Source organism: Halomonas stenophila, from assembly GCF_014192275.1.
Lineage (GTDB): Bacteria > Pseudomonadota > Gammaproteobacteria > Pseudomonadales > Halomonadaceae > Halomonas > Halomonas stenophila.
Genome location: NZ_JACHXR010000003.1, coordinates 310,000 through 364,439 on the forward strand (window position 1 = coordinate 310,000; position 54,440 = coordinate 364,439).

At 68.9% G+C, this 54,440-nt stretch carries 54 protein-coding genes, 1 pseudogene and 1 CRISPR repeat array (2 of these 56 only partly in view); of the genes and pseudogenes, 25 read left to right on the forward strand and 30 right to left on the reverse strand.

What is annotated here, in order from left to right; all coding sequences use genetic code 11:
- Together FHR97_RS07965 and FHR97_RS07970 are read right to left on the reverse strand one after the other, a co-directional pair.
- A protein-coding gene (locus FHR97_RS07965; RefSeq protein ID WP_183383251.1) for a C40 family peptidase crosses the window boundary here: on the reverse strand, positions 1–146 show its beginning. It extends 340 nt beyond the left edge of the window; only the first 146 of its 486 coding nucleotides appear in the window; it begins with the start codon at positions 144–146; the stop codon falls past the left edge of the window.
- Between the two features lie 8 nt (positions 147–154).
- Complete coding sequence (locus FHR97_RS07970; RefSeq protein WP_183383252.1) at positions 155–499, reverse strand: DUF6482 family protein; 345 nt, start codon at positions 497–499, stop codon at positions 155–157.
- Positions 500–751: 252 nt separating this feature from the next.
- On the opposite strand from FHR97_RS07970, the gene gloA reads away from it, so the two are divergent.
- Positions 752–1,285, forward strand: a complete 534-nt coding sequence (gene gloA, locus FHR97_RS07975; protein WP_183383253.1) for a lactoylglutathione lyase — start codon at positions 752–754, stop codon at positions 1,283–1,285.
- 108 nt (positions 1,286–1,393) lie between these two features.
- Here gloA and FHR97_RS07980 read toward each other — a convergent pair whose 3' ends face one another.
- The 11 genes from FHR97_RS07980 to FHR97_RS08030 form a co-directional block, all read right to left on the reverse strand.
- A complete protein-coding gene (locus FHR97_RS07980) occupies positions 1,394–2,131 on the reverse strand; it encodes a DODA-type extradiol aromatic ring-opening family dioxygenase (protein ID WP_183383254.1) in 738 nt (245 codons plus the stop codon).
- A gap of 68 nt (positions 2,132–2,199) precedes the next feature.
- Positions 2,200–2,622 carry a DoxX family protein gene (locus FHR97_RS07985; RefSeq protein WP_183383255.1) on the reverse strand — a complete coding sequence of 141 codons (423 nt, stop codon included), beginning with the start codon at positions 2,620–2,622 and terminating at the stop codon, positions 2,200–2,202.
- A 140-nt stretch (positions 2,623–2,762) separates the two neighbouring features.
- Positions 2,763–3,665: a LysR family transcriptional regulator gene (locus FHR97_RS07990; RefSeq protein WP_183383256.1), complete on the reverse strand. Its 903-nt coding sequence runs from the start codon at positions 3,663–3,665 to the stop codon at positions 2,763–2,765.
- A gap of 17 nt (positions 3,666–3,682) precedes the next feature.
- Complete coding sequence (locus FHR97_RS07995; protein WP_183383257.1) at positions 3,683–4,843, reverse strand: lipocalin-like domain-containing protein; 1,161 nt, start codon at positions 4,841–4,843, stop codon at positions 3,683–3,685.
- A complete protein-coding gene (locus tag FHR97_RS08000; protein WP_183383258.1) occupies positions 4,840–7,338 on the reverse strand; it encodes an FtsX-like permease family protein in 2,499 nt (832 codons plus the stop codon). Before FHR97_RS08000 ends, FHR97_RS07995 begins: the two co-directional genes overlap by 4 nt.
- On the reverse strand, positions 7,335–8,000 hold the full coding sequence (locus FHR97_RS08005; protein ID WP_183383259.1) for an ABC transporter ATP-binding protein: 666 nt from the start codon (positions 7,998–8,000) through the stop codon (positions 7,335–7,337). Before FHR97_RS08005 ends, FHR97_RS08000 begins: the two co-directional genes overlap by 4 nt.
- An 89-nt stretch (positions 8,001–8,089) precedes the next feature.
- Entirely contained in the window at positions 8,090–9,214 is a 1,125-nt protein-coding gene (locus FHR97_RS08010; protein WP_183383260.1) for a metal ABC transporter solute-binding protein, Zn/Mn family, read from the reverse strand.
- A 17-nt stretch (positions 9,215–9,231) separates the two neighbouring features.
- On the reverse strand, positions 9,232–10,122 hold the full coding sequence (locus FHR97_RS08015) for a metal ABC transporter permease (protein ID WP_183383261.1): 891 nt from the start codon (positions 10,120–10,122) through the stop codon (positions 9,232–9,234).
- On the reverse strand, positions 10,106–10,840 hold the full coding sequence (locus FHR97_RS08020) for a metal ABC transporter ATP-binding protein (protein ID WP_183383262.1): 735 nt from the start codon (positions 10,838–10,840) through the stop codon (positions 10,106–10,108). The genes FHR97_RS08015 and FHR97_RS08020 overlap by 17 nt, the downstream gene beginning before the upstream one ends.
- The gene (locus FHR97_RS08025; RefSeq protein ID WP_183383263.1) at positions 10,840–10,989 is read right to left on the reverse strand and encodes a hypothetical protein; all 150 of its coding nucleotides are present in this window, start codon (positions 10,987–10,989) and stop codon (positions 10,840–10,842) included. The genes FHR97_RS08020 and FHR97_RS08025 overlap by 1 nt, the downstream gene beginning before the upstream one ends.
- Positions 10,990–11,071: 82 nt before the next feature.
- Positions 11,072–11,731, reverse strand: coding sequence for a hypothetical protein (locus tag FHR97_RS08030; RefSeq protein WP_183383264.1), 660 nt, complete (start codon positions 11,729–11,731; stop codon positions 11,072–11,074).
- 185 nt (positions 11,732–11,916) lie between these two features.
- On the opposite strand from FHR97_RS08030, the gene FHR97_RS08035 reads away from it, so the two are divergent.
- The 3 genes from FHR97_RS08035 to FHR97_RS08045 all read left to right on the forward strand — a co-directional run bounded on the left by FHR97_RS08035 (position 11,917) and on the right by FHR97_RS08045 (position 13,835).
- Positions 11,917–12,453: an outer membrane beta-barrel protein gene (locus FHR97_RS08035; protein ID WP_246403848.1), complete on the forward strand. Its 537-nt coding sequence runs from the start codon at positions 11,917–11,919 to the stop codon at positions 12,451–12,453.
- Between the two features lie 303 nt (positions 12,454–12,756).
- Positions 12,757–13,494, forward strand: a complete 738-nt coding sequence (locus FHR97_RS08040) for a DUF4349 domain-containing protein (RefSeq protein WP_221187737.1) — start codon at positions 12,757–12,759, stop codon at positions 13,492–13,494.
- Between the two features lie 116 nt (positions 13,495–13,610).
- Positions 13,611–13,835: a type II toxin-antitoxin system Phd/YefM family antitoxin gene (locus tag FHR97_RS08045; protein WP_183383267.1), complete on the forward strand. Its 225-nt coding sequence runs from the start codon at positions 13,611–13,613 to the stop codon at positions 13,833–13,835.
- 39 nt (positions 13,836–13,874) lie between these two features.
- On the opposite strand, the gene FHR97_RS08050 is transcribed toward FHR97_RS08045, so the two are convergent.
- Positions 13,875–14,879 (reverse strand): aldo/keto reductase, encoded by a 1,005-nt coding sequence (locus FHR97_RS08050; protein ID WP_183383268.1) that lies wholly within the window; start codon positions 14,877–14,879, stop codon positions 13,875–13,877.
- A 262-nt stretch (positions 14,880–15,141) separates the two neighbouring features.
- On the opposite strand from FHR97_RS08050, the gene FHR97_RS08055 reads away from it, so the two are divergent.
- A complete protein-coding gene (locus FHR97_RS08055) occupies positions 15,142–16,134 on the forward strand; it encodes a HipA domain-containing protein (protein WP_183383269.1) in 993 nt (330 codons plus the stop codon).
- 1 nt (position 16,135) lies between these two features.
- Positions 16,136–16,882 (forward strand): HIRAN domain-containing protein, encoded by a 747-nt coding sequence (locus FHR97_RS08060; RefSeq protein ID WP_183383270.1) that lies wholly within the window; start codon positions 16,136–16,138, stop codon positions 16,880–16,882.
- Positions 16,883–17,010: 128 nt separating this feature from the next.
- Here the strand turns inward: FHR97_RS08060 and FHR97_RS08065 are convergent, their stop codons facing one another.
- Positions 17,011–17,880: a WYL domain-containing protein gene (locus FHR97_RS08065; protein WP_183383271.1), complete on the reverse strand. Its 870-nt coding sequence runs from the start codon at positions 17,878–17,880 to the stop codon at positions 17,011–17,013.
- 150 nt (positions 17,881–18,030) lie between these two features.
- Between FHR97_RS08065 and cas3 the strand changes: the two genes are divergently transcribed.
- The 8 genes from cas3 to cas2e are packed head-to-tail and all read left to right on the forward strand — an operon-like array spanning position 18,031 to position 26,862.
- Entirely contained in the window at positions 18,031–20,736 is a 2,706-nt protein-coding gene (gene cas3 / locus FHR97_RS08070; protein WP_183383272.1) for a CRISPR-associated helicase Cas3', read from the forward strand.
- On the forward strand, positions 20,723–22,405 hold the full coding sequence (gene casA / locus FHR97_RS08075) for a type I-E CRISPR-associated protein Cse1/CasA (protein WP_183383273.1): 1,683 nt from the start codon (positions 20,723–20,725) through the stop codon (positions 22,403–22,405). Before cas3 ends, casA begins: the two co-directional genes overlap by 14 nt.
- Positions 22,402–23,058, forward strand: coding sequence for a type I-E CRISPR-associated protein Cse2/CasB (gene casB, locus FHR97_RS08080; protein ID WP_183383274.1), 657 nt, complete (start codon positions 22,402–22,404; stop codon positions 23,056–23,058). The genes casA and casB overlap by 4 nt, the downstream gene beginning before the upstream one ends.
- Before the next feature lie 29 nt (positions 23,059–23,087).
- The gene (gene cas7e / locus FHR97_RS08085) at positions 23,088–24,161 is read left to right on the forward strand and encodes a type I-E CRISPR-associated protein Cas7/Cse4/CasC (RefSeq protein ID WP_183383275.1); all 1,074 of its coding nucleotides are present in this window, start codon (positions 23,088–23,090) and stop codon (positions 24,159–24,161) included.
- 9 nt (positions 24,162–24,170) lie between these two features.
- Positions 24,171–24,926: a type I-E CRISPR-associated protein Cas5/CasD gene (gene cas5e / locus FHR97_RS08090; protein WP_183383276.1), complete on the forward strand. Its 756-nt coding sequence runs from the start codon at positions 24,171–24,173 to the stop codon at positions 24,924–24,926.
- The gene (gene cas6e / locus FHR97_RS08095) at positions 24,926–25,618 is read left to right on the forward strand and encodes a type I-E CRISPR-associated protein Cas6/Cse3/CasE (RefSeq protein WP_183383277.1); all 693 of its coding nucleotides are present in this window, start codon (positions 24,926–24,928) and stop codon (positions 25,616–25,618) included. The genes cas5e and cas6e overlap by 1 nt, the downstream gene beginning before the upstream one ends.
- Before the next feature lie 24 nt (positions 25,619–25,642).
- Positions 25,643–26,563: a type I-E CRISPR-associated endonuclease Cas1e gene (cas1e, locus tag FHR97_RS08100; RefSeq protein WP_183383278.1), complete on the forward strand. Its 921-nt coding sequence runs from the start codon at positions 25,643–25,645 to the stop codon at positions 26,561–26,563.
- A gap of 2 nt (positions 26,564–26,565) precedes the next feature.
- Entirely contained in the window at positions 26,566–26,862 is a 297-nt protein-coding gene (gene cas2e, locus FHR97_RS08105) for a type I-E CRISPR-associated endoribonuclease Cas2e (protein ID WP_183383279.1), read from the forward strand.
- 106 nt (positions 26,863–26,968) lie between these two features.
- Positions 26,969–28,034: direct repeats of the CRISPR family, unit length 29 nt; unit sequence CCGATCCCCGCAGGCGCGGGGATATCCCG.
- 130 nt (positions 28,035–28,164) lie between these two features.
- Here cas2e and FHR97_RS08110 read toward each other — a convergent pair.
- A complete protein-coding gene (locus FHR97_RS08110; RefSeq protein WP_183383280.1) occupies positions 28,165–29,088 on the reverse strand; it encodes a glycerophosphodiester phosphodiesterase in 924 nt (307 codons plus the stop codon).
- Positions 29,089–29,233: 145 nt separating this feature from the next.
- On the opposite strand from FHR97_RS08110, the gene FHR97_RS08115 reads away from it, so the two are divergent.
- Together FHR97_RS08115 and FHR97_RS08120 are read left to right on the forward strand one after the other, a co-directional pair.
- A complete protein-coding gene (locus FHR97_RS08115; protein ID WP_183383281.1) occupies positions 29,234–29,824 on the forward strand; it encodes a DUF4202 domain-containing protein in 591 nt (196 codons plus the stop codon).
- 100 nt (positions 29,825–29,924) lie between these two features.
- Positions 29,925–30,209 carry a hypothetical protein gene (locus FHR97_RS08120; RefSeq protein WP_183383282.1) on the forward strand — a complete coding sequence of 95 codons (285 nt, stop codon included), beginning with the start codon at positions 29,925–29,927 and terminating at the stop codon, positions 30,207–30,209.
- Here the strand turns inward: FHR97_RS08120 and FHR97_RS08125 are convergent.
- From FHR97_RS08125 to FHR97_RS08135, 3 genes are all read right to left on the reverse strand, one after another.
- A complete protein-coding gene (locus FHR97_RS08125; RefSeq protein ID WP_183383283.1) occupies positions 30,180–31,235 on the reverse strand; it encodes a C45 family autoproteolytic acyltransferase/hydrolase in 1,056 nt (351 codons plus the stop codon). The two genes, FHR97_RS08120 and FHR97_RS08125, sit on opposite strands and share 30 nt — an antisense overlap.
- An 84-nt stretch (positions 31,236–31,319) precedes the next feature.
- Positions 31,320–32,576, reverse strand: coding sequence for a dicarboxylate/amino acid:cation symporter (locus tag FHR97_RS08130; RefSeq protein WP_183383284.1), 1,257 nt, complete (start codon positions 32,574–32,576; stop codon positions 31,320–31,322).
- A gap of 117 nt (positions 32,577–32,693) precedes the next feature.
- The gene (locus FHR97_RS08135) at positions 32,694–33,434 is read right to left on the reverse strand and encodes a dienelactone hydrolase family protein (protein ID WP_183383285.1); all 741 of its coding nucleotides are present in this window, start codon (positions 33,432–33,434) and stop codon (positions 32,694–32,696) included.
- 227 nt (positions 33,435–33,661) lie between these two features.
- On the opposite strand from FHR97_RS08135, the gene FHR97_RS08140 reads away from it, so the two are divergent.
- Positions 33,662–34,873 carry an ABC transporter substrate-binding protein gene (locus FHR97_RS08140; protein WP_221187719.1) on the forward strand — a complete coding sequence of 404 codons (1,212 nt, stop codon included), beginning with the start codon at positions 33,662–33,664 and terminating at the stop codon, positions 34,871–34,873.
- 79 nt (positions 34,874–34,952) lie between these two features.
- On the opposite strand, the gene FHR97_RS08145 is transcribed toward FHR97_RS08140, so the two are convergent.
- The 7 genes from FHR97_RS08145 to typA form a co-directional block, all read right to left on the reverse strand.
- Complete coding sequence (locus tag FHR97_RS08145; RefSeq protein ID WP_183383286.1) at positions 34,953–36,254, reverse strand: branched-chain amino acid ABC transporter permease; 1,302 nt, start codon at positions 36,252–36,254, stop codon at positions 34,953–34,955.
- Positions 36,254–37,258, reverse strand: a complete 1,005-nt coding sequence (locus tag FHR97_RS08150; protein ID WP_183383287.1) for an ABC transporter permease subunit — start codon at positions 37,256–37,258, stop codon at positions 36,254–36,256. Before FHR97_RS08150 ends, FHR97_RS08145 begins: the two co-directional genes overlap by 1 nt.
- Before the next feature lie 31 nt (positions 37,259–37,289).
- Positions 37,290–37,994, reverse strand: a complete 705-nt coding sequence (locus FHR97_RS08155; protein WP_183383288.1) for an ABC transporter ATP-binding protein — start codon at positions 37,992–37,994, stop codon at positions 37,290–37,292.
- 83 nt (positions 37,995–38,077) lie between these two features.
- Positions 38,078–38,848, reverse strand: coding sequence for an ABC transporter ATP-binding protein (locus FHR97_RS08160; RefSeq protein ID WP_183383289.1), 771 nt, complete (start codon positions 38,846–38,848; stop codon positions 38,078–38,080).
- Between the two features lie 48 nt (positions 38,849–38,896).
- On the reverse strand, positions 38,897–40,339 hold the full coding sequence (locus FHR97_RS08165) for a sodium-dependent transporter (RefSeq protein WP_183383290.1): 1,443 nt from the start codon (positions 40,337–40,339) through the stop codon (positions 38,897–38,899).
- A 131-nt stretch (positions 40,340–40,470) separates the two neighbouring features.
- Positions 40,471–40,794 carry a hypothetical protein gene (locus FHR97_RS08170; RefSeq protein ID WP_183383291.1) on the reverse strand — a complete coding sequence of 108 codons (324 nt, stop codon included), beginning with the start codon at positions 40,792–40,794 and terminating at the stop codon, positions 40,471–40,473.
- Positions 40,795–40,909: 115 nt separating this feature from the next.
- Positions 40,910–42,736, reverse strand: a complete 1,827-nt coding sequence (gene typA, locus FHR97_RS08175) for a translational GTPase TypA (RefSeq protein ID WP_183383292.1) — start codon at positions 42,734–42,736, stop codon at positions 40,910–40,912.
- Between the two features lie 531 nt (positions 42,737–43,267).
- Between typA and glnA the strand changes: the two genes are divergently transcribed.
- The 6 genes and pseudogenes from glnA to FHR97_RS08205 form a co-directional block, all read left to right on the forward strand.
- Positions 43,268–44,674, forward strand: coding sequence for a glutamate--ammonia ligase (gene glnA, locus FHR97_RS08180; RefSeq protein ID WP_183383293.1), 1,407 nt, complete (start codon positions 43,268–43,270; stop codon positions 44,672–44,674).
- A 244-nt stretch (positions 44,675–44,918) separates the two neighbouring features.
- Positions 44,919–45,503, forward strand: coding sequence for a DUF4124 domain-containing protein (locus FHR97_RS08185; RefSeq protein WP_183383294.1), 585 nt, complete (start codon positions 44,919–44,921; stop codon positions 45,501–45,503).
- 69 nt (positions 45,504–45,572) lie between these two features.
- Positions 45,573–45,758, forward strand: a complete 186-nt coding sequence (locus FHR97_RS08190; RefSeq protein ID WP_183383295.1) for a hypothetical protein — start codon at positions 45,573–45,575, stop codon at positions 45,756–45,758.
- 162 nt (positions 45,759–45,920) lie between these two features.
- Positions 45,921–46,967 carry a nitrogen regulation protein NR(II) gene (gene glnL, locus FHR97_RS08195; RefSeq protein WP_183383296.1) on the forward strand — a complete coding sequence of 349 codons (1,047 nt, stop codon included), beginning with the start codon at positions 45,921–45,923 and terminating at the stop codon, positions 46,965–46,967.
- A complete protein-coding gene (glnG, locus tag FHR97_RS08200) occupies positions 46,960–48,366 on the forward strand; it encodes a nitrogen regulation protein NR(I) (RefSeq protein ID WP_183383297.1) in 1,407 nt (468 codons plus the stop codon). Before glnL ends, glnG begins: the two co-directional genes overlap by 8 nt.
- A gap of 6 nt (positions 48,367–48,372) precedes the next feature.
- Positions 48,373–48,537: pseudogene (locus tag FHR97_RS08205) on the forward strand (helix-turn-helix domain-containing protein); the annotation flags it as partial.
- 150 nt (positions 48,538–48,687) lie between these two features.
- Here the strand turns inward: FHR97_RS08205 and FHR97_RS08210 are convergent.
- The 3 genes from FHR97_RS08210 to FHR97_RS08220 form a co-directional block, all read right to left on the reverse strand.
- Positions 48,688–48,999, reverse strand: coding sequence for a type II toxin-antitoxin system RelE/ParE family toxin (locus tag FHR97_RS08210; RefSeq protein WP_221187720.1), 312 nt, complete (start codon positions 48,997–48,999; stop codon positions 48,688–48,690).
- Between the two features lie 8 nt (positions 49,000–49,007).
- Entirely contained in the window at positions 49,008–49,283 is a 276-nt protein-coding gene (locus FHR97_RS08215; protein WP_183383299.1) for a type II toxin-antitoxin system Phd/YefM family antitoxin, read from the reverse strand.
- Between the two features lie 294 nt (positions 49,284–49,577).
- On the reverse strand, positions 49,578–51,419 hold the full coding sequence (locus tag FHR97_RS08220) for an aminopeptidase P family protein (RefSeq protein ID WP_183383300.1): 1,842 nt from the start codon (positions 51,417–51,419) through the stop codon (positions 49,578–49,580).
- Between the two features lie 165 nt (positions 51,420–51,584).
- Between FHR97_RS08220 and FHR97_RS08225 the strand changes: the two genes are divergently transcribed.
- Entirely contained in the window at positions 51,585–52,922 is a 1,338-nt protein-coding gene (locus FHR97_RS08225) for a deoxyguanosinetriphosphate triphosphohydrolase (RefSeq protein ID WP_183383301.1), read from the forward strand.
- Positions 52,923–52,928: 6 nt separating this feature from the next.
- Here the strand turns inward: FHR97_RS08225 and FHR97_RS08230 are convergent, their stop codons facing one another.
- Positions 52,929–53,738, reverse strand: coding sequence for an ATP-grasp domain-containing protein (locus FHR97_RS08230; protein ID WP_183383302.1), 810 nt, complete (start codon positions 53,736–53,738; stop codon positions 52,929–52,931).
- A 100-nt stretch (positions 53,739–53,838) separates the two neighbouring features.
- Here FHR97_RS08230 and FHR97_RS08235 point away from each other — a divergent pair, with 100 nt between their 5' ends.
- On the forward strand, positions 53,839–54,440 hold the 5' portion of the coding sequence (locus tag FHR97_RS08235) for a T2 family ribonuclease (protein WP_343065571.1). It continues 148 nt past the right edge of the window; only the first 602 of its 750 coding nucleotides appear in the window; it begins with the start codon at positions 53,839–53,841; its stop codon lies beyond the right edge, outside the window.

The window sequence follows — 54,440 nt, forward strand, 5'->3', positions numbered from 1 at the left end:
GCCTCGGCCAGGATCAGGGCGCGGTCCACGCTCAGTTGTGCCGCGTCGCGGGTCGCCAGGTCGCGGCCCGCGCAGCCGACCAGGGCCAGCAGCATCAGCAACCATCCGGCATGGCAGCCGAGGCGGGGCAAGGTGTTGATCGGCATGCGCTATCTCACCGAAAGGAGATGCGGGTCCCGTGGGCCAGCATCTCGTCCGGGGTCATGGCATGGCCCGGCACGCCGATCATCTCGTCCCCGCACTGATCGGCACAGGTGAGCACGCCGTGGGTCAGGCCCAGGTCGCCGAGCAGGTCGCGGATCTCGCCGGTGCCGAGGAAGGTGCAGGTGCGACCCTCCTTGTCGGACAGCGCGGAGATGCCATTGGCATGGTGGAAACGCACGGTATAGATGCCATCCATGGACTCCACTTCGACGATCGGCGACAGGCCATGGGACAGGGCATGGGACAGCTGCTTGAGGGTGATGTGATCGCCCAGGGACATGTCGATGGCGGTCATGGAGAGCTCCTGGAAACGCGTGACGTGTATAGCCAATGTAGAATCCTCCGCGGTGCCCCGCCAATCCTTCGCGAGCTCGAGGCGGGCACGTGAGGCGGCGAGCGCGGCAGGGTCGCGACCGCTTGCGGGGCCCTCCACTATTGTATAAGTATTGTATATGTTTGAGCGGCGTCATGGCCGACCGGGGTGGAAAAGTCCTGCGGTTGCCACCATACCTGTAGAATGCCTCACGACCCCCGACAAGGAGATCCCATGAGTTTCAAGGGCGAGCAGCATCCCGGCGTGAAGACGCCGACCGGTGATACCGACGGCTTCCGCCTCAATCACACCATGCTGCGGGTGAAGGACCCCCAGGCGGCACTGGCCTTCTACTCGCGGGTCTTCGGCATGCGCGTGCTGCGCCGTCTCGACTTCGCGGAGATGCAGTTCTCGCTGTACTTCCTGGCCCGGCTCGACGACGAGGAGCAGGTGCCGGAGGATACCGACGAGCGCACCGTCTGGACCTTCAGCCAGCGGGGCCTGCTGGAGCTGACTCACAACTGGGGCACCGAGGACCAGGCCGACTTCGCCTATCATGACGGCAACGCCGAGCCCCAGGGCTTCGGCCATATCTGCTTCTCGGTGCCGAACCTGGAGGCCGCCGTGGCCTGGTTCGATGCCAACGGGGTCGAGTTCATCAAGCGTCCCGACCAGGGCAAGATGAAGGACGTGGTCTTCGTCAAGGACGTCGACGGCTACTGGATCGAGGTGATCGAGGCCGCCCGAATGGCGGGCAAGGGGGACTGAGGTCCCCGGCCGTGGAGATTCCCGACGCCTGAGACTGCCCGGCTCGACCGATGCGTGATGCGACGAGGCCGCCCTTCGGGGCGGCCTCGTCGCGTTGGCGCAGCGGGGTCAACGGAAGGCATAGGTGTCCATGGCCAGCACGCCGTGCTCCACGCTGCGATGCAGCCGCTCGGCCCGCCCGCCGGCGCCCATGGCCACCAGCAGGGGCTGGAAGTGCTCGGGGGTGGGATGGTTGGCGAGGGCCTGGGGGGCGTGCTGCCAGTCGAGCAGGGCGTCGCGGTCGCCTTCGGTCAGCCGCGCGTGGACCCAGTCGGCGAACTCGCGGACCCAGTCGGGCACCGGCGCCTCGAGGGCGTTCAGCGAGCGCAGGTCGTGGGTCAGGCTGCCGGAGCCGATCACCAGCACGCCCTCCTCGCGCAGCGCGGCGAGCCGTTCGCCGAGCGCGGCCAGCTCGGCATTGGACCAGCCCGTGGGCATCGAGAGCGACACCACCGGCACCTCGGCCTGCGGGTACATCAGCGACAGCGGTACCCAGGCGCCATGGTCCAGGCCGCGCGCCACCGGCACGGCGTTGAGCTCGCGGGCCAGGCGCCTGGCCAGCTCGGGCTCGCCCGGCGCCGGGTACTGGCAGGCGAAGAGCGCCTGGGGGAAGCCGCCGAAGTCGTGGAGGGTCTCCGGTTGCTCGCTGGTGCTGACCATCAGGCGCCGGCTGGCCCAGTGAGCCGAGACGACCAGGATCGCGCGTGGGCGCAGGGTCTCGCCCAGCTCGCGCAGGAAGGCGTGGGCCGGGGTGCGGGTCAGCGCCAGCATCGGCGAGCCGTGTGAGATGAACAGGCTGGGTAACATGGTCGGGGTCTCCGGGGCAGAGGCGACGCCGCCCGGGAGGGCGGCGTGTAGACGCGGTCAACCGGGGCTCAGGCGAGGCGGGGATGCAGGATCAGCCGTCCGCCGCCCAGGCCGGCCTGCACCAGCAGGGCGATGGCCCAGAACACCGGGTACTCCCAGCCGCCGCCCTCGTTGGAGAACACCCAGCCGTTGCCGGCATGCACCCAGGCGGCGCCGAGCAGCGTGGGGATCAGGGCCAGGCTGATCCAGCGGGTGTAGACGCCGAGCAGCAGGGCCAGGCCGCCGCCCACTTCGGCGAGGATGGTCAGGTAGGCGAAGACGCCCGGCAGGCCCAGGGACTCGAAGTAGCCGACGGTGCCGGGCACGGTGAAGACGAACAGCTTGAGCAGGCCATGGGCCAGGGTCATGGCGCCCAGCGAGAGGCGCAGCAGGGTGATGGCCTGGGGCTGGAGGCGGTCGAGCGAGGACGGCTGGATGGCTTGGGTGGTCATGGTCGTGATCTCCGTCGGGGATGTCTTGCGTTGTGATGGGGTCACTCTAGGCGAGACAAGGCCGGAGATAATCGGCGGTATTCGCAAATGACTGTTGCGCTTTTCGCTACAAATGTGAGTGACGACACAGGCGCTTTGCTTCACAGCCCCATCTCCCGCTCCCAGCAGGGCGGGTCGCCCCAGGCCTCCGCCAGTCGCGCCAGGAAGCGCTCGACCTTGGCCGGCAGGTGGCGGCGCGCGGGGTAGAGGCCGTGGATGTCCAGGGTGACCGGGGCCTGCTCGGTGAGGACGGGCACCAGGCGACCGCTGGCGATGCTCTCGGTGACCAGGAAGCTGGGCTGCTGGGCGATGCCGAGCCCGGCCTCGGCAGCGTGGGTCAGCACGTCGCCGTTGTTGCTCTCCAGGGGACCGCGCACGGCGTGGCTGCGCCCGCCGAACTGCCAGTCCCCGCCGCTGCCGCCGGTGCGGTAGCGCAGGCATTGGTGGCGCTCCAGGTCCGCCAGGCGATGCGGCGTGCCGTGCTCGGCCAGGTACCCGGGGGAGGCGCACAGCAGCAGCCGGCAGCGGGTCAGGCGGCGGGCCACCAGGCTGGAGTCGGGCAGGCTGCCGATGCGGATCGCCAGGTCGTAGCCCTCCTCCAGCAGGTCCACCCGGCGATCGTTGAGGTCGAGGCGCACCTCCAGGGCGGGGTGTTCGACCATGAAGCGGGCCACCAGCGGGGCGAGGAAGCGGGTGCCGAAGCTCATCGGGCCGTTGAGGCGCAGCCGGCCGCGCATCTCGGTGGTGCCGCTGCCGACCTCCGCCTCGGCCTCCTCCAGGCTCTGCAGGATGCCCTGGGCACGAGCCAGGTAGCCTTCCCCGGCCTCGGTGAGGTGGAGCCGGCGGGTGGTGCGCTGCAGCAGGCGCACCCCCAGGTGCTCCTCGAGCTCCATCACTTGTCGCGAGATCCGCGTCCGCGACAGGTCCAGCGCCTCGGCGGCCCGGGTATAGCTGCCGAGCTCGGCGACCCGCACGAAGGCGGTTATGGCGTCCAGCAAGTTCATGGTGGCGCTCCTCGTATTCAGTAGCCGGTCATCTCCAGATAGCCCTCGCCCCGCGCCGCCCCGTCGTCGCGGTCGCGCACCGTCACCGCGCCCTCCCAGTAGGGCACCGAGGTGCTCATCCAGCGGTTGGGGTGCCGCGCGCTGACCTCCAGGTCGAGTCCCTGCTCCGGCAGGGTCAGCCGCCAGCGGAGGGGCAGCTCGCGGCCGGCGACGCTCCGGGTGGCCAGCGGCGTCAGCGACAGGGCCTCGCCGTCCAGTGCCCGGGTCTCGCCGTCCGCGGCGATCCAGCTGCCGAAGAGGGTCGTGTCCGTGGCCGCCTCGCCGCGCAGCCGGTAGACCATCAGCTTGCGGCCGCCCGCCAGGTGCAGCGAGAACCAGTCCCAGCCATGGTGCCAGGGGGCCATCAGCTGGTTGCCCCACTCCCGGTCGAGCCAGGCGCGGCCGCTGACCGAAAGCCGCTCGCCTCCCAGGGTGACCGTGCCCGTCACCCGGTAGAAGGGCTGGCTCAGGTAGATCGGCCCCCCGGCCCCGGCGGCCGCCTCGCCGAACGCCGGCTTGCCATGGAGCACCAGGGGGCCCTGGGCGTCGAGGGTCAGCCGGTAGCCGAAGGCGGCTTCCCCTCGGCCGGCCTCGGCGCTCACCTCGAGGCGGTCCAGGGCATCGCCGGTTCCCGCCTCGACCCGGCTCTCCAGGCGCCAGTCGTCGAGCCAGGCGCGGAAGGGATCGGCGATGACCCCGGCCTGGCGGGCCTCGTCGGCGCCGCCCTGGCCGGCGCCCCGGGCGAAGCGCTCGGCGACCCGGTGGTCGGCGCCGCGGGAGACCGCCACATGGGCCATCCACAGCTGGTCGGCGGCCCAGGCCCCGGCGGCGGGCGCGGTCGGCGGGCGCAGGGCGCGGCGGAACAGGGTCCACTGGATGCCCAGGGGCGCCCCCTCGGCATCCCGCAGGTTGGCGGTGAGGTACCACCACTCGAGGCGAGTGCCGGGGTGGGGGCCGTGATCCTCGGGGAAACGCAGCGCCGCCTCGGGCGCGACCGGCGTGAAGCCGCCGGCGTCGGTGCCCAGCCCGGCGAAGCCGGCGCGGGGCTCCCCGGCGGGGTCCCGCTCGCAGCCGACCAGCAGCCCGGTCACCAGCCACCCTGCCACCAGCCATGTCACCGCCAGCGCCCGCCCCCTCATGGCGCCTCCTCGGCGAGCAGCGCCCGGGGCGGCGTGCGCCACAGCGTCAGCGACGGCAGGGCCGCCGCCAGCAGGGCGGCCCCCAGGGCGGTCGCCAGGGTCAGCAGCATCTCGCCGGGGAAGACGTGCAGCGGCAGTCGCCAGCCGAAGGCGGCCACGTTGATGGTGTCGACCAGGCAGGCGCTGACGGCCAGGCCCAGCGGCAGGGCGAGCAGCCCCGTGGCCAGGGCCGCCGCCCCCAGCTGGGCGAGCTGCACCCGCACCAGCCGGCCGCGGGGCACGCCCAGCGCCCACAGCGGGGCCAGCCGCCGGCGCCGCTCCCGGGCCTGGGCCAGCAGGGTCGCCAGCAGCGCCAGGGCCGCCACGGCCAGGGTCAGGGCGTTCAGGGCCCGGGTGATGGCGAAGGTGCGCTCGAAGATGCCGGTGGCGAGCCGCTTGACCTGGCGCTGGTCGCGCAGTGCCGTCGCGTCGAGAGCGAAGCGGCTGCGCAGGGCGGCGGCCAGGGGCTTGGCCGCCGCACCGTCGGCGAGCACGATGCCCAGGGAGCCAGGAGGGGCCTGGAAGCGGCGCCGCAGCTGGGGCGTGGCGAGCAGCACCTCGCCCCGGGGATTGCCGTAGTCCGGATAGACGGCGACCACGAGGAGCCGTTCGTCCCCGCCCGGCGCGGCCAGGGTGAGGCGATCCCCGGGGGCGATGCCCCGGGCGATGGCCAGCTGCTCGTTGACGAAAGCCGCGCCCCCGGCCAGTTCTCGCCAGGCCGCCTCGCGCCCGGCCAGGGTGGCCTTGAGGGGCCAGCCGGGCCGCACCGCGTCGCCGGGGGTGATGCCGAACAGCGCGACCGACTGACGGGGCGTCTCGGCGTCGCCGATCGCCAGCAGGGTCGTCTCGCCGCCGGCGGTGGCCAGGCGCTCGGCCACCTCGGGGCGCTCGGCCAGCCAGGCATCGATCTCGTCGAGGCGCGCCGGCGGGGGGCGCAGGTAGAGGTCGGCGACCAGGCGCTGGTCGAGCCAGTCGAGGAAGGTCAGGCGAAAGCCGCCGACCATGCTGCCGACCCCCAGGTTGGCGGACAGCGCGATCAGCAGGGCCATCATGGCCAGGGCCAGGCGCGGCAGCTGCAGCTGCAGGTCGGCCAGCGCCCACTGGAGCAGCGGCCGGCGATGCATCCGCCGGCCCAGCCCGTCGAGAGCAGCGGCCAGCAGCGGCGGCAGCCAGAGAGCGCCGGCCAGCAGCAGCGCCGCCACCAGGCCGAAGGCGGCCAGCAGGCCCTCGCCGGGCGGTCGTACGGCCAGCCAGGCCCACAGACCCAGGGCGGCCAGGGCGCTGGCGGCGCCGCCCAGCGCCTGCCGACGCAGCTGGCGCTGGAAGCCCGCCCGCCAGGCCTGGGCCTGGCCGAGCCCCAGCACCGGCAGGCGGGCGGCGCGCCACAGCACACCGCTGCCGGCGAGCAGCAGCCCGCCCAGGACGACGCCGAGACCCCCCAGCCAGTAGTGCCAGGGCAGGCGCAGGGTGCGGCCGACCTCGGCGCCATACAGGCTCGACAGGGTGGCGGCCACGTCGGGCAGCAGGGCACTGGCCAGGCCGACCCCGCTGGCGATGCCGGCCAGCGCCCCGGCGAGGCCCAGCAGCACGAGTTCCCCGGCCAGCAGGCCGACCAGGGTGCGGCCCGGCACGCCCAGCGCTCGCAGGGTGCGCAGCAGGCCCAGGCGCTGTTCGAGGGCCAGGCCCAGGGCGGCCTGGACGATGAACAGCCCGACGATCAGCGCCAGCAGGGCCATGGCGGTGAGGCTGAGGTGGAAGCTCGCCGTCAGCTCGCCCGGGGCCAGCCGCTGCTCGGCCCGAACCAGGCGATACCCCGGCGGGGCCGTGGCCAGGGTGTCGGCGGGCACCACCAGCCGCGACAGGCCATCGCCGCGCTCCAGCAGGCGGGCCGCGGCGGCGATGTCCATCACCAGGGTATTCGGCGGCAGCGCCGGGGTCGGCGCCAGCGGCGGCAGGCGTTGCCCCCCGGCCAGGGCGGGCGTGGCCCCGGGGGCCGCCCGGCGGGCCTGGCCCAGGGCGGCCAGAGTCTCCGGGGCCAGGCGCGTCCGCCAGGGCGGGGCGAGGAAGGCCTCGAGCCCGCCGTCGGCACCCGGCGAGGCGAAGGCGCTGTCGCCGGGCAGGGTGAGCGGGTCGATGCCGATCAGCGTCAGGCGTTCCCCGCTCGCCGTCGTCACCTCGCCCTCCAGGATCGGCGAGACGGGCAGGCCGGCGCGGCGCAGGGTCACGAAGTCCCGCCGGTCGAGCGGCCGGCCGTCACCAGGGGTGAGACGGTCGAGGTCGGCGTCGAACAGCGCCTCGGCGCGAGCATAGCTGTCCCGGGCCGAGGCGTTGATGGCCTGCACGCCGCTCCACAGGGCGCCGGCCACCCACAGGCCGAGCAGCAGCATGGCCAGCTGGCCGGGGTGGCGCCGGTAGTGGGAGAGCAGGGTCGCCAGGGCCACGCCGAGCGGGCTCATGGCGGCGCTTCCCCGAGACGACCGTGGGAGAGCCGCAGGCGACGATCCAGGGGGGCGGCGACCCTGGGGCTGTGGGTCACCACCAGCAGGGCGCTGCCGGCCTCGCGCACCAGATCCAGCAGCAGCGCCAGCACCTCGCCGGCGGTGGTCTCGTCCAGGTTGCCGGTGGGCTCGTCGGCGAGCAGCAGGGCGGGGCGCGGTGCCAGGGCGCGGCCGATGGCCAGGCGCTGCTGCTGGCCGCCGGAGAGCTGCTCGGGGTAGTGGCGCTCGCGGCCGGCGAGGCCCAGCCGGGCGACCAGCCGCGCGGTCCAGTCGGGCGACTCCCGGCCGGCCAGGCGCGCCTGCAGACGCAGGTTGTCGAGCACGTCGAGGCTCGGCACCAGGTGGAACTGCTGGAACACCAGGCCCAGGCGCTCCCGGCGCAGTCGCGCCCGCTGCGGCTCGGCCAGCGACGAGATCGCCCGGTCGTCGAGGCGCACCTCGCCGCGATCGGGCAGGTCGAGGCCCGCGGCCAGATGCAGCAGGGTCGACTTGCCGCTGCCCGACTCGCCCATCAGCGCCAGGCTCTCGCCCGCCGCCAGGCGCAGGTCGACGCCCGCCAGCACCCGCAGCGGGCCCTGGGGCGTGGCATAGGCCTTGTGCACCTGGCGGATGTCGAGCATGACGAACCTTCCCGGAGCGGTGGCCTTGATCCTCCCACAAAAACGGCGCCACCCGAAGGTGACGCCGCCGTCATGCGCTCACGCGACCGTCAGTGGTCGTGGCCATGCGCCTCGTCATGGGAGGCCTCCTCATGGGCGGCCTCTTCTTGATGGCCGTGCTCGTCCGGGCCGTCGTCCGCATCGGCCAGGGCGTCGTGGAGCAGCCGGGCGTTGTGACGCATCATGCCCAGCCAGGTGCTGGCCTCGCCCTCGGCGGCCAGGGCGTCGGCATAGAGGGTGCCGGCGACCGGCAGGCCGGTCTCCTCGGCGAGCTGGTCGATCATCGCCGGGCTGGTCATATTCTCGTGGAACAGCGCCTCGACGTTGCGCTCGCGGATCACGTCGATCAGCCGCGCCATGTTGGCGGCACTGGGCTCGGCCTCGCTGGACAGGCCCACCGGCGACAGGAAGCTCACCCCGTAGGCTCGGGCGAAGTGGCCGAAGGAGTCGTGCCCGGTGATCACGCTGGTGTCCTCGGGCAGCGCGTCGACCAGCGCCTGGATCTCGGCGTCCATGGCGGCGATCTCCTCCAGGTAGCGCGCGGCGCGCTCCCGGTAGACGTCCGCATGATCCGGGTCGGCACTGATCAGGCCGTCGCGGATGTTGATGACGTAGAGCGAGCCGAGGCCCAGGTCCTGCCAGGCATGGGGGTCCCGGCCGCCGTGGTCATGGTCGTGGTGCTCGTCCCGGTGGGCGTCATGCTCATCGTGGCCGTGTTCATCTTCATGGGCCTCGTCGCCATGGGCGCCGTGATTCTGGTCATGGCTCGCAGCGTCGTGAGCCCCGTCGTCATGGCCGTGAGCGTCGTCGTCGGCCGCCAGGGCGGCCTCGATGCCGTCGGTGGCCACCACCGTCGGCCCCGCGTAGTCGCTGGCGCCGGTCAGCCGCGCCATCCAGCCCTCGAACTGCAGCCCGTTGAACACCACCAGGTCAGCCTCGGCCAGGGCTCGGGCATCGGTGGGGCGCGGCGTGAAGACGTGGGCGTCGCTGTCGGGGCCCACCAGGGCGGTGACCTCGACATGCTCGCCGCCTACCCGCTCGATCATGTCGGCGAGGATGCTGAAGCTGGCGAGCACCTGGACCCGCTCCGCGGCGGGGGCGTTGGCGGACAGGGCGAGCAGCGCCGAGGCGGCGAACAGGGCGGCTGCCCTGGGCAGGGGCCGGGTCGATGACATCGGGGATCTCCGTGGCGTCAGGGGGAAGAGGCGGCGTCCAGGGGCCGGGCGGTGCGTCGCCAGCGGGCGGTGAGGCTGTGCTGGCGGCCGAACAGCGCGGAGAGCACATAAGCCACGCCGGCCAGCAGGATGATGGCCGGCCCCGAGGGCAGGCTGAGGTGATACGACAGCAGCAGGCCGCCGGTGCTGGCCACCAGGGCGATGCCGATGGCGATGGCGATCAGGCCCTCGAGGCGCTGGCTCCAGAAGCGCGCGGTGGTGGCCGGCAGCATCATCAGGCCCACCGCCATCAGGGTGCCGAGCGTCTGGAAGCCGGCGGTGAGGTTGAGCACCACCAGGCCGAGGAAGACGCCGTGCACCACCCCGCCGCGCACCCCCTGGCCGCGTAGGAACAGCGGGTCCAGGCACTCCACCACCAGGGCGCGGAAGATCCCCGCCAGGGCGATGACGATCAGGCTGGCGATGCCGGCGATCAGCACCAGGGCGGTGGTGTCGACGGCGAGGATCGAGCCGAACAGCACATGGGTGAGGTCGACGCTGCTGCCGCCCAGCGACACCAGCATCACCCCGGCGGCCAGCGAGATCAGAAAGAAGCTGGCCATGGCCGAGTCCTCCCGATGGCCGGTCATCTGCGAGACGCTGCCGGCCAGCACCGCCACCATCAGCCCCGAGAGGATGCCGCCCAGGCTCATGATCGGCAGCGAGAAGCCGGCGAACAGGAAGCCCAGGGCCACCCCGGGGAGGATGGCGTGGGCCATGGCGTCGCCGATCAGGCTCATGCCGCGCAGCATCAGGAACACGCCCAGCGGCGGGGCGGCCAGCGACAAGGCTAGGCCGGCGACCACGGCGCGACGCATGAAGCCGTACTCGAAGGGGGCGAACAGCCAGGCGTCAAGCAGTGCCAGCATGGGAGGCCTCGGAAAAGTCGAAGGGCAGGCGCGGGGCACGGGGCAGCTGGCCGGCGTGGTGGTCGAGCAGCGTCTCGGGGCTGACCCAGCGGCCGTGGCCGCCGGCCAACAACAGGACGTCGTCGGCCAGGCGCGCCAGCTGCTCCATGTCGTGGAGCACCACCAGGATGGTGGCGCCGGCGCGGGCCATGTCGCGCAGCACGTCCATCAACACCTCGACGGTCTCGCCGTCGACGTTGGCGAAGGGCTCGTCGAGCAGCAGCAGCTCGGCCTCCTGCATCAGGGTGCGGCCGAGCAGGGCGCGCTGGCGCTGGCCGCCGGAGAGTTCGCCGAGCTGGCGGTGGGCCAGGTGCGAGATGCCGAGCCGCGCCATGATGTCCCGCCCCTTGCGATAGTGGGGGCCGCAGTAGCCCTTGAGGGCACCATGGCTCGGCCAGGTGCCGGTCATGATCAGCTCCTCCACGCTCATCGGGAAGGTCAGGTCGAGGGCCAGCTGCTGGGGCAGCCAGGCGCAGCGCTCGCGGGGCACGCGGCATTCGACGCGGCCGGCCACCGGGGCCAGCATGCCCATGATCGCCGCGATCAGGGTGCTCTTGCCGGCGCCGTTGGCGCCGATCAGGGCGGTGACCGCGCCGTCCTGGAAGCGGCCGTCGAGGTGCTCGAGGACCGTCTGGCCGCCCCGGGCCAGTTGCAGGTCGTGGAGCTGCAGCCGTGCCATCAGCCCGCCCATCCCGCGGCCCATGTGACCGCCAGCCAGAGGACGACCAGCGGGGCCAGCGCGAGCAGCAGCCGGCGGGTCGCCGACAGCGACATCAACGAGAAGTGGCAGGGCCCCTCGGGGCGGTGCCGGTGAGTGCGGTGCGCCATGGTGAAAGGTCTCCAGAATGCGGAGGAGGTTATAACATAACAATATCGGCGCTGACCACTGTTCCGAGCCGTTCGGCGCGGGTCAGTAGCGCAGCACGACGCCCAGGCGCTGGGGAGCGACCAGCCAGGCATATTCGCCCTCCAGCCGGAGTTCCCCGAACGTCAGCCGCGTGGGCTGGAAGCGGTTCACCGCCGCCATGGCCTGGCCCGGCTGGGTGCGCAGCTGCAGCTCGCTGACCAGCATGCCGGTGGCGAAGTTGATGGCGCCATCCTCGGGGCGGTCGTCGCCGACGCCGATCGCCAGCCCGGCGACGCCGTTCACCGCCAGCGAGGACAGCCGTGCCTGCCAGCTGCGCCGCCGGCGCTCCTCCTCGGCCACCTCCCGCAGCAGGCGGCGGGCGCCCTCGAGGTCGCCGTCGCCCTGCTGCAGACGCCGATGGGCCGCGGGGTGCGGCTGGGGGTCGAGGAACAGGCCGCCCAGGGCGAGCGTCGACTTGACCACCCCCACCCGGGCATCGAAGCGGTCCGCATCGTCGCTCGCCTCGCTGGCCTGCCAGGCGTTCCACGCCAGGCTGCCGGCATAGATGCCGCTCCACCCGAGCTGCCACAGTTCGGCCTGGCGGGCCCCGCGGGACAGGGCATCCTCGTAGGCCTGCCATTCGGTCGACGGCGACTGGGCGAGCGCCAGGGTGGGCAGGCAGAGCAGCAACAGGGCGAAATGGCGCAGGGCGGGCAGGGGCATGACGGCGTCTCCAGGGCAAGCGGCGCCCTGCATCCTAGCATGCCGGTGGCGGGGTGGCGCCCCGCTGGCCGGAGGGGCCAGACAAGTGGCCTTAGGCATGCGGCAGCGGGGCTGTAGGGCCGGCTGGAGGCACGCTACACTGAGCGCCCAATTTTCTCGCAGAGAGGAACGCCAGGATGTTTCGCATGATTCCCCTCAAGGTCCTGATCGCCGCCGGGCTGGCCGGCGGCCTGGCCGTGGCCGCCGGCACCACCCAGGCGGGCGGCGACACCGGCCTCTATCTCGGCGGCGGCGTCGGGCAGATGCACGGCGATGGTAACTTCGACGACCAGGCCGGCCACGGGAAGCTGATGGGCGGCTACAACTTCGGCTGGCTGCCCTTCCTCGACCTGGGCGTGGAGCTGGCCTACGTGAGCGGCGGCGAGCTGGACGGCGAGGTCGACGGCCGCTCGGCGACCCGTGAGGTGGACAGCCTCCAGGCCCAGGGCGTGGCCGGGATGAGTTTCGGCCCCATGGGCGTCTACGCCAAGGCCGGCATGGCCGACTGGGACGCCGAGCAGCGCGGCCCCGGCGCCGACCGCTCCGGCACCGACCCCGTCTATGGCGTGGGGGCCAGCTTCGGGCTATTCGGGCTGACCGGTCGGCTGGAGTACGAGCGCCTCGACACCGACGAGATCGGCAACCTCGACATGGTCACCGCCGGGGCGGTCTACACCTTCTGAGGCGAGGCCCGGCGGGCGGGGTGCTACGCTTGGAGCGTTCCCCGCGTCATGGATGACCACGCCGATGCCCGCCCTGCCTCTCCGCCCCCGCCTTCGGCCCCTCGCCCTGACCGCCTGCCTGCTCCCGGGGCTGGCGGGCTGCGAGGATGAGGGCCCCGCGCCGCGCTCACCGACGGGGCCCACCCCGTCCCGGGAAGCGAGTGACGTCCCGAGCGGGGCCCTGGTCGGCCGGGCGCCTCAAATGGAGGCGGGCGCCCGGCGGAGAACGCGGAGGCGCGGGTCGAAGAGCGACGCGCCTACACCCTGCAGTTCGAGGACGCCGAGCGCCTGGTCGCCACCTATCGGGAGACCCAGGCGGCCTGTGTCGCCGTCGACTCCTGCTGGGTGACGCATGGCCGGCTCGACACGCCGCGCCACGGCCTGGCGGGCGGGGAGCTCGGTATGCGCATCGACCGCGCCCGCCTGGAGGACGCCGAGCCGCTGCGGCTGATCAATGAGTCGCCGGCGCTCAGCGGCGTGGAGATCACCCGCCAGGACCGCACCCAGCAGATCATCGATCTCGAGGCCCGACTCGCCCAGCAGGTCGTGCTGCGTGAGCGGCTCACCGAGCTGGCCGAGGAGGGGCGCGGCTTCAGCGAGCGGCGCATCCAGGACCTGCTGCAGGTGGAGCGGGAACTGGCCCGGGTGCAGGGCGAGATCGAGTCCATGCAGGGCCGGCAGCGCCATCTCGCCCGGGTGACCGACAGCGTGGCCATCACCGCCCGCTTCCAGGAGCAGCGCTGGGTCGAGCCCCACCAGCACGGCGTGCTGGCGCCGCTGTGGCGAGCGCTGGATCGCAGCGTCTCGCTGTTCTTCGAATCGCTGGGCCAGGTCATCCTGGTGGTGGTCTTCCTCACCCCCTGGCTGGTGATCGGCCTGCCCGTGCTGTGGCTGCTCAGCCGGCTATGGCGCCCGCTGCGGCGGGGCCTGGGGCGGATGAGAGCGCGGCGGCGGGCGCGGCGTGAACCGGCGGAAGAAGACGAGATGTCGGATCCCGGATGATGGCCGGGTGGCCGGCGATTCCCATCGCGGCGCCGGAGGCCCGGTGCGCTGGCCCCGGGCGAGTGGGGTGGCGGAGTCGGCTAGACTGAACCCCAACAGCCACGGGGAGAGACGTCATGGACCTCGAGGTCACCACCCTCGCCAAGGCACGCGACAAGCTCAAGCGCCTTTGCGATGCGGTCTGCGAGCGGCATCGGCCGATCGTCATCACGCGCAAGAATGGACGCCACGCGGTGTTGATGTCGCTGGAGGATTACCACCGGCTGACGGGCGAGACGACGCCCAGCGCCGATCACCTGGACAACCTCTATATCGACCTGGAGCGCGAGCAGGATGCCTGAGCCCGGAGAGACCGGTGGCATCGACTGTGCGAGGCGGGGTCAGCCGGGGAATTCCTCGGTGTCGACCTCCGCCTGCTGGGCCGCGCCGTAGCGGCTGCCGACCACCTGGTCGGGTGTCAGCATGGTGTCCAGCCGGGCGACGGTCGCGGCATCCAGGCGCAGCCCTTCCGCCGCCAGGTTCTCGCGCATATGCTCGACGGAACGCGACCCGGGGATGGGGAGGATGTCGTCGCCCTTGGCCAGCAGCCAGGCCAGGGCCAGCTGGCCGGGCGTCACTTCCAGCTCCCGCGCCACGGCCTTGACGTCGTCCAGCAGACGCAGGTTGCGGGGATAATGCTCGGCGCTGAAGCGCGGCATGCTGCGGCGCATGTCGCTCTCCTCGAGGCGGGCGGGATCCTCCACCGCCCCCGCCAGGAAGCCCCGGCCCAGCGGGCTGAACGCCACCAGCGCCGTGTCCGACTCGCGGCAAGCCGCGATCAGCCCGATCTCCGGGTTGCGCGTCCACAGCGAGTACTCCGACTGCACCGCGGCGATGGGATGCTCGGCTCGGGCACGGCGCAGGGTCGCGGCTGACACCTCGGACAGGCCCACGGCGCCGATCTTGCCTTCCTCCACCAGGCGCCCCAGCTCGCCCACGCTTTCCTCGATGGGCACCGTCTTGTCCCAGCGATGTAGGTAGTAGAGGTCCAGATGATCGGTGCGCAGCCGCGCCAGGCTCGCCTCGCACTGCCGGCGCAGCGTCGCGGGGCGTCCGTCGATCACCCGCTTGCCCTGCTCGGGGTCGATGGCCAGGCCACACTTGCTGGCCAGCAGGATCTCGTCGCGCCGGCTCGCCAGCGCCTTGCCCACCAATGACTCGTTGGCCGTGGCCCCATAGAGGGTCGCGGTATCGACGTGGCGATAGCCCATGTCGAACGCCGCCTGCAGGGCGCGCAGCGCCTCGGGCTCCGGCACCGGGCTGCCGTAACCGTGAGAGAGGTTCATGGCGCCCAGGCCGATGCGGGGCGAAGCGACTGCCTTGAGGCGAGTGAAGAACGGCGACATGGAGACTCCTCGTCAGGGGCAGTAAATGACGCCACCAGCGTGCCCGGTGACGGGAGGCTTCATCATGCCGAGGCGGATCAAGATGCTGCAAGAGTCGAGCGAAAACGAACGCCGGATCCTCGTATGCTGCTCCGTTATCGTCCTTTGCCAGGATCTGCCGCAGTCCTTATAGTTGATGGCAACATGGCCCCGATCGGTGGAACCGCTCCGCGGTGAAGCTGCTGAGGGGTTTTTTTGATTCCATGCCGGCAGGGACGTAGCCATGATCGATCGTGAGGGCGTCGAACAAGGGCCGGATCAGGTCATCGATATCGCGAGTTGGGATATCCATCAGGAATACGAGGTCTTCCCGGTGGGAGCCCGGGACAAGTCGTTGCTTGTCTGTCCGGCACCCGCTCCCTTCGACTTCTGTCTGCCAGGCCATAACTACCTGTTCAAGGAAGCCATCAAGAGTGCCAAGGATCCCGGTAAGCCTCGTCACCCCGATCAGTACTGGGCCGAGCTGATCGCCTTTCGTATTGGACGCCTGATGGGACTGACCCTGCCGCCGGTGTTCGTGGCGATCGACTCGACTCGCGATGAGCCCGGCACCCTGAACGAGTGGTTCATGGGCTATCCAGGCAGTGGAGATGAGCGCTACTTTCCAGGCGGCGACTATATGCAGCGCCGTATCCCGGGCTATGACCGCGCAAAAGGGAAGCAGCACAACCTGGCTACCATCATCGAGATCAGCCGCATTCTGGAGCGCGGCAAGTGGCTGACCCATGACTGGCGACGCTATTGGGGCCTGTGTCTCTGCTTCGATGCGCTGATCGGCAACACCGACCGCCACCAGGAGAATTGGGGGCTGATCTGGAGCGAGCAGGGGCCAGTGGCGCGGTTCACACCCTTCTTCGACAACGGCACTAGCCTGGGTCATGAGTTGTTGCCGGAGAAGATGCAGCGCATGATGCGCGACCCGAACGAACTCGCGGGTTACCTGCGAAGGGGCGAGCATCAGATGCGCTGGGCCCCGGGCGACAGGAGGCGACTGCCGCTGATCGAAGGGGTTGCCGAGTACTGCCGGCGTTTTCCTCATATCCGGCCGATACTGATAGAGCGGCTGCGGAGATGGTGCGAAGATGACTTGAAGGCCATGCTGTACCGCCTTACACAGTGTGACCTTCCGTACCCGTTAACAGCACAACGTGCTGAATTTATTGCTTTTCTTACGCTGACCAGGAGAGCGCGCCTGCTACAGGCTCTGGAGAACTGACATGGTACGCTTTATCGAACATCTGGTGGAACCACAGCGGCTGCTGCTCTACTGGCAGGCCCGAGAGAGCAAGAATCGCTCTCGCTATCGCGTGGGCCAACTAGTGATGAAGGGCGGTCAGGTAGTCCTTCAGTACGACCGCAGCCCCGAGATGGAAGCGGCGAGGCAGATGGGCTTCGAAGGCTATCCGGCGTTCCCGCTGAAGCAGGTGGAGCACAGCCATCAGGTGATGGAGGCTTTCAAGCGGCGTCTGCCACCAAGGACCCGAGGGGATTTCAACCACTATCTGGAACTGCGGGCCATCCCGGCCGGTACTGAGATCAGCGACTTCGCCCTGCTGGGCTACAGCGGTGCCAAGCTACCCAATGATGGTTTCGAGTTGGTCCATCCCTTCGATGATCCGCCGGGAGCCTTCGAGGTGCTGGTGGAGATTGCAGGGTTCCGCCATGAAGCCGAACTCGATGCCTCGGAACTGAACGAGGGCGACCCCGTCCAGTTCGTGCCGGAGCCTGAAAATCCGCTTGAGGCGCAAGCCATCAGGATGGAGAGTGCCGGACGAAAGCTGGGCTACGTGCCACGGGGTCATATGGATGTGCTGCACCGCATGCTGGAGCGGGGCGCTGCTCTCGACGGCGACGTATTTCGCATCAACGGCAGCTCCGAGCGTCCCTTGGTCTATGTGCTGACCCGTATCAGGATGGATGACCGACCGGCAATGCCGGCCAATGCGTTCAGGATGAAGGCCTGAGCCTGGTGTGATGAGCGCCCTCAACATTCGTTAACACGACCCTCGCCTCTTGGCTCTCGCGAACTTAACGCGGGGGTTCTTTCTTCAGCGGCGTTCTTGGTGTCAGGCGTGCCGCGGCCAATCTGTCTTCACGCCCAGCTGATCCACTCCGCCAGCGCCTGGCGGTTGGCGATCTCGATCTGCTGGGCACGGGGTTCGGCTTCCACATGGTGCGGGTTTACGCCCAGCTCATGCAGGGCATAGAGCACAAGCGGCCCGCGGCAGTGAAGCGTCAGCTCGCCGTCGTGCATGCCGTAGTCCACCGCCAGCATCTCCCGCTCCTCGGGTGGCAGGCGGCGGTCGGGGATCAGGCGCACCTCGACCCGTGTCTGCCAGGCCTCGTCGCCGTTCTTGCCATGCTCGCCCAGCATCTCGCCGGTGTCTTCCGGCACGCCGCGGAAGCGGCTCAGCACGAAGTCCCGGTATTCGCGATGCTTTTCACAGTAGGCCCGAACGTGCCAGCGCCCGGCGGCGAATACCAGGGTATGCGGCACCAGGATGCGCGCCTCGCCGGCGGGATTGCGGAAGGAAGCGTAGACCACTTCCAGCCGGCGCCCCGCCCGAGCCGCCTTGACCACCTCGCGCACCACGAGCGGCTCCACCGCCCGGCTCGGCAGCGGCAGCGATTCGGTGTCCGCCGCGCCCAGCCCCAGGCCGGCGAAGGGCGAGTCCAGGTCCACGTGTGCGCTCAGCAGGTGCAGGTACTCTTCGACCCGCCCCCGGGTGAAGCGCGGCCGGAACGTTGCCGAGGGCAGGAAGCCCCGGCGCGACTCGTCGTACGTCAGGTTGTCCGGCGCCTGCTCCCGATAGCACCGCAGCACCTTCTGCGCCTGCTGGCGGCCGATGCCGAAGGCCTCGCCGATCTGTGCGGCCACCACTCGACCCTCCCAGAACGCCAGGATCTCGATCAGCCGGTAGCGGGCCAGGGTGTCCCAGGGAAGCGCAGTGTGAGCGTGCATGGGGTCTCCGTCCGTGGTGACCGGTCAGAGGCCGTGGATGACGCGCATCAAGACCGGGTTGATAAGTATCGTGGATGAATCTTCAGGGTGGCAGAGGGTGGTTAAGAATGCTTGTATGAAGTGGCCGACAACATAAAGCGAGGGACAGGGATGTCGTATTACCTCTATTGGGGTAAAGCCAGGCCGGCGGATGGAGGCGATAGCTGCCATCTGTTGCCATACCACAGCCTGGATGTGGCGGCCGTTGGTTGGCACCTGCTCGAGCCTCAAAGACCCCTGGCCCAGCGTTTGGCTAGCCAGCTTGGTCTACCTCCCGACTCCTTGCGGCAATTTTTTGTCTTCCTGCTGGGCCTGCATGATCTCGGCAAGTTCTCGCGTGCCTTCCAGGGCGTGGCCCGGCCGGAAGGCGTCGAGCTGGTGCCCCCGATCGAGCGGCTGGCCTATACCACGCGCCATGACCGGCTGGGTGCCCTGCTGTGGCAGTCATGCTGGATCGAGTGGCTGCAGGACGGCACGCTGCGTTGGCCCGACCGCGACCTCGACCGCAAGACACGACGGGAGCTCAGCGAGACACTGAGGGTCGTTTTGGCGCCGATGTTCGGTCATCACGGGCAGCCGGTGGAAGCCGGTCGGCTGGAGCCGACGGAGTTCTTCGGGCACGACGATAGCGCCTCGGATAGTGAGGCCGCGCGCCGGTTCGTCGCCGACTGGGCCGGGCTGATCGAAATCGACTGGCCGTTCGACAAGCTGGTTTCTCAGGGGTGGCGAGAAGCCTTCCTGACCGTGAGCTGGACGGTCGCGGGGTGGGCCACCCTCAGTGACTGGCTGGGCTCGAATCGCGATCATTTCACCTACTGTCAGAACCCGATGCCGCTGGCCGATTACTGGCCCATCGCGCTCGAGCGAGCCGAGCAAGCACTGCAGGAGAGCGGCTTTGCGCAGCCTCCCGAACCGGTGGCTTATACCGGGCTGGCCAGCTGGTTCGGCGGTCAGCCGGTCACGCCGACCCCGCTGCAGCGGGAGGCCGAAACCCTGCCCATCGGTGACGGCCCCCAACTGTTTATCCTCGAGGACGTGACCGGCGCTGGCAAGACCGAAGCGGCCTGCATCCTCACCCAGCGCTTGCTGTCGGCGGGGCATGGTGAGGGACTGTATTTCGCCTTGCCGACCATGGCGACTTCCAATGCCATGTATGAGCGACTGGGGAATCTGCATCAACGTTTCTATGCCGCGGCGTCTCGTCCTTCCTTCGTGTTGGCGCACGGCGCCCGCGAACTGAACGATACCTTCGTGAAGGCCGTGGCCGCGGAGCAGCCGGAAGACCGGGACTATGCTGCCGACGACATGACGGCCACCACGCGCTGCAATCGCTGGCTGGCCGATTCGCGCAAGAAGTCCCTGCTGGCCGATGTCGGCGTGGGGACCATCGATCAGGCGCTGATGGGACTGCTGCCGTTTCGGCACCAATCGCTTCGCCTCTACGGCCTGGTGCGCAAGGTGCTGATCGTCGATGAGGTGCATGCCTACGACCACTACATGCAGATCCTCCTTAATCAGCTGCTGGCCCATCACGCCCGTCAGGGCGGCAGTGCCATCCTGCTCACGGCGACCCTGCCGCACGACATGCGCGAGGCCCTGGCCGCGGCATGGCGGGAAGGGCTGGGGCAGGCCCCGGCCTCGATGCAAGAGAAGGCGTTCCCGCTGTTGACCCAGGTCGGCCATGATCTGGAGCGGGAAGTCCCGCTGGCCACACGCCCCGAGGTGTCGCGAGACGTGGGCATCGATTGGCTGACTACGGAAGAGCAGGCGCTCGATACCGTGATGGCGGCGGTCGAGGCGGGGGAGTGCGTCGCCTGGGTGCGCAACACCGTGGACGATGCCATTCGCGCCTATGAACAGCTACGCCTGCGACATCCCGACCCCGGGCGCTGCCTGCTGTTCCATAGCCGCTTCGCGATGACCGATCGTCAACGCATCGAGTCGGACGTCATCGAGCGACTGGGCAAGAGCTCCAGCCCCGATCAGCGTCGTGGCCAGGTGCTGATCAGTACCCAGGTCTTCCAGGAATCCCTGGATTGTGATGTTGACCAGATGGTCAGCGATTTGGCCCCCATCGACCTGCTGGTTCAGCGCGCCGGGCGCCTGCAGCGCCATGTGCGTGGCTCGCGTCGTGAGCCCGTACTCGCCGTGCTGGCGCCGGAATGGAGCGAGTCCCCGGATGCCCAGTGGCTGAAGCGCGCCCTGCCGGGCACTCAGGCGGTCTACCGCGATACCTCCCTGCTATGGCTGACCCAGCGCGTGCTGCGCGAGTTCGGCGCGATCCGCATGCCCGACGAGGCGCGCCTCCTGATCGAGGGCGTCTACGGCCGGGTCGCCGACCTGGTGCCGGACGGCCTGCAGGAAGCGAGGTGGGAGCAGCGTGGTATGCAGGGGGTGGCCGTCTCGATGGCCAACTTCAACGCCCTGTCGCTCGAGCAGGGCTATCTCCGCCATCCCGAGGCCGATCAGTGGCAGGAGGAGTTGGAGATCGGCACGCGGCTGGTCGACGAACCGACGCTCAATGTCGTGTTGCTCGAGCGCACGGTCGATGACCAGCTGACGCTGTGGGCCGAGGGTGAGCGCCACGCCGCCATGCTCAGCCAGGTCAAGCTGCGTCAGAGCCAGGCGGAGAAGCTGGCCGGCTTGCCGGCCGACTACCAGCCTCGATGGGAAGCCCTCCAGGAACGCTACAAGGCACTGCGCTTCACCCGGCCCTGGCTGGTCGAGGCCGATACCGATTGTGCCTATGACGCCCAGTGGGGGGTGAGGTTTTCACCGAACACGGATAACCAGGGGGACGGATGTGAATCTGCTTAACGATCCATGGCTGCCTTTCCGCACCAGGGAAGAAGCCATCGTCTATCGGCCGCCCACGGCGGTGGCCAATCCCGAGATCGTCGATCTGGCGCTGCCCCGGGCGGATTTCCAGGGCGCGGCCTACCAGTTCCTGATCGGCCTGTTGCAGACCGCATCGCCGCCGCAGGATCAAGGCGACTGGCTGGACCGCTTTATCGAGTTGCCCGGCGTCGATGAGCTGGAGGCTGCCTTTGCGCCCCTTGCCGACGCCTTCGAACTGGAGGGTGAGGGGCCGCGCTTCATGCAGGACCTCGACCCGCTCGACGACGTCAAGGAAGGCACGGTCAGCGGCCTGCTGATCAATGCACCCGGGGCGAACGGCATCAAGAACAACACCGACTTCTTCGTCAAGCGCGGGCGCGCCGAGGCGATGTGCGCGGACTGTGCGGCGCTGGCCCTGTTCACCATGCAGATCAATGCTCCCGCCGGTGGGGCGGGCATTCGCGTCGGCCTGCGAGGCGGCGGGCCGCTGACAACTCTGGTGCTGCCCGAATCGCCCGATGCCAGCCTGTGGTCGCGGCTGTGGCTGAACGTCGTGACGCCCAGGGCGCTGACGCGTTCCGGGCAGGCATGGCAGGTGCCTCGCGCCGATGACGATAGCCTGTTCCTGTGGATGGGGCCGACCCGGGTCAGCGACAGGAAGGGCACCGAGGTCCTGCCCGAGGGCATGCATCCGCTGCACTCCTACTGGTCGATGCCGCGCCGCTTTCGGCTGCTGTTCGAGGACGAGGCGTGCCGCTGCGACATCTGTGGGCGTGAAACCACTCGCTTCGTGCGTCGCATCCGTGGCAAGAAGCAGGGTGCCAACTACGACGGGCCCTGGTTGCATCCTCTGACGCCCTATCGTCGTGACCCCAAGAAGCCCAGTGAGCCTCCGCTGTCCACCAAGGGGCAGCCCGGCGGCCTGGGCTACCAGCACTGGTCGAACCTGGTGCTGCAGGATGCCGACGCCAGCGGCGCGCTACCCGCCTTGGTGGTGCAGGACTACGTCTCGGAAAAGGTACTGGCCGTCGACGAGGAGCGCCGCTTCGGGGAAGAGATCGCCGCACTGCTCAAGCATGCCCGTCTGTGGGCCTTTGGCTATGACATGGACAACATGAAGCCCCGCGGTTGGTACAGCGTCGAGATGCCGCTGGTGGACGTGCCTCCCGCGCACCAGGAGCGGCTGCGTGACTGGGTACAGCGCTTCACCGACCTGGCTCGCCAGGTGGCATGGATGGTGCGTACCCAGGTCAAGAATGCCTGGTTCGCTCGCCCCTCCGATGCCAAGGGCGATATGAGCCATATCGATCTGGCGTTCTATGACGCCACCCGCGGCGCCTTCTTTCACGCCCTGCATGGTTTCCAGAAGACGCTGGCGAAGGCCAGTGACACGCCGCGCCTGCCTTCCGAGGTGGCCGAGCAGTGGTACCGCACGCTGAAGCGTGAGGGGAAGGCGCTATTCGAGGAACAGGCACTGAGCGGGGCGCTGGAAGCCGTGGACCTGCAGCGCGCGACCGCGGCACGGCGTCAGTTGCAGAGCTTCCTGGCCGGGCGCAGCAAGGGCAGCAAGGCCATTCGTCAATTTGCCGAGACCGGCGGCTTCACCTTGATCGCCGAGCCGGCAACTACCGAAGAGGGCGTGTCATGAGTGAAGCGGAACTCGCACCCGCAGCGGAGGCCCCGCCGCGCGTACCCGAGCGACCCTATGCCATCGAGCGCAGAGAAGCCGATGTCCTGCGGCGCTGGTGGCAGCGCTTGACGTTGTCCGCCGAGGCGTTGAAGGCCCATACCGACGCCCCGCCTTGGCCCAAGGGCATGCGGGCGACACTGCGCCGCTGCGACACCATCGAGGCGGCGATGCTGACGGAGGCCTTCCGCCACCTATGGAGATCGTTGCCGGCGAAAGACGATCAGCCGGAAAGACAGCGGGACCAGCGGTTGCAGGCCTGGGCCTGTATCGCACTGGTGGTGGCCGAACTTCGCGAGGAACAGCCCAGGATGCCGCTGGGAGCCGGTCTCGGTCGGCAGAAGCGCGAAACCGGCAAGCCGTACATGAGCGAGCTTCGCTTTCAGCAACTGATGACGTCTCGCACACCGGAGGAGCTGATACAGCGCCTGCGCCGCGGCCTGGCGCTGATCGACAAGCGTGGCGTCAGCGTCGTGCACCTGGCCGACAACATCGCGCTGTGGTGGCGTGAATATCAGGGTGGGGCCTCGCCACAACCCACCCGGCGGCTGGGTTTCATCTGGGCCAATGACTACTTCGGTGCCACGGCCGGCTATCGGCAAGACAACCAGTGATCCGTCAACGACGACAGGGAGTAATGCACATGAGCCATTTCATCCAGCTACACCTGCTGACCGCCTATCCGCCCGCCAACCTCAACCGTGACGACCTGGGGCGCCCCAAGACCGCCATCATGGGCGGCGCCAAGCGATTGCGCGTCTCGTCGCAGAGCCTCAAGCGCACCTGGCGCACCTCGGCGCTGTTCGAGGAGGCCGTGGGCCAGCACCGCGGCATGCGTACCAAACAAGTGGGGATCCAGGCCGCCAAGCGCCTGCAGGAAAAGGACGTGAAAGAGAAAGACGCCCAAGCCTGGGCGACGGAGATCGCCAAGGTCTTCGGCGATGTGGCCAAGGGGGAGCTGGAAACCAGCCAATTGGTCCATATCGGCCCCGAGGAGCAGGTCGCGGTCGACGCGCTGGTCGAGAAACTGGCCGACGAGCATCGAGCGCCGGAGAAGGAAGATCTCGATCTGCTGCGCCACAGGCCATCGGCCGTGGATATCGCGCTGTTCGGTCGCATGCTGGCGGCGTCTCCGGCCTTCAATGTCGAGGCTGCCTGCCAGGTCGCCCATGCCATCACCGTGCATGCCGCCGAGGTCGAGGACGACTACTTCACAGCGGTAGACGACCTCAATACCGGCGACGAGCATCGCGGGGCGGCTCATGTCGGCGAGGCCGGCTTCGGCGCGGGTCTGTTCTATAGCTATGTGTGCATCGATCGCCGGCAGCTGATCGAGAACCTCAGCGGCGAAGAGGCACTGGCCGACCGGGCCATCGCGGCCCTGGTGGAAGCCGCCGTGAAGACCTCGCCCAAGGGGAAGCAGAACAGCTTCGGCTCCCGCGCCCACGCCAGCTACGTGCTGGCCGAGAAGGGCGACCAGCAGCCGCGTTCGCTCTCGGCCGCCTTCCTGCGGCCCGTTCCGGGGCAGGACCAGGCGCTGGATGCCATCGCGCGCCTGGAGCGCCAGGCACAGGCGTTCGACGATGCCTATGGCCCTGGCGCCGAACGGCGCTTCGTCGTGGCCGCGGACCCCGATTATCGGGAGCCGCGTCTGCACGGCGGTGTCGCCATGGGTAGCCTCACCGAACTGGCCGACTTCCTGACCAACGAGCAGTAAGGAGCCGACATGACGGAGTATCTGGTCTTTCGGCTCTACGCGCCGCTCGCCAGTTGGGGCGAGGCGGCGGTGGGGGAATCGCGCCCCACCGCCACCTACCCGGGGCGCAGTGCCATCATCGGGTTGCTTGGCGCAGCCTTGGGAGTGCGGCGGGATGACGATGAAGGGCAACGCCGGCTGCGCGATGGCATCGGTATCGCCACCAAGCAGCGCTCCCCCGGCAGCCTGATGCGCGACTACCACACCGTGCAGGTGCCGGCATCGCAAGCCAAGGTGACCTACCGCACTCGGCGGGATGAATTGAGCGCCCCGCGCAAGGTCATCAACACCATCCTCTCCAGCCGCGACTATCGCTGTGACGGCCTGTGGACCGTCGCGATCTGGTTGACGCCCCAGGCGGAGCTGGCGCTCGAGGACCTGGAGCGGGCGCTCAAGACGCCGCATTTCACACTCTATCTGGGGCGCAAGGCGTGCCCGCCGGCGGCGCCTCTGGCACCGCGTCGGGAGGCGTTCGCCCGGCTGAGGGATGCCCTGGACGCTAGCTTCCCTCCGCTGTGGGGACAGGATCAGGAGGAAGAGCGAAAGGCCCTGAGACTGCCGGACAGCGTGGTCTACGCCTGGGAAGGTGGTGCCAAGGCCCTGGATGGCAATGAGGGGGGCGTGGAGTCCAGCGAGGTCTGGGATGTGCCACTCAATCGCCGTCGCTGGCAGTTCGGGCCGCGTGCCGAATACCGGCGCATCGCGCGGGCAGGGGAGGAACGCTGATGTACCTTTCACGCGTACGTGTCGATCTCAATGGCCTCTCCCGGGGGGCCCTGTTCGAGATCATGGGCGGTGGGGCCTACACCGCCCACCAGCTGCTCTGGCGGTTGTTTCCGGATCATCAAGGCCAGCGGCCGTTCCTGTTTCGCCAGGAAATGGACGAATCCGAGGACGGCGGAGCGCCCCGGGGCCTGCCGTTGTTCTACGTGCTGTCCGATCGCGAGCCGGTACCGATTCCCGGTCTGTTCGAGGCGCAGAGCAAGTCGTTTTCGCCGGCGCTGGACGTCGGGGACCGACTCGCCTTTCGCCTGCGGGCCAACCCGACCGTCGCAAAGTCGGTGGTGGGCAAGCGGGGGCAGCGTGCCGATGTGCTGATGGCGGCCAAGTACCCTTTCGAGGCCGGTGAGGCGCGGACCAGCCAGGCCTGCATCGAGGCGATGGATGAGGCCGCTCGTCTGTGGCTGGCGGCGCGCGCCGAGTCCTGGGGGTTCCGCTTGCCGGTTGAGCCGGAAGTCGGGGCCTATCGACAGCATGCCTTGCCGAAGGACAAGGGGCGTCCCATCCGTTTTTCCAGTGTCGACTATGAAGGCTTGCTGGAGGTCGCCGACCCGGGCCGGCTGATCGAAACACTGGCCCAGGGCGTCGGGCGTGCCAAGGCCTTCGGCTGTGGCCTGATACTGCTGCGTCGGCCCTGATCGACACCGGGCAAGGAGGCCGAGATGGGATTCATTCCGCTCAAGCCCATCCCTGAGAAGGACCGCATGTCGATGACCTTCGTTGGTATGGGGCAGATCGACGTGCGTGACGGGGCCTTCGTCGTCATCGATGAGGTCAACGGGGAGCGCATGCATATCCCCGTCGGCTCGGTGGCCTGCCTGTTGCTGGAGCCGGGCACGCGTATATCGCATGCCGCGGTCAAGCTGGCCTCGGTCGTCGGTACCCTGCTGATCTGGGTCGGCGATGCCGGGGTTCGCCTCTACAGCGCCGGCCAGCCCGGCGGGGCGCGTTCCGACAAGTTGCTTTACCAGGCGCAGCTGGCGCTGGACGATAGCCTGCGCCTGAAGGTCGTACGCAAGATGTTCGAGCTGCGATTCGGCGAGCCGCCGCCCTCGCGACGCAGCGTTGATCAGCTCCGAGGCATGGAAGGCGCTCGGGTCCGCAAGACCTATCAGCTGCTCGCCAAGCAGTACGGTGTCAAATGGCAGGGAAGACGCTACGACCCTACCCAATGGGATGCCTCGGACGTGGCCAACCAGTGCCTGTCTGCCGCCACGGCCTGCCTGTATGGCATTACCGAAGCGGCGATTCTGGCCGCAGGCTATGCGCCGGCCATCGGCTTCCTGCACACCGGCAAGCCGCAGAGCTTCGTCTACGATATCGCGGATATCGTGAAATTCGAGACGGTGGTGCCCGCGGCCTTCAGGGTGGCGGCGCGCAGCCCGGTGGCACCCGAGCGCGAGGTGCGCATTGCCTGCCGAGATGCCTTCAAGCAGACCAAGCTGCTGCAGCGGCTGATACCGATGATCGAGGAGGTGCTGGCGGCCGGCGAGATCGACCCGCCACTCCCGGCGCCCGAGGCCATGCCGCCTGCGATTCCCGAGCCGGAATCCGTCGGCGACCAGGGACACCGGAGCAAGTAGCGATGGCAATGTTGGTCGTGGTGACCGAGGCGGTACCGCCGCGCCTGCGTGGTCGGCTCGCCGTCTGGCTGCTGGAGATCCGCGCCGGCGTCTACGTCGGTGATGTCACCAAGCGTGTACGCGAGATGATCTGGGAGCAGGTCGATGCACTGGCCGAGGAGGGCAATGTCGCCATGGCCTGGGCCAGCAACCATGAGTCCGGCTTCGAGTTCCAGACCTATGGCGAGAATCGCCGCGAGCCGGTCGATCATGATGGTCTACGGCTGGTGCGTTTTCTGCCGCTTCAGCCAACCGACTGATTTTCTTGGATCTTTAACAATATGGTCTGGTTAAAAAGTAAGCAAAATCGCTGGTGGAAGTTCCACTGGCGATTTTCTTCTTGATAAACAAGTGGCTACAATTAGTCCGATCCCCGCAGGCGCGGGGATATCCCGCACCACCTCACCGAGAGCCAGCTGCCCGACGGCCGATCCCCGCAGGCGCGGGGATATCCCGCCCCTGGGCGACCTGGCCACTCGCCAGTTCAACCGATCCCCGCAGGCGCGGGGATATCCCGTAGTCGGCGAGATCCGGCACCGGCACGTCGTCCCGATCCCCGCAGGCGCGGGGATATCCCGCCGGTATTACTGAACCGGCTGCCGCCGACCCTCCGATCCCCGCAGGCGCGGGGATATCCCGTCTCCAGCCGAGGCCTACATGCCGGGCATGTACCGATCCCCGCAGGCGCGGGGATATCCCGGCTCCGACCATCCAGTCGAGCGCCGCCGACACCCGATCCCCGCAGGCGCGGGGATATCCCGTCATAGAAGCGGGTGTAATACGGATTAGCCACCCGATCCCCGCAGGCGCGGGGATATCCCGGAAACAAATCAGGACGGAGCTTATGAGCAGCTCCGATCCCCGCAGGCGCGGGGATAACCCGGTCGAGCGCGGGCGGGCCGAGAAGACGCTCAACCGATCCCCGCAGGCGCGGGGATAACCCGGATGGCTCGGCCACCATCGCGCCAAAGGATGACCGATCCCCGCAGGCGCGGGGATAACCCGGGCTGTCCCCCGCGGTACTCGACGCCGGAGATACGGTCCCCGCAGGTGCGGGGATAACCCGCTGGGTTTCCTTGTGAACCTCGTCGCCGGTCAACGGTCCCCGCAGGTGCGGGGATAACCCGTTGTAGCCGGCGGTGGCGGCATCCTCGACGACACGGTCCCCGCAGGTGCGGGGATAACCCGCCGGCGGAATGGGCGGCTATCACGATGTCGGCCCGGTCCCCGCAGGCGCGGGGATAACCCGTTGCTCAAGTGTGGTCGGCATACATCGATCCCCCGGTCCCCGCAGGCGCGGGGATAACCCGACCGCGGGCCGCACAACGACCAGCCGCCGCGGCCGGTCCCCGCAGGCGCGGGGATAACCCCTGGATGCCGCCGACAAGAGCGGCAGCGCGGCCCCGGTCCCCGCAGGCGCGGGGATAACCCGCTCGCCATGATCAGTCTCCTCGATCGTAGTGGCCGGTCCCCGCAGGCGCGGGGCAAATAAAGATATCGAGCTGGCAGCCTGGGGTTGTCCGGCGGCGTTGCTGTTAGTGGAGTCATCAGGGAGACGCTTGCTAAAGAACCTCGTTCAGCCGATCCGGGAAGTTGGTGAACATCCCATCCACGCCCCAGCCGATCAGCCGGCGCATCTCATCCTGGTTGTTGATGGTGTAGGGGTGCACCAGCAGGTCGTTGGCGTGGGCCTGCTCGACGAAGCCGGCGTCGATGACGTCCTCGCCTTCGTAGGTGACGTTGGGACCGATGCCCACGGCGTAGTCGGCGATGGCCTGGAAATCGGCGTCGTCGATCTCGGCGGGCGCGGGGGTGACGCCGGTCCATTCGACCAGGCCGTCGCCGTCCTCGGCGGGGGAGTACCACACCAGCTGAACGAGCGGAATGTCGGCGTTGAGTTCGTGGATCTGCCGCAGGCTGTCCTGGCTGAACGACTGGATGATCACCGCGCCGGCGTCGACCAGGCCTTGTTCCTCGAGGGTCTCGACCAGGGCGCGCTGAAGCTCGGGGTGGCGGTCGGGAGACTTGGTCTCGATGTAGTAGCGGACGTCGTCGCCATAACGGTCGATCACCTCGTCCAGGGTCAGCAGCTCGGCGTCGGCGTAGGCGTCGTCGGCCCTCTCGGGGTGAGCCGCGTTGAACCAGCTGCCGGCGTCCAGGGCCTTGAGTTCGGCGAGGGCGAAGTCCTGTACCTTGCCTTTCCCATCGGTGGTGCGCTCCAGGGTGTCGTCGTGGATCACCACCAGTTCGCCGTCGGCACTCATGTGCAGGTCCAGTTCGAGGTAGTCGGCCCCCATGGCCCGGGCCTGCTCGTAGGCCGGCCAGGTGTGCTCCGGGGCGTGGCCGCTGGCCCCGCGATGCGCGATGACCTGGAAGTCCTGGAGCTCGGTGAGCTGCTGCTCCAGGGCGTCGGCCTGGGCCACGATCGGGGCCGCGAGCCCCAGGGCCAGGGAAGCGGCGAGCGGGAGGCGGGGAGCGAGGTTCATAAGCGTCCTTTCATTGAATGTCCGTGCAATAACCTAGCGATCCTGCTCTGCGCATGCAAACGACCGTTCGGAGGCGTTCGGCTGCCTTCCCGGCCCCGACGTGTTTTCATGAAAGCAACCGAACCTTGAACGAGGATGAGTGCCCATGACGACTACGTCCCCCTACGACCAGACCCTTGCCGCCCTGGATGCCTTGCACGCGGAGGACCCCCGCCGGGTGACGGTGGACGGCGAGTCGCTGCCCATGGAGCTGTGGCATGCCGGGCGCATGAGCGCCTGGCTGGAGCAACTGGAGGCCTCCCCCGACGAACTGGTGCGCCTGGCGGTGCGCGGCCAGCACCTGCAGCGCTGGCAGGTGCCGCGCGGCGACTATCCCGAGGGCCGGGTGGGCTATCTCACCTGGCGGCGCGACCAGGGCAAGCGGGCCGGCGAGACCACCGCGGCGCTGATGCGCGAGGCCGGCTACCCGGAGGCGGCGGCCGAGCAGGTGGCACGGATGATCCGCAAGCAGGGGCTGGGTCGCGAGGCCGGCACCCAGGCGGTGGAGGACTGTGCCTGCCTGGTGTTCCTGGAGAACTACTTCGCCGACTTCTCCAAGCAGATCGACCACGATCACCTGATCCGCATCGTGCAGATGACCTGGAAGAAGATGTCGCCCCAGGCTCACGCGCTGGCCCTGGAGCTGCCGATGACGGCCGAGGCGCGCGCGCTGGTGGAGGAGGCGCTGGCGGGCTGAGCCCCGGCCCGCCTGCCGATCGCCTTGACAGGGCCGAGATGGCCGACGACTATTGCAAATGAAAATCGTTATCATTTGTTGAGTCGATCGGGAGGACGGCATGGCCTACCACATCAAGACGGCAGTTCGCGGCGCGAATCCCACCCTCGAGATCTGCGACATCAGCTCCGGCTCGGTGCGCATGGCCTGGGAATACCCCAGGGCCGACCTCGCCGGGCACGAGGACCCGGAACTCGCGGCGCTGCGCCGCGAGGAGGCCATCCATGAGCTCTTCCGGCGGCTCTTCCTGGTGACCACCGAGCAGTACCTCAAGGGCGAGCTGGATGCGGTGCCGAGGCTGGGGGCCTGGCGGCGCTCAGCCCGGGGGAAGGTGGACCGTGAGTGAGTCGGTGCTCTCGCAGGGCTTGCCGTGACGCAGGGTCAGGCGGCCCTCGTTGAGGTTCATGACCACCGCGAACAGCGTCTCCATGCGCTCTTCCGGGGGCTGCTGCGGATTGAAGTGGCGGCAGATGGCCATGGGGGCGTTGTCGTGGTCGGCGAGGATGTCGAACAGCGCCGATTCGTCGATCGTCACGCCGAGCGGCAACCGCTCCTGGAGCAGCCGGTCGAGGCGGGCGAGGCGCGGGCGGGAGTCGGGGCGGGGAAAGTCCTCCACCTGGCAGGTGGCGGTCTCGGCGACCAGGTGGTTGGTGTGGGTCACGGCGCCGGCATGGGAGGGCAGGCGCCCCGGGGGGCCCGGGTGCACCTCGAAGCCGGCGGCCTGGCCATCGCGGCTGGCCAGCAGGAAGTGGGCGGGGGAGCAGACCCGGTCGTGGGTGGCGACGCGCACCGCCTGCTCCAGGTCGGGGCTCTCGAGGATCTTGCGCAGGGCCACGTGGATCGGCAGCCCCTTGCCGCAGGTGCGCGAGCGAATGGCGTTGAGGCAGACCCCGAGGCCGCGGTCGTTCATGCCGATCTTGGCCACCATGCCGGCCTCGCCGATGCTGACCAGGGCCGGGGCGTCCTCGGGATGCAGCTCGAGGGCCACCACGTTGTGCAGCTGGTCGGTGCGCCAGTCCCAGTTCTGGGCCAGCCACTGGGTGCCGTCGCGCTGCAGCGAGAAGGCGGTGCAGCCGCCGCTGGCCTGGGTCAGCGAGATCTCGCTGCGGCAGTTGAGGGTGAGGATGTCGGCGAAGTCGAGCCCGGCGCCCCGGGCGATGCCGGCCATCTCGTCGAGGATCGCCGGGAAGCCGCGCTCGATCATCGGCAGGAAGGCCTCGGCGGCGGTGCGCGCCTCGGCCCAGCCGATGCCGACGAAGTCGTGGAACAGCCGGTCGTAGACCTCGAGGCTGTGGGTGATCAGGGCGGCGTGGGCGCGGCCATGGGCCTCGCCGATCTCGCCGCGACTGCCGGAAAGCACGCTGAGTTGCATGGTGACCTCACGCTGCAGTGCATCATGAGTTCACTCTAGCATAGCCGGCGCCGCGCCGGTCGCCCGGCGCGGCGTGGCATGGCATCAACTCTTGCCCGGGGCGTTGTAGACGGCCTCGTCCAGCTCGCCTTCGCTCTTGCCGACCAGGGTGGTGACCATCAGGTCGCCGGCCACGTTGACGCTGGTGCGGGCCATGTCGAGGATGCGGTCGATGCCGGCGATCACCGCGATGGCCTCCAGGGGCAGGCCGATCTGGGCCATGACGATGGATAGCATCACCAGGCCCGCGCCGGGCACGCCGGCGGTGCCGATGGAGGCCAGGGTGCCGGTGACGATGATCATGCCGTAATCCATCAGGCTCAGGTCGACGCCCAGCAGCTGGGCGATGAACACCGCGACCACGCCCTGGTAGATGGCGGTGCCGTCCATGTTGATGGTGGCGCCCACCGGCAGCACGAAGCCGGCCACGCCCTCCGAGACGCCGAGGTTCTTCTGGGCGCAGCGCAGCGAGACCGGTAGGGTGCCGGAGGACGAGGCCGAGGAGTAGGCCACCACCAGGGCGTCGAGGATGCCCTGCAGGTAGCGCACGGGGTTCAGGCGGCCGAGCAGGGCCAGCAGGCCCGAGTAGACCAGCAGCACGTGCAGCACGCTGGCCAGGTAGGCCACGCCGATCACCTTGGCCAGCGGCAGCAGCACCTCGAGGCCGTAGCTGCCGGCCACGTGGGCGATCAGGCCGAAGACGCCGAAGGGCGCCAAGGCCATGACCAGGTTGGTCAGCTTGACCATCGCCTCGGCGAAGCTCTCGAAGACGCGCACCACGGGCTCGCCCTTCTCGCCGATCAGCGTCAGCGAGATGCCGAGGCCAATGGCGAAGACGATGATCTGCAGGATATTGCCGCTGGCCAGGGCGTCGATGGGGTTCTGGGGCACCAGGCCGACCAGGATCTCCACCAGGCTGGGGGCCTGCTTGGCCTCGACCCCGGATTCGAAGCTCATCTCCAGGCCGACCCCGGGCTGGAACACCCAGGAGGCGAGCAGGCCGATGGCGATGGCGAAGGCCGTGGTCACCAGGTAGAGGGCGATGGTCCGGGCGCCGATGCGGCCCATCTTCTGGGGATCGCGCATGGCGGTGATGCCCACCACCAGGGTGGAGAACACCAGCGGCACGATCAGCATCTTGATGGCGCTGATGAAGATATCGCCGATGGGCTTGAAGACGCTGGCGTCCTCGCCCAGCAGGGCCCCGGCCAGCACGCCGAGCACCAGGCCGGCGAGGATCTTCTGCCACAGGGGGATGCGCCGCCAGAGGCTTTCGCCGGCGGCCGTCGCGGAATGGGACAAGGGGTGACTCCTTTCTGAAATGACGCTCTTGGATAGTGAATATCAACAGAGAGACGAGATTCTACAGAAAGGAGCCCTTCAAAACTTGCAGAAATGCGTCCGTGTCTGTCGCCGGCTTCACAGCGCCTCGTCGAGCAGGGCCTGGAAGGCCGCCCAGGACTTCTCGTCCGCCCGGGCCTGGTAGCGCTCCTCGTCGAAGACGGTGAAGGCGTGGGGCGCCCCGGAGTAGATCTCGATCTCGTAGTCGACCCCGGCGGCCTCGAGTTCCCGGGCCAGCGCCGTCACGTCTTCCAGCGGTACCGAGGTGTCCTCGCCGCCGTGGGCGATCAGGATCGGCGGGGTGTCCGGGCCATACTGCTGGCCCTCCGGGGTGGCCAGGCCGCCGTGAAAGGTGGCGTAGCCCTGCACGTCCTCGGCCTCGCCGCTGCGCGCCAGCTCCAGCACCACGGCGCCGCCGAAGCAGTAGCCCATCACCACGGTCGGCCTGGCCGCGCCCTGGTCGCGGGCCTCGGCCAACCCGGCCAGGGTCAGCTCGCGCATGCGTGCGCGGTCGTCATACAGACGGGCCGTCTCGGCCTTGCGGGCCGCCGTCTCCACCGGGCGGTTGCCCTTGCCGTAGAGGTCCAGGGCGAAGGCGTCATAGCCCTGGGCGGCGAGCATCTCGGCGCGCTCGCGCTCGTAGTCGGTGAGGCCGTCCCAGTCGTGGACGATCAGCACCGTGCCGCGGGCCTCGTCGGCGGCCGGGGCGAAATAGCCGGTGAAGGCCTCGTCGCCCACGCGGTAGTCGATGTCCTGGCCATCGGCCTGGGCGGTGCTGGCCAGGGCGGCCAGGGTGAGGAAGGTCAGCGGTCGCATCATGGGGCCTCGGCGATGGATGGGCGCGGCCCTCAGTATAGGCCGGAGCGGCGCGACAGCGTTGAAGCGCCCGTTCGAACGCTTAAGCATCCGGGAGATGCCTTGCCAATCAGGGGGTTGTCGAGCGCCGGCGGGCCGGGAGCGTTGGCAGGTCCGGCTTGTGTTTTGCGCCCCGCCCTTCCAGATTGAAGGGTGTGTGAATCCGTGTAACCAGAGCGAGACCAACAATCATGAAGAAACACGTTCTAGCGACGGCGGTGACGGCGACCACCCTGGCCCTGTCCGGCATGGCTCAGGCCGAGGTCAAGGTTGGCTTCCTGGGGGGCTTCACCGGCGGTATCGAGAGCCTGACCCCGCCGATCTTCGACGGCGCCCAGCTGGCGGTGAAGCAGATCAACGAGCAGGGCGGGGTGCTGGATGGCGAAGAGATCGTCATGCCCACCGGCGACACCACCTGTTCCGACGCCACGGCGGCCTCCAACGCGGCCGACCGCATGGTCAACACCGAGCGGGTCACCGCCATCGTCGGCGCCCTGTGCACCGGCGCGACCATCGCCGCGGCCAACAATGCCGCCATCCCGGGGGGCGTGACCATGGTCTCGCCGGCCTCCACGGCGCCGGCGGTCTCCGAGCTCGACGACAACGACCTGGTGTTCCGCACCGTGCCCTCGGATGCCTTCCAAGGCAAGATGCTGGCCAAGCTGCTGCTCGCCAAGGGCATCGAGGAGGTGGCGGTCACCTACGTCAACAACGACTACGGGCGCGGCCTGGCCGACGCCTTCGTCGCGGCCTTCGAGGACGGCGGCGGCGCGGTGCTCGAGAACCTGGCCCACGAGGACAACCGCGCCGACTACCGCGCCGAGCTGGGCACCCTCTCCGCCACCGGCGCCCAGACCCTGGTGGTGCTGGCCTACGCCGACACCTCCGGCCAGACCGTGCTGCGCCAGGCCTACGAGAGCGGCATGTTCACCCAGTACGTGGGCGGTGACGGCATGGTCGGCGACAGCCTGGTCGAGGCCATCGGCGCCGACGTGCTCGACGGCATGATCGCCACCCGGCCGGGCAGCCCGGAGCTGCCCGGCACCGCCATCTTCAACCAGGCCGCCCAGGAGGCCGGCATCGATCCCAGCGCGGTGTTCGCCGCCCAGGCCTATGACGCCGCCTTCCTGCTGGGCCTGGCCATCGAGCAGAACGGCAGCGCCGAGCGCGAGGGGCTCAATGAGGCGCTGCGCAGCGTCGCCACCGCCCCGGGCGAGACGGTGCTGCCCGGCGAATGGGAGAAGGCCAAGGAGCTGATCGCCGCCGGCACCGAGATCAACTACGAGGGCGCCTCCGGCACCCACGAGTTCGACGAGAATGGCGACGTGCCCGGCGTGGTGCAGGAGATGGCCGTCGAGGAAGGCACCTTCACCATCCAGGGCTACGTCGACGCCGACGACTGATCGCCTTTCTCTATCAGGCGCAATGAAGGCCCCGGCAGCGATGCCGGGGCCTTGTTGTTGGGGCCTGGCACGCGGCGCCTCAGGCGATGTGCTTGGCCTTCTCGGGCAGCAGGCCCTTGGGCGCGAAGCGCAGCACCAGGGTGATCAGCAGCCCGATGACGAATACCCGGGCCTGCAGGGCCCGGCTGTCCAGGTTGGTGGGGGTGTCCCAGCCGAAGGCGCCCTCGCCGAAGGACACCGCCAGTTCCATCAGGAACAGCGCCAGGGGTTCGGACATCAGCCAGATGACGTACACCGCCACGGCGCCGAAGATGGTGCCCAGGTTGTTGCCGGGGCCGCCGAGGATGACCATCACCAGCACCAGGAAGGTGTGGTTGAGCGGCAGGTAGCCCTGGGGGTCGAAGAGGCTGTTGAAGCTGCCCAGCACGGCGCCGCCGATGCCCATCAGGATGCAGCCCAGCACGAAGATCTCCAGCCGGCGCCGGTTGATGGTCTTGCCCATCGCCGAGGCCGAGACCTCGTTGTCGCGGATGGCGCGGATCATGCGCCCCCAGGGGGCGTGATAGGCACGATGCAGCAGGAAGAAGATCGCCGCGATCAGTACCGCCGTCACCGAGAAGTACAGCGCCCGGGCCAGGGTGAAGCCGACTTCGGCGGGCCCCGGCACCGGCCAGGGTAGCGGTGAGACGGTGGCCGTGCCGCGGGTCAGCCAGTCGGAGTTCTTGAGGAAGGCCTTGATGATCTCGGCGATGCCGAGGGTGGCGATCGCCAGGTAGTCGCTGCGCAGGCCCAGGCAGACACGGCCGATGAAGTAGCCCACGCCCCCGGCCAGGGCGCCGCCGAAGATCCAGCCTACCCAGGCCGGCAGGCCCAGCCCGCCGACGAAGCCGGCCCGGGACTCGATCTGGTCGGTCACCTCGCGTAAGGCGCTGATCACCACCAGGTAGAGCACCACCGCCAGCACCACGGCGATGGTGGTACGCAGCCTCCTCGGCACGCCCAGGCGGTCGAGGCGGGAGGCGCCGACCACCAGGAGCACGGCACCGATGCCGTACAGCAGCACCCGGGCCAGCTCGCCGGGCAGCTCGCTGCCCCAGAAGGCCTCGTTGACCGGCACGCTGAAGAACATGGCGCAGAAGCCGCCCAGCGCCACGAAGCCCATGACCCCGGCGTTGAACTGGCCGGCGTAGCCCCACTGGATGGTCAGGCCCAGGGCCAGGATGGCGTAGCAGGCGGCCTCCACCAGCATGCGGGTGCTGTAGGCGGCGCCCATCAAGGCATAGACCCCGAGCACGGCGGCCAGCAGGACCAGGAAGAGAAGGATCTCGCGCAGCGGAAAGCGGCGCGGGGCGACGACGCTATCGGTTGTTGTCTTGTCCATCAGATCACCTTGCCCTTGAAGATGCCGGTGGGGCGCCACACCAGGATGACGACGAGGATGAAGAAGGGCACCACGATCTTGTATTCGGTGCCGACGAAGGCCAGGTTGCCGGGCAGCGACAGCCACTCGGGCAGGCTGTCGCGGAAGGGCCGCAGCAGCACGTTCCAGTTGAACACCGCCAGGGTCTCGGCGAAGCCCACCACGAAGCCGCCGGCGATGGCGCCATAGGGGTGGCCGACGCCGCCGACGATGGCCGCGGCGAAGATCGGCAGCAGCAGGAAGAAGCTGAGGTCGGGCTTGAAGGTGACGTCCAGCGACAGCAGGGTGCCGGCGATGGCGGCGAGCCCGCCGGCGAGCATCCAGGTCACCGCGACGATGGTGTGGGTGTTGATGCCCGAGGCCTGGGCCAGGTCGGGGTTGTCGGACATGGCGCGCATGGCCTTGCCCAGCCGCGAGCGGCTGAGGAAGACGTGCAGGCCCACCACGGCGACGAGGGTCAGCGCGAAGAGGTAGAGCTGGGGCTCGGTGATCACCACCGGCACCCGCACGCCCTCGATGGGCAGCGCCAGGCGGAAGATCTCCTTGCGGTCGTCCACGTAGAGGCTCTGGCCGCCGGTGCCGGCGAACAGGCGGATCAGACCCTGCAGCATCAGGGCCACGCCCAGCGAGGCGATGACGAAGACGATGGGCTTGACGCCATGGGCGCGCAGCGGCTTGTAGAAGGCGCGGTCGAGGCCCACCGCCAGGGCGGCGGTGAGGACCATGGCCAGGGGCAGCATGATCAGCGGGGTGGGCACCCCGATGGCGGCGCCGGCCTGGGGGAAGAGGGTGGTGAGCAAGAGCACCATGAAGGCGCCGAAGGTCATCATGTCGCCATGGGCGAAGTGGGCGAAGCGCATGATGCTGAAGATCAGCGTCACGCCCACCGCGCCGATGGCGTAGATCGAGCCGGTCACGCTGCCGGCGATCACCACGTTGTTGATGAAGAAAACGAGTTCGTTCACGGGACGTCTCCGATGGTCCGGCGTGGCGGGCTCAGCCGCCCAGGAAGCTCTTGGCGACCTCCGGGTCGGCCAGCAGGGCCGCCCCGGTGTCGGTGAAGCGGTTCTGGCCGTTGGCCAGCACGAAGCCCTTGTCGGCGATGGCCAGCGCCTGCTTGGCGTTCTGCTCGACCATCAGGACGCCGACCCCGGCCGCGTTGATGGCCTTCACCCGTTCGAGGATCTCGTGCATGTACAGCGGCGAGAGGCCGGCGGTGGGCTCGTCGAGCAGCAGCAGCTCGGGTTCGGCCATCAGCGCCCGGCCCATGGCGACCATCTGGCGCTGGCCGCCGGAGAGCTCGCCGGCGGGCTGGTGGCGCTTCTCAAGGAGCGGCGGGAAGAACTCGTAGACCTGGGCCAGCATGCGCTTGACGTTGCCCGGCTTGAGGTAGGCGCCCATCTGCAGGTTTTCCTTCACCGTCAAGCTCGGGAAGACGTTGTATTCCTGGGGCACGAAGCCCATGCCCTTGTGCACCAGCTTGTTGGTCGGCAGGTTCTGGATGGGCTCGCCGCGCAGCAGGACCTCCCCCTGGCTGACGTGGAGCAGGCCGAAGATGGCCTTGAGCATGGTCGACTTGCCGGCGCCGTTGGGGCCGATGATGACGCCGATCTCATCGGCCTCGATGGCCATGTCCACCCCGTTGAGGATGTTCATGCCACCGTAGCCGCCATGCACGTCCCGTGCGTCGAGTAATGGCATAGGTGCGTCTCTGCGTTGGCGGGCGGGATCATGCCGCCCTTGTTGTTGTTCCGGGGCCCGGCCGTCGGGCGGCTCCGGTGTCCTCAGGCGGTGGTAGAGCCGAAGTAGGCCTCGATGACCTCGGGGTTGTTGCGGATCTCCTCGATGGTGCCCTCGACCATCACGCTGCCCTGGGCGAGCACGATCACCGGGTCGCAGAGCCGCGCGATCATGTCCATGTCGTGCTCGATGACCAGGAAGGTGTAGCCCATCTCGCGGTTTAGTCGCTCGATGTTGCCGACCAGGTCGCCGAGCAGGGTGCGGTTGACCCCGGCGGCGATCTCGTCGAGGAGCACGACCCGGGCGTCGGTCATCATGGTGCGGCCGAGTTCGAGGAGCTTCTTCTGGCCGCCGGAGAGGTTGCCGGCGAGCTCGTTGCGCACATGGTGCAGGCTGACGAAGTCGATGACCTCGAGGGCCCGGCGGCGCACCTCGGCCTCCTCCATGTGCACCAGGCTCGGCTGGAACCAGGTGGAGAAGAGATTCTCGCCGGCCTGGCGGGGTGGCACCATCATCAGGTTCTCCAGCGCCGTCAGGTTCGAGAACTCGTGGGCGATCTGGAAGGTGCGCAGTAGGCCCTTGTGAAAGAGCTCGTCGGCGGGATGGTTGGTGATGTCCTCGCCGTCGAAGAGGACCTGGCCGCTGTCCAGCGGCAGGGCCCCGGCGATGATGTTGAACAGCGTCGACTTGCCGGCGCCGTTGGGGCCGATCATGCCGGTGATCGAGCCCTCCTCCACCTGAAGGGAGCAGTCGTCGATGACCTTCAGGCCGCCGAAGGCCTTGTTGACGTGTCGTACGTCGATGATGGCTGACATGTCACACCCGTGGTGAATGGTTCGTTGTTGTGGCCGGTGCGCGGCGGCTCATGACCCCTGACGCTCGGCCAGGAAGGTGCGCCCGGCGGCGAAGGCGCCGACGATCACCACGGCACCGATGGTGGGCAGCAGGTAGCCCTCCACCTGGGGAATGGTGCGCAGGAAGACGAAGGCCACCGCCGCCGGGGCGATGAAGCGCACCAGGAAGCGCCAGACGCGGAACCAGGTCTCGCTGGTGCGCATCTCCTTCATCACCTCGCCATGGGTCAGGGCCCAGCCGGCGAACAGCGCGATCAGCATGCCGCCCAACGGCATGAAGATATTGGTGAGCAGCTCCAGCAGCCCGAAGGCACTGCGCCCGAACAGCGTGTGGAAGAGGGTCCCCTCGGCCATCAGGTTGAAGCTGAACACCGTGAGCAGGCCCAGGGCCCAGCTGGCGATGACCATGGCCGACACGGCCTGGGGACGCTCGAGGTCGAAGCGTTCGACCAGGAAGGCGGCCACCGGCTCGATCAGCGAGATCGCGGAGCTGATGGCGGCGCCCAGCACCAGGATGAAGAAGACCCCGCCCACCAGGGCGCCGGCGGGCATCTCGGCGAAGGCCAGCGGCAGGGTGACGAACATCAGCCCGGGCCCCTCGCCGGGGTCGAGGCCGGCGCCGAAGACCAGGGCGAAGATCGCCAGGCCGGCGATCATCGCCACGGCGGTGTCGACCACGGCAATGGCGAAGGCGGTGCGGGTCAGGGAGGCGTCGCTGGACATGTAGGCGCCGTAGGCCATGATGGCGCCCATCCCCAGGCTCAGGGTGAAGAACGACTGGCCCATGGCCTCCAGCCAGCCTTCCAGGCTGAGGTCGGCCACGTTGAAGGTGAACAGGAAGGTCGCCGCCGAGGCCAGGTCGCCGATGGCCGTGGAATAGGCCAGTATCACCATGAGGATCACGAACAGCGCCGGCATCAGCACGCGCAGGCCGTTCTCGAGGCCGCGGTGAATGCCCAGGCCGACGATCAGCGCCGAGGCGCCGATGAACAGGGAGTGGTAGAGGGTCAGCAGCGGCGGGGAGGCCAGCAGGGCGTCGAAGCTGGCGGCGATGGTCTCGGCGTCGGCCCCCTCGAGGCTGCCGGTGAGCATCAGCCCGGTGTAGTGCAGCGCCCAGCCGGCGATCACCGAGTAGAAGCTCAGGATGATGAAGGCCGAGGCCGCCCCCAGCCAGCCGATCGTCTCCCAGCCCCGGGAGGTCTTGTGGGTGCGGGTCAGGAAGCGCATGCCCATGATCGGGCTGCGCCGGCTGTTGCGGCCGAGCATGATCTCGGCGATCAGGATGGGGATCCCCACCGCGAAGATGGTCAGGGCGTAGATCAGGATGAAGGCACCGCCGCCGTTCTCCCCGGTGAGGTAGGGGAAGCGCCACAGGTTGCCGAGGCCCACCGCCGAGCCGACCGCGGCCAGCAGGAAGGTGCCCTTGTGCGTCCAGATGTTGTGCGTGCTCATCGGGTGTCCGCGATTGCGTGTCGGCCTTGTGGGCCGGCGATGGTCTCTACGCCGGGGTCGCCGGCTCGCTTGACCACCACTTTGCGATATCGAACGACCGCTTGACCAGTCGACTTGCGTTTAGGGGCCGTTCAGTCCCGCTCGTCGTCGTCTTCCGCTTCCGGGTGGTGGGGCTCCATGGCACGGCTGGCGTCCGGCAGGCGCACCGTGTCCCCCATCGCCAGGTCGCCCACGCTCTGCTTGCGTCGGCCGTTGTCCGCGGCGATCAGCGCCACCACCTCGCCGATGCTGGTCTCATCGACCCGGGCCTCGACCCGCACCCGTACGGTGAAGCCGCGGAACAGCGCCGAGACGATGCTGCCCACGTGGGGCTCCGGGTAGTCCTGGGGATGGTCGGCGTAGTAGCGCAGGACACCGGCGGCACCGGGGTCGTCCCATTCCACGTGCTTGTGCATCGGGGGCATCTCCATGAAGAAAGACTGAAGCTTCAGCATAGTCGCCGGCGGCGGGCGGAGGCCATAACGCAAGAGCCCGCCGGGTGGCGGGCTCTTGATGGTGCGGCGAAAGCGCTTACTTCTTCTTGGCGCGCTTGCGCTCGTTCTCGCTGAGGTGCTTCTTGCGCAGGCGGATATGGTTGGGGGTGATCTCCACCAGCTCGTCGTCATCCAGGAACTCGATGGCCTGCTCCAGGGTGAAGCGCACCGGCGGGGTGAGCACCAGGTTCTCGTCGTTACCGGAGGCGCGCATGTTGTCGAGCTTCTTGGCCTTGGTGGGGTTGACCACCATGTCATCGGCGCGATTGTTGATGCCCACCAGCATGCCCTCGTAGACCTCGGTGCCGTGCTCGACGATCAGCTTGCCGCGATCCTGCAGGGCGAACAGCGCATAGGCCAGCGCCTTGCCGGAGACCATGGAGACCAGCACGCCGTTGCGCCGCTCGATGGAGGCGTCGGGCTTGAGCGGGCCGTAGTGGTCGAAGCGGCTGGTGAGGATGCCGGTCCCGGAGGTCAGGGTCAGGAACTGGCCGCGGAAGCCGATCAGCCCGCGGGCGGGGATGATGAAGTCCAGGCGCACCCGGCCCTTGCCGTCGGGGTTCATGTTGGACAGCTCGCCCTTGCGGTAGCCGAGCTCCTCCATGATGGCGCCCTGGTGCGCCTCCTCGCAGTCGATGATGACCTCTTCGTAGGGCTCCTGCCTGACGCCGTCGATCTCGCGGATGATGACCTCGGGACGCCCCACGGCCAGCTCGAAGCCCTCGCGGCGCATGGTCTCGATCAGCACCGAGAGGTGCAGCTCGCCGCGGCCGGAGACAATGAACTTCTCCGGGGTCTCGCCCTGCTCGACGCGCAGCGCCACGTTGTGGATCAGCTCCTGGTCGAGGCGATCCTTGATGTTGCGGCTGGTGACGAACTTGCCGTCCTTGCCGGCGAAGGGCGAGTCGTTGACCTGGAAGGTCATGGACACGGTGGGCTCGTCGACGGTCAGCGGCGGCAGCGCCTCGACGGCGGCCGGGTCGCACAGGGTGTCGGAGATGGCCAGGGCGTCGATGCCGGTGATGCAGACGATGTCGCCGGCGGTGGACTGCTCGGTCTGCACCCGCTCCAGGCCCATGTGGGTCATCACCTGGCCGATCTTGCCGCGGCGCTCCTTGCCTTCCTTGGTGACCACCATGACCTGCTGGTTGGGCTGGATGGCGCCGCGGGTGATGCGGCCCAGGCCGATGACGCCGACGTAGCTGTTGTAGTCCAGCGCCGAGATCTGCATCTGCAGCGGGCCGTCGAGCTCGACCTTGGGCGGCTCGACGATGTCGACGATGGCCTGGAACATCGGGGTCATGTCGTCGGCCAGCTCGTCGGGCTCGGGGCCGGCGACGCCGTTGAGGGCGGAGCAGTAGATGATCGGGAAGTCGAGCTGCTCATCGGAGGCGCCAAGGTTGTCGAACAGGTCGAAGATCTGGTCGATGACCCAGTCGGGGCGGGCGCCGGGGCGGTCGATCTTGTTGACCACCACGATCGGCTTGAGGCCCTGGTCGAAGGCCTTCTGGGTGACGAAGCGGGTCTGCGGCATGGGGCCGTCCACCGCGTCGACCATCAGCAGCACCGAGTCGACCATGGACATGACGCGCTCGACCTCGCCGCCGAAGTCGGCGTGTCCGGGGGTGTCGACGATATTGATGTGGTAGTGCTGCTCGTCCGGGCTCTGCCAGCGGATCGCCGTGTTCTTGGCCAGGATGGTGATGCCGCGTTCCTTCTCCTGGTCGCTGGAGTCCATGATGCGCTCCTGGCCCTCCGCCTTGCGGTCCAGGGTACCGGACTGCTGGAGGAGTTTGTCGACCAGGGTGGTCTTGCCGTGGTCGACGTGAGCGATGATGGCGATGTTGCGAAGATTCTCGATCACGACGGGATCCTGCTGGGAAATTGGGGCCGCATTATAGGGGCAGGGCCATGACCGCTACCAGCCTTGTTGGCGGGAATCCGTCCAACGAGTTTGGCGAGCCCATGGATTCAATGACCTGCAGGGGCGGCGTCGGTTCCCCAGCGGCCCCCCGGCGGGCGAGGCGGCGCACGGCGAGCCGCCACCAGTGTGCATCATTGTGGTGCATGCTCTTTTGTTGTGCTCCATAAGAGGGCATTTTCGGGGCGCTGGCACGCTCCATGACGGGGCATTCCCCGGGCACCGGTACCGGGCAATGCCGCATGATAAGTTTTTTCCGCTTTCTGTTCAGCGTCTTACCGGTATAGCAAGAGGGGGCATCGGCAAGCTGGCATGCTTTCTGCTTGCTCATGGGCAGTGCCATGGTCGTGCATGGCGTCGTGGGCAGTGAGCCCATGGCATGCTACAACGTCGTCTGGACAGGCCGGCTTGCCGGCGACCGGCGGCAGAGAACAAGCGGAATACCCGAAACCAAGCCATCTAGTGGAGGACCTCATGTCCGAGAAGACGCTCGCCCTGATCGAAGAGCATGATGTGAAGTGGATCGACCTGCGCTTCACCGATACCCACGGCAAGGAGCAGCACGTCACCATTCCGGCCCGCGACGTCGATGAGGAGTTCTTCGAGAACGGCCAGATGTTCGACGGTTCCTCCATCTCCGGCTGGAAGGGCATCAACGAGTCCGACATGATCCTGCGTCCGGAGGACGGCACCGGCTTCCTCGACCCCTTCACCGAGGACGCCACCCTGGTGCTGCGCTGCGACATCATCGAGCCGGCCACCATGCAGGGCTACGAGCGCGACCCGCGCTCCATCGCCAAGCGTGCCGAGGCCTTCCTGCAGTCCACCGGCCTGGGCGATACCGCCTTCTTCGGCCCGGAGCCCGAGTTCTTCATCTTCGACGAGGTGCACTGGAAGGCCGACATCGAAGGCGCCATGTACAAGATCTCCTCCGAGGAGGGCGCCTGGTCCACCGACCGGCCCATCGAGGGCGGTAACCTGGGTCACCGCCCGCGGGTCAAGGGCGGCTACTTCCCGGTGCCCCCGGTGGACAGCTTCCACGATATCCGCGGCGCCATGTGCAACACCCTGGAGGCCATCGGCCAGAGCGTCGAGGTGCATCACCACGAGGTGTCCAACGCCGGCCAGAACGAGATCGGCGTGAAGTTCAACACCCTGGTGAAGAAGGCCGACGAGCTGCAGGAAATGAAGTACGTCGTGCACAACGTGGCCCACGCCTACGGCAAGACCGCCACCTTCATGCCCAAGCCCCTGGTCGGCGACAACGGCTCCGGCATGCACGTCCACCAGTCCTTCTGGAAGAACGGCCAGAACCAGTTTGCCGGCGACGAGTATGCGGGCCTCTCCGAGATGGCGCTGTACTACATCGGCGGCATCATCAAGCACGCCCGGGCCCTGAACGCCTTCACCAACGCTTCCACCAACTCCTACAAGCGTCTGGTGCCGGGCTTCGAGGCGCCGGTGATGCTGGCCTACAGCGCCCGCAACCGCTCCGCCTCCATCCGCATCCCCTACACCGCCAGCCCCAAGGGCAAGCGTGTCGAGGCCCGCTTCCCGGACCCGACCGCCAACCCCTACCTGTGCTTCGCGGCGATGCTGATGGCCGGTATCGACGGCATCAAGAACAAGATCCACCCCGGCGATGCCATGGACAAGAACCTCTATGACCTGCCGCCGGAAGAGGGCAAGGAAGTGCCTACCGTGGCCGAGAGCCTCGACCAGGCCCTGGCCGCCCTGAACGAAGACCGCGCCTTCCTGGTCGAGGGTGGCGTCTTCACCGACGACATGATCGATGCCTACATCGAGCTCAAGGAAGAGGACGTCGAGCGCCTGCGCATGACCACCCATCCGGTCGAGTTCGACATGTACTACAGCTGCTGATGGTGGCGGCGCCCAGGCGCCGCCCCCTGGCACGGCAAGAGGCACGCTCCCGGGCGTGCCTCTTTTTTTATTCACGGCAGCAGCATATGGCCGGCCCCCGTGCCGAAGCCCGGCAGCGCTCCGGCCACCCGGCGGACCGCATTGGCGTTCCGTGAGCCGCCACTTCTGGGCTAGGCTTGTCATAGGGTACCGACCTGCTGCCTCATGGGGCAGGGAGCGCCCAACGGCCATCCAGGAGAGACGCATGAACAAGGCACTCGTGATGCTGGTGCTGGGCCTGTCGGTGAGCCTGACGGCCGGTGCCGAGACCATCTATCGCACCACCGACGCCCAGGGCAACGTGGTCTTCACCGACGATCCGGATCGCGGCGGCGAGGCGGTGGAGCTGGACCCGTTGACCGTGGTGCCCTCCCGGGAGGTCCGCGCGCCGAGCCTGTCGCCGGTGGTGCAGGGCGAGGAGGCGCCGAGCGCCGCGGGCACCGCCCCGGGGCAGCCCTTCATGCCCTATGACATGTTCTCGATCCTGGCACCGGAGAACCAGGCCACCCTGCCCACCGGCGCCGCCGGCAATGTCCAGGTGCGCCTGGGTATCCAGCCTGCGCTGCGCGAGGACCATCGGGTGCGGTTGCTGCTCGATGGCCGGGTCAGCCAGTCGGCCATGCACACCGATACCTTCCTGCTCTCCAACCTCAACCGTGGCGAGCATCAACTGCAGGCCGAGCTGCTCGATGCCACCGGCGCCGTGCGCCACCGCACGGCGCCGTTGACGCTCTATGTCCAGCGGGCCAGCGTCAACCTGCCCCAGAACCCCAACAACCCGGACAGTTAGCTGCCCCTTCGCCGGCCACATCGACCGCTGTGTCCGGACGGCACCTTCAGGCCCTGTCATCCACCCCCGGTGCGCGATGACGGGGGCTTCAATGCCTTCGACCATGCCGACCGGGTCAAGGAAGGCAGCGCCTTCGAGCACGCCGAGCGGCTGCGCGACGGCGGCGGCCTGCGCGATGACGAGGGCGACCGCGATCGCCATGAGCATCGGCGTCGCCCCCGCCTGCACCATCATCGGCATCCCGACGCCCCCTGAGCCGCCTTCCCGGCGTGCGCGCACCCGCTTGGCGCACTAAAGTGGTGCAAGGTGCCGCGCCGATCCACCCTGTAGCGCCGCCCTGTCGTGCCTCTCCGAAGTGGCGCGCTTCTTGCACCGCTTTATGGCCAGTCCACGACCGACTCTTGCCGGGAACGCACCATGTATCAACGCCTGATGGAACATCTCACCACCGCCGTCCTGCTGCTGGACGGGGAGCTGCGCCTGCGCTGGATGAACCCCGCGGCGGAGGCCCTGCTCGCGCTGAGCCGTTCCCGGGTGGTGGGCCAGCCCCTGCCCGGCCTGGTGGTGGGCGAGGAGGACATCGGCGAGGTGCTCACCAAGGCCCGCGACGAGTTCCATCCCTTCACCCAGCGCGAGGCGCGGCTGATCCGGCCCACCGGTGAGCCACTGACCGTGGACTATACCGTCACCCCCCTCTCGCCGGACGAGCTGCTGCTGGAGATGGAGCCCAGGGACCGACTGCTGCGCATCTCCCGGGAGGAGGCGCTGCAGACCCGCCAGGAGACCATCAAGGTGCTGGCCCGGGGGCTGGCCCACGAGGTGAAGAACCCCCTCGGCGGCATCCGGGGCGCGGCCCAGTTGCTGGAGCGTGACCTGGAGAGCCCGCAGCTCACCGAGTTCACCCGCATCATCATCGAGGAGGTCGACCGGCTGCGCGACCTGGTGGACTCGATGCTGGGCCCCAATCGCCTCAACCGCCACGAGCCGCTGAACATCCACCGCGTGCTGGAGCGGGTTCGGGCCCTGCTGGCCGTGGAGCATCCCGAGGTCACCATCCGCCGCGACTACGACCCCAGCCTGCCGGACCTGATGGGCGACGAGTCGCAGATGATCCAGGCCATGCTCAACGTGGCCCGCAACGCGGTCGAGGCCATGACCGAATCGGGCATGGACGCGCCCACCCTGGTGCTGAAGACCCGGGCCCGCCGCCAGTTCACCCTGGGCGCGGAGCGCCATCGGCTGGTCTGCGAGGTGTCGATCATCGACAACGGGCCGGGCATCCCCGACGCCCTGCGCGAGACGCTGTTCTATCCCATGGTCTCGGGGCGCGCCGAGGGCAGCGGCCTGGGACTGTCCATTGCCCAGTCGATCCTGCACCAGCACCAGGGCCTGATCGAGTGCGACTCCGCGCCGGGCCATACCGAATTCCGACTGCTGATACCGCTGGAGAAGTGCCATGACTGAAGCCGCTCGCGTCATGGTCGTCGACGACGATCGTGCCATCCGCTGGGTCCTCGAACGTGCCCTGGCCCAGCCCGACCTGGCCGTCGAATGCCTGGAGCGGGCCGACCAGGTGCTGCCGCGGCTGCTCGAGGACCCGCCCGATGTGCTGGTCACCGATATCCGCATGCCGGGCATCGACGGCCTGGACCTGATGGCCCGGGTGCGCGATGCCCATCCGGACCTGCCGGTGATCGTGATGACCGCCCACTCCGACCTCGACAGCGCGGTGGCCTCCTACCAGGGCGGGGCCTTCGAGTACCTGCCCAAGCCCTTCGACGTGGACGAGGCCCTGGCCCTGGTGCGTCGTGCCGTGGCCCATGCCCGCGAGCGCAAGCGCCCGGTCAGTGCTCCCGAGGGGCTCGACACCGAGATCATCGGCGAGGCGCCGGCCATGCAGGAGGTGTTTCGCGCCATCGGCCGCCTCTCCCAGTCGCATATCACGGTGCTGATCAACGGCGAGTCGGGCACCGGCAAGGAACGCGTGGCCCAGGCGCTGCACCAGCACAGCCCGCGGGCCGGCAAGCCGTTCATCGCCCTGAACATGGCGGCGATTCCCCGCGACCTCATCGAGTCCGAGCTGTTCGGCCACGAGAAGGGCGCCTTCACCGGGGCCACCGCCCAGCGCCAGGGGCGCTTCGAGCAGGCCGACGGCGGCACCCTGTTCCTCGACGAGATCGGCGACATGCCCGCCGAGACCCAGACCCGCCTGCTGCGGGTGCTGGCCGACGGCGAGTTCTACCGGGTCGGCGGCCACACCTCGGTGAAGGTGGACGTGCGCATCATCGCCGCCACCCACCAGAACCTGGAGGCGCTGGTGGACGAGGGGCGCTTCCGGGAGGACCTCTTCCACCGCCTCAACGTGATCCGCATCCACCTGCCGAAGCTGGCGGACCGCCGTGAGGACATCCCGCGCCTGGCCCGGCACTTCCTGGCCGAGGCGGCCAGGGAGCTCTCCACCGACGTCAAGGTGCTGACCCGGGAGGCCGAGGAGCACCTGACCCGGCTGGCTTGGCCGGGCAACGTCCGCCAGCTGGAGAACACCTGCCGCTGGCTGACGGTGATGGCCTCGGGGCGCGAGGTGCTGATCGAGGACCTGCCGCCGGAGCTGCGCGAGGGCGACGAAGGCGGGGTCTCCGGCGACTGGCGGCTGGCCTTCCGCGACTGGGCGGATCGCGCCCTGGCCGCCGGCCATACCCACCTGCTGGAGGAGGCCGTACCGGACTTCGAGAAGATCCTGATCGAGACGGCGCTCAAGCACACCGGCGGGCGCAAGGGCGAGGCCGCCGAGCTGCTGGGCTGGGGGCGCAATACCCTCACCCGCAAGCTCAAGACGCTGCTGCCGGAGATGGCGGAAGACTGAAACCCTGAGGAGGCCATGCCGCTGTCGAAACTCGGCGAGAAGATCCTGATCGAGACGGCGCTCAAGCACACCGGCGGGCGCAAGGGCGAGGCCGCCGAGCTGCTGGGCTGGGGGCGCAATACCCTCACCCTCAAGCTCAAGACGCTGCTGCCGGAGATGGCGGAAGATTAACGGAAGAGGGAAGGCAGAAGACAGGCGATCCCCTGGCTTCTTCCAGGTGCGAAGCACCGGTCTTCTGTCTTCAGCGGCGCAGCCGCGTTCTTCCCCCTTCGGTCGCGTAAATTGGATAAGCGAGCCCGCGAGCGCATCCGACAGGCTCGGCTAACCGCCGAGCAGCCGACGCGCGAGCAGGCGCTGCATGTCGCGCCGACCATCGGTGATCAGGTAGACGATCGCCCGGTCGTCGACGACGCGGTAGAGGATTCGTGTCGGGCCTTCGATCAGCTGGCGGTAGTCACGAATCCCGAGGGCCAGCAGTTCCCGGGGGTGGCTACCGCGCTCGGGGAATTCGGCCAGCTCCTTCAGGCGGTGCTCCAACCGATCCAGGACGCGACCGGCGGCGGCGGAGTCGTTTTCGGCAATGAAGTCGTAGAGGTCGCGCAGGTCCTCGGCCGCCGAGTCCGTCAGCTGCACGCGGAAGCTCATGAATCCGACTGGCGACGGCGCAGCTCGGCGAAGACGCTATCGGCATCCTGAACGGCGTCGCGTGCCACTTGCTGGTGGCCCAGGGCCAGGATCTTCAGCAGGGCCAGGGTCTCCTGGGTCTGCTCGAAGCTCTTGATGTCCTGCACCACCAGCCGAGCCTCGCCATTCTGGGTGATGATCAGCGGCTCGCGTCGCTCGCTCAGGGACTTGGCCACCTCGGCGGCATGCGCCTTGAGATAGCTGATGGGCTTGATGTTCTCGGAATACTTCATGGCGTGGCTCGTCGGAGGACTATGTGACCAAATTTAGTCCTTATTATTCCCTTCCACAAGGCGTTCTCGATCTCCGACTCCCTGTCGCTGCAGGGGGCTCCGCGCGGCCTCCAGATGGCCAAAGCCGATGCGTTCCTGCTCCAGGCGCTTTGTCTGATCTCGTCGCGCAGAGCGGCGAGCACGGTGAGCGCTTCGTCCAAGCGCCAAGCGGCCAAGTAGAAAGTGACGAGGGGCGTCGACCAGGTCGGCGCCCCTCGTCGTATCGGGTTCTGCTCAATGGGTGAGCAGAACCGATCAGCCGCGCTCGAGCGGGGCGGTGCGGGCCTCGAGCCAGGCCAGGGCGTCGCCCTCGAGCCAGGCCAGGGCGTCGCCCTCGAGCCTGGGTGCGAGGCGGCTGCGGACCTCGGCGTGGTAGGCGTCGAGCCAGTCGGCCTCGGCGGGGTCGAGCAGGGCGACGTTGATGGGCCGGGTGTCGATGGGGCACAGGGTCAGCGTCTCGAAGCGCAGGAAGTCGCCGAACGCGCTCTCCGCGGCGGGGCGGTTGGCGGCCAGGTTCTCGATGCGGATGCCCCACTGGCCCGGGCGGTACACGCCGGGCTCGATGGAGGTGATCATGCCCGGCTGCATGGCGGTGTGCGGCGCGGGCGGCGCGTACCAGGCGATCACCTGGGGCCCCTCGTGGACGTTGAGGAAGTAGCCCACGCCGTGGCCGGTGCCGTGGCCGTAGTCGCGGCCGCTGGCCCACAGCGGGGCCCGGGCGATGGCGTCGAGCTGCGGCGAAGGAATGCCCCGCGGGAAGTGCGCCCGGGACAGGGCGATGGTGCCCTTGAGCACCCGGGTGTAGTCCTCGCGCTGGGCCTCGGAGAGGGTGCCCACCGGCACGACGCGGGTGATGTCGGTGGTGCCGCCGTAATACTGGCCGCCGGAGTCGATCAGCAGCAGGCCGTCGCCCTCGATGGTGGCATGGGCCTGCGGGGTGGCGTGGTAGTGGGGCAGGGCGCCATTGGCGTTGAAGGCGGCGATGGTGGCGAAGCTGCGGCTGACGAAGCCGGGGCGAGCGGCCCGGGCGGCGGTGAGCTTCTCGTCCACGGTCAGCTCGGTGACCGTCTCGCCGCGTGCCAGCGCGGCCTCGAGCCAGGCGAAGAACGCGCACAGGGCGGCGCCGTCCTCCTCCATGACCTCGCGCACGTGGGCCAGGTCGGCGTCGCTCTTGCGCCCCTTGGCCAGGGTGCTGGGCTGGAAGGCCTCGACCGGGGTCACGCCCTCGGGCAGGGCCTGGCGGGTGCCCAGGGTCAGCCTGGCCGGGTCGAGCAGCACCCGGGCGTCGGAGGGCAGCTCGCCGAGCCGGCGCTGCCAGTCGGCATAGTCCGCCACCTCGATGCCGTCGGCGGCCAGCGCCTCGGCCAGGTCGTCGCCCAGCTTGCCCGGGGCGACGAACAGCGTGGCCGTCTCGCGGTCCACCAGCAGGTGGGCGAGGAACACCGGGTTGAAGGCCACGTCGGCGCCGCGCAGCTGGGTCAGCCAGGCGATGTCGTCCAGGGTCGAGATGAGGTGCCAGTCGGTGCCCTGCTCGGTCATGGCCGAGCGGACCCGGGCCAGGCGCTCGCCGCGGGTCTCGTCCAGATAGGCGGCGGGATGGGCGTAGAGCGGCGCCTCGGGCAGCGCCGGGCGATCCGGCCAGATGACGTCGAGCAGGTCCCGATCGCCGCGCAGGCGGATGCCGGCCGGGGCCAGGTGTTCCTCGAGCCGGCACGCATTGGCCAGTGACACCACGTCGGCATCGAAGCCCAGGGTCGCGCCCTCGCCGAGCCGCTCGGCCAGCCAGCGCATCGGCGCGTCGGCCTGGCCGGGCTGGAGCTTCATCAGCGCGATGCCGCTGCCCGCCAGCTGTTCCTCGGCCTGCACCCAGTAGCGGCTGTCGACCCACAGGCCGGCGGCCTCCCGGGTGACCACCAGGGTGCCCACCGAACCGTCGAAGCCCGATAACCAGGCGCGGCCGGCCCAGTGCGCCGGCAGGTACTCGGAGTTGTGGGGGTCGGAGGACGGCAGCCACCAGGCATCGATGGCGTGTTCGCGCATGGCCTCGCGCAGGGCGGCGAGGCGGGCCGCGGGGGTGGGATTGGCGTCGCGGGACATAGCGGGCTCCGGTTGGGGGTGGACGGTGCCGGGCCGGCCGCACGGCCGGCCCCGGGGGAGGATCGGCTCGCCCCGGTAGGGGAACAGCGATGATCGCCCGATTCCAGCGCGATGGCAAAGTGCCGTGGCCCGGTGCCAGAATGGGGGCCTCAAGGAGGAAAGCCCATGACGCAGATGACCTGGGAGCGGCTGCTCGACCCGGCCCGGCTCCACGACCGGCGCGGTGTGGCCCGCGAGGAGGTCGGTCGCAGCCCCTTCCACAAGGATCACGACCGCATCGTCTTCGCCGGCTCCTTTCGCCGCCTGGGCCGCAAGACCCAGGTGCATCCCCTCACCGACAACGATCATATCCACACCCGCCTGACGCACTCGCTGGAGGTAGGCTGCGTGGGCCGCTCGCTGGGCATGAGCGTCGGCGAGGAGCTGCGTCATCGGCTGCCGGCGTGGATCACCCCGGCAGACCTGGGGGTGATCGTCCAGGCCGCCTGCCTGGGGCACGACATCGGCAATCCGCCCTTCGGTCATGCCGGCGAGTACGCCATCCGCGACTGGTTCACCCGGGCCGAGGGCGACGGCAGCGGCCTGCTCGACGGGCTCACCGACGCCGAGCGGGCCGACCTGCTCACCTACGAGGGCAATGCCCAGGGTTTTCGCATCGTCACCCAGATCGAGTACAACCAGTTTCGCGGTGGCATGCGCCTGACCGCCGCGACGCTCGGCACCCTGCTCAAGTACCCCTGGACGGTGGAGCACGGCGGCAGTGCCGGCAAGTTCGGCTGCTACCAGAGCGAGGCGCCGCTGCTGGCCGAGGTGGCGGGTCGCCTGGGGCTGCTGCCCCAGGGCGACAACCGCTGGTGCCGGCATCCCCTGGCCTGGCTGGTGGAGGCCGCCGACGACATCTGCTATGCCCTGCTGGACCTGGAGGACGGCCTGGAGATGGGCATCCTGGGCTTCGACGAGGTGGCCGACGTGCTGACCCAGATCGCCGGCGGCGAGCCCCCGGACTATGCCGCCATGCAGCAGGGCGGGGTCTCCCAGCGCCGGCGGATCGCCGCCCTGCGCGGGGCGGCCATGGAGCGTGCGGTCAACGACGTCGGCGAGGTGTTCGTGCAGCACGAGGGCGAGCTGCTCGGCGGGCGCCTCGACAACGACCTGCTCGAGCTCTGCCACCCGGACCTGGGCTGGGGGGTGGGGGCGGCCAAGCGCCTGGCCCGCGAGCGGATCTTCCGCAACGAGCGCAAGGCCAAGCTGGAAATTGGGGCTCATACGACGTTGGGGATTCTGTTGGAGGCCTTTATCGGCGCCGCCCATGAGCTGCACCACTCCGGCGCCTCGACCTTCAAGCACCAGCGGGTGCTGGCGCTGATCGGCGAGAACACGCCGTTGCCCTCCTGGTCGCTCTACGACAGCTATCGACGCATGCTCGACTTCATCGGCGGGATGACCGACCACTATGCGGTGGACCTGGCCCAGGAGATGGGTGGGCGCCTCAAGAGCGACTGACGGCGCTTAGGCGGACAGCTGCAGTGGCGGCTCCCCGTCGGGGTCGCGGTCGTCGTCGCCGAGGCCCAGCACGCGCTGGATGGCGGCGCCGATGCGCCGGCTGCTGTCGCGGATGCCCTGGTTGCCGAACAGGCGGTTGAACTCGAAGACGTAGGGATGGCCGTCGACCATGGCGATATCGAAGCCGGCGTGGTCGAGGTCGAGCGCCCGAGCCAGCCGCCGGGCCAGCGCGATGGCCGCCTCGGGAATGGCCGCGTGGCTGACGCGACCGCCCTGGCTGACGTTGGCGCGGTAGCCGCCGAGGGGCGTGACCCGCCAGTAGGCGGCGATCACCTCGCCGCCGACCAGCACGATGCGCAGGTCGCGGTCGATGGGCAGCCGTTGCTGGGCGTAGAGGACCGTTTCTGTCGTCACGTGCTCGTGCAGCGCGTCCCGGGAGGCGATCAGGCTCACGCCCTCGCCCATGGCGCTCTTGATGCGCTTGGCGATGAAGGGGTAGCCGAAGCGAGCCTCGACCTGGTCGAGGGAGGGCCGGGAGGTGCCGAGGATCTCGGTGGGCGGCACGTGTTCCGGGCACAGCGTCAGGAAGGCACGGGTCTGCTCGACCTTGTCGTGGCCCAGGTGGTAGCTGGCCAGGCTCGGGAAGATCCGCTTGCCGAGCCCGTAGGCCAGGCTGTTGACCTGCCAGTACTCGGGGAACAGCAGCCAGTCGGCCTGGCGGATCTCCTCGAGGTGATCGTACATGCGCTCGGGCTTGATATAGCGCACGCCCGGGATGCCGAGGGTGCGAAAAACGTCGAACGTGATGAGTTTCATGGTTGTGAAAAGGCCATCTCCAGAGAAGCGCGCGGATTATTGTCCGCCTTCCCGCCCCTGGCAAGCGTTATCGACGCCCCGGAGGCGCGGCGTCCTGCTGGTGCTGCTGCTGGGCTGGCTCGTCGCGGTCGGCGGGGTGGCCCGGGCCGAGGTGCCGGCCCTCGCGGCCCAGGGGGTCGACCACTACACCCTGGCCCTGACCTGGCACCCCGGCTTCTGCGCCACCCGCTCCCGGCCGCCCCGGGAGTGTCGCGAGCCGTCCCTGCGTCGTGGGGCGGAGGACGGCTTCGTGCTGCATGGGCTCTGGCCCTCGCTGCCAGCGCGCCTGCGTGGGCAAGGCGTGGCACGCCGAGAGTGGTGGCGGGAGGGCTGCTTCCTCGAGCGGCCGCGGCCGGATGGCGGCTTCTGCCGGGCCCATCCGCCGCTGGCGCTGCCCGAGGCCCAGGGGGACGCGCTCGACCGGGCGATGCCCGGCCGCGCCAGCTGTCTCGACCGTTACCAGTACGCCAAGCATGCCGCCTGCCTGGGCATCGCGGCCGAAGACCTCTTCGCCACGGCGCTGGGCATGGTGGCGGCGGTCAATGCCAGCGCCTTCGCCGACTTCGTCGGCGTCCGTCGGGGCGGTGAGGTGGGGCGCAACGACCTGATCGGCGCCTTCGAGGCCGCCTTCGGCCAGGGCACGGGGCGGGCGTTGCGCCTGGT

What these genes read in the sequence shown, in the direction of transcription:
- FHR97_RS08050 (WP_183383268.1), bottom strand. Translation starts at nt 14,879, where the DNA reads ATGTCGCCGTTCTTCACTCGCCTCAAGGCAGTCGCTTCGCCCCGCATC.
- FHR97_RS08035 (WP_246403848.1), top strand. Translation starts at nt 11,917, where the DNA reads ATGATTCCCCTCAAGGTCCTGATCGCCGCCGGGCTGGCCGGCGGCCTG.
- FHR97_RS08110 (WP_183383280.1), bottom strand. Translation starts at nt 29,088, where the DNA reads ATGAACCTCGCTCCCCGCCTCCCGCTCGCCGCTTCCCTGGCCCTGGGG.
- FHR97_RS08185 (WP_183383294.1), top strand. Translation starts at nt 44,919, where the DNA reads ATGAACAAGGCACTCGTGATGCTGGTGCTGGGCCTGTCGGTGAGCCTG.
- glnA (WP_183383293.1), top strand. Translation starts at nt 43,268, where the DNA reads ATGTCCGAGAAGACGCTCGCCCTGATCGAAGAGCATGATGTGAAGTGG.
- FHR97_RS08125 (WP_183383283.1), bottom strand. Translation starts at nt 31,235, where the DNA reads ATGCAACTCAGCGTGCTTTCCGGCAGTCGCGGCGAGATCGGCGAGGCC.
- FHR97_RS08155 (WP_183383288.1), bottom strand. Translation starts at nt 37,994, where the DNA reads ATGCCATTACTCGACGCACGGGACGTGCATGGCGGCTACGGTGGCATG.
- FHR97_RS08055 (WP_183383269.1), top strand. Translation starts at nt 15,142, where the DNA reads ATGATCGATCGTGAGGGCGTCGAACAAGGGCCGGATCAGGTCATCGAT.
- FHR97_RS07970 (WP_183383252.1), bottom strand. Translation starts at nt 499, where the DNA reads ATGACCGCCATCGACATGTCCCTGGGCGATCACATCACCCTCAAGCAG.
- FHR97_RS07980 (WP_183383254.1), bottom strand. Translation starts at nt 2,131, where the DNA reads ATGTTACCCAGCCTGTTCATCTCACACGGCTCGCCGATGCTGGCGCTG.
- gloA (WP_183383253.1), top strand. Translation starts at nt 752, where the DNA reads ATGAGTTTCAAGGGCGAGCAGCATCCCGGCGTGAAGACGCCGACCGGT.
- FHR97_RS08025 (WP_183383263.1), bottom strand. Translation starts at nt 10,989, where the DNA reads ATGGCGCACCGCACTCACCGGCACCGCCCCGAGGGGCCCTGCCACTTC.
- glnG (WP_183383297.1), top strand. Translation starts at nt 46,960, where the DNA reads ATGACTGAAGCCGCTCGCGTCATGGTCGTCGACGACGATCGTGCCATC.
- FHR97_RS08010 (WP_183383260.1), bottom strand. Translation starts at nt 9,214, where the DNA reads ATGTCATCGACCCGGCCCCTGCCCAGGGCAGCCGCCCTGTTCGCCGCC.
- cas5e (WP_183383276.1), top strand. Translation starts at nt 24,171, where the DNA reads ATGACGGAGTATCTGGTCTTTCGGCTCTACGCGCCGCTCGCCAGTTGG.
- FHR97_RS07985 (WP_183383255.1), bottom strand. Translation starts at nt 2,622, where the DNA reads ATGACCACCCAAGCCATCCAGCCGTCCTCGCTCGACCGCCTCCAGCCC.
- cas1e (WP_183383278.1), top strand. Translation starts at nt 25,643, where the DNA reads ATGGGATTCATTCCGCTCAAGCCCATCCCTGAGAAGGACCGCATGTCG.
- FHR97_RS07995 (WP_183383257.1), bottom strand. Translation starts at nt 4,843, where the DNA reads ATGAGGGGGCGGGCGCTGGCGGTGACATGGCTGGTGGCAGGGTGGCTG.
- cas2e (WP_183383279.1), top strand. Translation starts at nt 26,566, where the DNA reads ATGGCAATGTTGGTCGTGGTGACCGAGGCGGTACCGCCGCGCCTGCGT.
- FHR97_RS08230 (WP_183383302.1), bottom strand. Translation starts at nt 53,738, where the DNA reads ATGAAACTCATCACGTTCGACGTTTTTCGCACCCTCGGCATCCCGGGC.
- FHR97_RS08215 (WP_183383299.1), bottom strand. Translation starts at nt 49,283, where the DNA reads ATGAAGTATTCCGAGAACATCAAGCCCATCAGCTATCTCAAGGCGCAT.
- glnL (WP_183383296.1), top strand. Translation starts at nt 45,921, where the DNA reads ATGTATCAACGCCTGATGGAACATCTCACCACCGCCGTCCTGCTGCTG.
- casB (WP_183383274.1), top strand. Translation starts at nt 22,402, where the DNA reads ATGAGTGAAGCGGAACTCGCACCCGCAGCGGAGGCCCCGCCGCGCGTA.
- FHR97_RS08065 (WP_183383271.1), bottom strand. Translation starts at nt 17,880, where the DNA reads ATGCACGCTCACACTGCGCTTCCCTGGGACACCCTGGCCCGCTACCGG.
- FHR97_RS08120 (WP_183383282.1), top strand. Translation starts at nt 29,925, where the DNA reads ATGGCCTACCACATCAAGACGGCAGTTCGCGGCGCGAATCCCACCCTC.
- FHR97_RS08015 (WP_183383261.1), bottom strand. Translation starts at nt 10,122, where the DNA reads ATGCTGGCACTGCTTGACGCCTGGCTGTTCGCCCCCTTCGAGTACGGC.
- FHR97_RS08165 (WP_183383290.1), bottom strand. Translation starts at nt 40,339, where the DNA reads ATGAGCACGCACAACATCTGGACGCACAAGGGCACCTTCCTGCTGGCC.
- FHR97_RS08115 (WP_183383281.1), top strand. Translation starts at nt 29,234, where the DNA reads ATGACGACTACGTCCCCCTACGACCAGACCCTTGCCGCCCTGGATGCC.
- FHR97_RS08020 (WP_183383262.1), bottom strand. Translation starts at nt 10,840, where the DNA reads ATGGCACGGCTGCAGCTCCACGACCTGCAACTGGCCCGGGGCGGCCAG.
- FHR97_RS08220 (WP_183383300.1), bottom strand. Translation starts at nt 51,419, where the DNA reads ATGTCCCGCGACGCCAATCCCACCCCCGCGGCCCGCCTCGCCGCCCTG.
- FHR97_RS08005 (WP_183383259.1), bottom strand. Translation starts at nt 8,000, where the DNA reads ATGCTCGACATCCGCCAGGTGCACAAGGCCTATGCCACGCCCCAGGGC.
- FHR97_RS08225 (WP_183383301.1), top strand. Translation starts at nt 51,585, where the DNA reads ATGACGCAGATGACCTGGGAGCGGCTGCTCGACCCGGCCCGGCTCCAC.
- FHR97_RS08135 (WP_183383285.1), bottom strand. Translation starts at nt 33,434, where the DNA reads ATGATGCGACCGCTGACCTTCCTCACCCTGGCCGCCCTGGCCAGCACC.
- FHR97_RS08000 (WP_183383258.1), bottom strand. Translation starts at nt 7,338, where the DNA reads ATGAGCCCGCTCGGCGTGGCCCTGGCGACCCTGCTCTCCCACTACCGG.
- FHR97_RS08060 (WP_183383270.1), top strand. Translation starts at nt 16,136, where the DNA reads ATGGTACGCTTTATCGAACATCTGGTGGAACCACAGCGGCTGCTGCTC.
- cas7e (WP_183383275.1), top strand. Translation starts at nt 23,088, where the DNA reads ATGAGCCATTTCATCCAGCTACACCTGCTGACCGCCTATCCGCCCGCC.
- FHR97_RS08140 (WP_221187719.1), top strand. Translation starts at nt 33,662, where the DNA reads ATGAAGAAACACGTTCTAGCGACGGCGGTGACGGCGACCACCCTGGCC.
- FHR97_RS07990 (WP_183383256.1), bottom strand. Translation starts at nt 3,665, where the DNA reads ATGAACTTGCTGGACGCCATAACCGCCTTCGTGCGGGTCGCCGAGCTC.
- FHR97_RS08045 (WP_183383267.1), top strand. Translation starts at nt 13,611, where the DNA reads ATGGACCTCGAGGTCACCACCCTCGCCAAGGCACGCGACAAGCTCAAG.
- cas3 (WP_183383272.1), top strand. Translation starts at nt 18,031, where the DNA reads ATGTCGTATTACCTCTATTGGGGTAAAGCCAGGCCGGCGGATGGAGGC.
- FHR97_RS08170 (WP_183383291.1), bottom strand. Translation starts at nt 40,794, where the DNA reads ATGCACAAGCACGTGGAATGGGACGACCCCGGTGCCGCCGGTGTCCTG.
- cas6e (WP_183383277.1), top strand. Translation starts at nt 24,926, where the DNA reads ATGTACCTTTCACGCGTACGTGTCGATCTCAATGGCCTCTCCCGGGGG.
- FHR97_RS08030 (WP_183383264.1), bottom strand. Translation starts at nt 11,731, where the DNA reads ATGCCCCTGCCCGCCCTGCGCCATTTCGCCCTGTTGCTGCTCTGCCTG.
- FHR97_RS08145 (WP_183383286.1), bottom strand. Translation starts at nt 36,254, where the DNA reads ATGGACAAGACAACAACCGATAGCGTCGTCGCCCCGCGCCGCTTTCCG.
- FHR97_RS08160 (WP_183383289.1), bottom strand. Translation starts at nt 38,848, where the DNA reads ATGTCAGCCATCATCGACGTACGACACGTCAACAAGGCCTTCGGCGGC.